Raw genomic sequence first — 57671 nt, 5'->3', positions numbered from 1 at the left:
ACGAGGTGGACAGTATGATTAAAGTGTTGTTAGCAGAGGATCAAGTAATGGTACGTCAAGGTCTAAAAGCAATGATTGAAACAGATGAGGAGATTATTGTAATGGGTGAAGCAGACAATGGTATGGAAGCTGTCGCTTTATGTGAAAAACAGCTTTTTGATATAGCTATATTAGATATTCGTATGCCAGAAATGGATGGGATTGAAACCGCAAAGGTATTACGGACACGATTCCCGCATATAAAAGTTTTAATGCTTACAACGTTTGACGACCAGCATTACGTGGTAGATTCGCTGAAGCTGGGAGTTAGTGGATATATGCTAAAAAACGGCGATACGGAGTCTCTTATACGATCGATTAAAAGTACGATGAGTGGTGGACTCTCACTGGAGGATCAGGTTGCAGCAAAAGTAATGCCTTATCTCCTTCAAAACCAAGAAGAAGGTGAATCGGTGGACCCAACATTAACACCAAGAGAAAGAGCCATTTTAAAATGTATTGGAGAAGGGCTCAATAATAAGGAAGTAGCAGAACGGTTAGGGTTATCTGTAGGAACGGTAAAAAATCAAACAAGCCAAATTTTAGATAAATTAGAGTTAAGAGATCGAACTCAATTAGCAATATATGCAATTCGCCATCGATTAGTTTAGAAAAAATGACGAAAGTAACTAGTACCTATATCGTAAGTGACCAAAGTCAGTAGTGGCTTTGGTTTTTTTCGATTATGATGCAAGTATCAAACAGAAAAAAGGAGGAAAACCATGCTTGAAACTATCCGTTTAAGTAAGTCATTCAAAAGGAAAAAGGCAGTGCAAGATGTTAATTTATATTTGGATAACGGAGAATCGGTTGGTCTAATAGGGCCAAACGGGGCTGGAAAATCAACAACAATTTCGATGATTTCATCATTAATAAAGCCAACAGCTGGAGAAATAAAGCTCAATGGTGAAAACATCATCAATAAACCGGAACAATTGAGGCGTATTTTAGGTGTAGTGCCACAGGAATTAGCGCTTTATCAGGAACTATCAGCATATGAGAACTTAAAATTTTTTGGATCGATTTATAAGCTAAAGGGGGATGACCTCGAAAAAAGTATTCAGCGCTCATTGGAGATAGTAGGTTTGGAAGGTCGCCAAAAAGATTTAGTAAAAACTTTTTCAGGCGGGATGAAGCGACGGGTAAATATTGCTGTAGCACTACTACATCAACCGAAAATATTAATCTTAGATGAACCTACTGTTGGAATTGACCCACAATCTAGAAATCATATTTTAGAAACGGTACGCATGTTAAATCAAAAAAATGGTACAACGATTCTATATACGAGCCATTACATGGAGGAAGTGGAGCAGCTTTGTGACAGATTGTACATTATGGATAATGGGGAAATTATTGCAACGGGGACAAAAGGTGAGCTACTAAGCATATTATCCGCAGAGGACACAATCAAAGTACAATTAAGCAAGATGAATGAAGTGTTTGTAGAGCAGGTGAAAGCGATAGAAGGGGTCCGGAAAGTAGAAGCTTCTGATGTGAACTTAAAAGTTATTGCAAATAAAGGGATCAATTTAGTCAGTGAATTAGTCTCCCTTGCTAATAACCATCATATCCAAATGATTAATTTTCATACGGAGACTCCGAGTTTGGAGGATGTATTTCTTCATTTGACTGGTCGAACTTTACGCGATTAAGGAGGTGTAGGGATGGGTAGCTTTATCAAAAAGGATTTATTAATTATATGGCGAGATCGAAAAGAACTTATTACAGTTCTCTTGCTGCCGATTATTTTAGTAATCGTACTAAATTTTGCCTTTTCTGGATTGCTAGGTAATAATGAAGAGTCTGAGCTTGATTTACATTTAGCGATCGTAAATCAAGATAATCATGCAGACTTACAAGCCCAATTGAAGGATAAATTATTGGATAACGAATCTGTTGGGAAAGAAGAAGTAGCTGTATTGGTAGAACAAGCAAGTCAGTTGAATCCAGCTTCGATGCTATTACATTACCTAGATAGTGATGATTTAAAGAGTTTAGTAACAATACAAGAGCTTGAAGAAGCAGATGCAATATCAAAAGCAGAAGATGGTGAAGTAGACGGCATTCTAATTATACCGGAAGGGTTTAGTGCCGATAGTCTATATGCGGCCTTTGTCGGACAGAGTCCAACCACTTCATTGGAATTAAAAATAGAAAAAGAAACTACAAATAATCGTATTTTATTTGATATCATTCAGGGGTTTACAGATCAATTGAATTATCAATTTGCACTACAGGAATTAGATGCTTCTCAAGTAGAGGTAGTAACTCCAGAAGGTGGAATCGAAAAAGTAGGAGCAGGTGATAGCTTTACATTAACCCAATATTTTACGATAGCAATGGGAGCATTGTTTGCCTTATTTCTAGCTTCGACCGTTGCTACTAAAGCAGGAGTAGAAATTAGAGAAAGAGTATTTTACCGTATTCAATTATCCAATAGTAATCCAATCCTCTATTTAATTGGAAAAATGGTATCTACTTTTATCTTAACTTGGTTGCAAATGATGTTTCTTTTTGTATTTGCTCATTTTGTCCTTGATGCCTTTCCTGACAGGTCATTTAGTTTCTGGCTTGGCCTTATAGGAATTGTTACTTTACTTGCTATTGCTATTGCTAGTTTGGCAGCAATGTTCACAAGTATTTCGCTGCGCGTGACGAGCATTGATACAGCAAATGGGATCTTTATGTTATTTATTTTATTGTTCGGTATTATCGGTGGAAACTTTGTGCCTATTTATATATTACCGGATTGGCTTATAAAAATTGGTGAATGGACACCAAACGGGCTATCTTTAGTAATGCTCACTAATTGGATTCAGTTCGAAGAGTTATCAAACATCTTCACATCCATTCTGATTTTGATTGGGTTCTTCCTTTTATTTTTGATAATTAGTTTGGCCTTGTATCCAAAAAGGGGGAAAGCATAATGAAGTCAGTTTTATGGGCGCAATTTATTAAAGATAAGCGAAACCCGCTTTTCATCCTATTATTTATAGCTGCAAGCATTCTAGGTATCCTTTTATTTGCTGGAGGTGTTCAATCGCCGACAAAGGTTACTATCTTTAGTGAAGAGGAAAATGCCTCTGAAATAGTAGAGAAATGGCAAGAGCTGTTAAATATGGATAGCTCATTTACGTTCGAAATTGGTACTCCTGAACAGGCTCGTGAAGATGTAACAGATGGAAGAATTGACGTAGCATTAAAATTAATGGACATGGATTACCGGTTAGTCATAGCTAGTGAGCTTCCAACTATTTCTTTAGTTCGTCAACACGTGGAAAAAGTGTTTCAACGCGAAGCACAAATTCGCGCAGTGGCTGAAGCGGAAGAGGATGAAAATGTTCGAAGCAAGATCAATAGCTACCTTGAAAACGCACCATTTCACATAGAAACGAGAGGACTAGACGGAGAAGCGCTTCCGAATTTTAACATGAGTACTCAATTATTGTTTGCTTTTACCTTTTTAGTTGCTATGTTTATCCTAGGTTTGAAAGTGAACAATGTGACACATGATAAAGTTTCTGGTGTTTGGAATCGAATGATATTATCACCAATTAGTAAAGTAAGTATGTATAGCGGATATATTTTATATAGCTTTCTAATAACCATGTTTCAAATTGTGGTTGTGTTGCTCCTATTTAAGTATGTCATGAACTATGAGTTAGGGGATCATTTAGGGCTAATTATCGTAATTTCTGCGTTTTTTGTTTTTAGTATGATTAGTATTGCTATGTTAATTACTGGATTTGTAAAAACTCCAGAACAATTTTTAAGCATTTACCCTTCAGTCATACCACTATTACCACTTATTAGTGGAGTTTATATGATGCCAGGTACGATAACCAATCCAGTGTTATTGTTTATTGCTGACTTATTTCCGTTGTCCCATGCAATGGATGCATTAATGTCTGTCATATTTAATGATGGTAGATTGGGAGATATTATGATGTCTCTATTGATTATGTTACTAATTGGAGTCGTGGCGATGGGAATAGGGATTAATATGATTGAACGGAGGAAATAGTATTCATTACGTTTAATGAATAGGTGAAAAAGCTCTCGAGTGTAAAAGACCGAGAGTTTTTTCAATTTAGACAGTAGAAGAGCGTTAAATCTCAGCCTAGAAAACAGTGATCTAAAATGAAGCTAAACATGATAAAAGAAGAATAAAAAAGGCGGATGAGAAGCAACTAGTTAGAAACTTCCACTTTTTGTATATATAATAGGAGAAGTATTAATAAAAACAACGTTGTCTTCATCTAAAAAGAAAAGACGTAGATTTTGAGGTGGAATGTTTGAAGAACACAGGATTAGTATTAGAAGGTGGAGGAAGCAGAGGAATCTATACGGCTGGCGTTATTCATTATTTAATGGAGCAAGATATATACCTTCCATATGTAATTGGTGTATCTGCAGGTGCCTGTAATGGTTCGTCTTATGTCGCACGGCAAATAGAACGAAATAGAGCGGTTCTGATTGATTACTTAGACCATCCCGATTATATATCATTTCGAAACTTCGTAAAGAAAAGAGAAATTTTTGGGATGGATTTTTTATTTGATGTGTTACCAAATGAATTAGAGCCTTTTGATTTTGACGCATTTTATGCTGCAAGGGAGGAGTTTGTCATTGGTGTTACCGACTGTATGACAGGGGAGCCTGTTTTTTATAAAAGGGAAGATTATAAAGATGAAATATTAAAGATAATTCGGGCATCGAGCTCCTTGCCATTATTCGCACCAGTTGTTGAATATGATAATCGAAGTCTGTTAGATGGAGGTATTTCCGATCCAATTCCAATCAAGCAATCGGTAAAAGACGGGAATCAAAAGAATGTCGTCATTTTAACGAGAAATAGAGGTTATGTTAAAAAGCCACAATCATTTGGATGGTACATGCGCAAAAAATATAAACAATACCCCGGTCTATTAAAAGCAATAGAAAGACGTCACCATGTATATAATGAAACATTAAATTATATATTTGAAGAGGAGAAAAAAGGAAATGTGTTTGTCATCAGCCCATCTGAAAAGTTAGAAGTTGGACGTGTGGAAAGAAGTAAAGCTAAACTAACCGACCTATATCATCTAGGGATGAAGGATGTAAAAAAACTGTCGGAGGAATTAAGGGAATTTTTATCCTAGTTGAAGAAATAATCACCATGAGAAGAGTATTATAGAATCATATATAATAAATCGCACCTCTTAACAAGGAGGTGCGATACTATTTTGTATTAGATATTTTAATATATGATAAAATCTGCTCTAAATATAGACTAGTGTTATTGGCATTTCCCACCGAACCTAAATCTCTCAGAATTTGAATGGTTTGTCGTAGTTTAGCCTCTCCAGATTCCTTGTTCCCTAACTTTAACTCTAAGGCTCCCTTTAGTTGCAGGATTTTAAGCCGTTCAAATAATTTATCTTCGGGTAATTGTATGGCATCAAGATAGGAGAAAAATTCCGTAATTTCCTGTTCGTATGTTAATTCTTCGGGAAAGCGATTAACTGGACCTATTAAGTAGGTAATGGTATTGATAAGGATAGCAGTAATCGTATCACGTGCTTTTTTTAATTCTTGATAACGGCTGCTTTTTATGTATGCTGTCTTAGAAAGCTGTATCACTACACCAGGATCAAGAAAGAACATCGTAGCGCTATAGAGAGCTAATTCGTAATATCCCCATACTTCGACCCGAAATAAATAATCTGTTAACAGATCGATTTCCGCTTTATTCACATTTTCGTCCATCATGGTGGAGCTCACCATACTATCGTAAACCTCAAGCATTAATACATTAAAATAATATGTTTCTATTCCATAACGCTCCCACTTTTTCATTTCTTGATTTTTTAGTTGCTTTAATCGATCTGAATTTTGACTAGTGTAGGCTGTATTGACTAGCTGGAAGAATTGTTCGAGCTGGCTTGGTTGGTAGTCGTGATGTACATATATAAATTCATCCATACTGAGCATCAGCTTGTCTAAAATTCTTGTGAAAATTCCAAGTGTTATATCCGAATCACCACGTTCAAATTTTGATAAAAATGAAATGGAACATACTCCATCAGCTAGCTCTTTCATCGTTACCCCTTTTTGCTTACGAATTATTCGAAAGGTTTCTCCATAGCTCCTCAATATTCTAACCACCTAACCTCAAATTCCACTATATGAAAGTTTTATAAATATTGCTAACCATCCAAATTAAAATAAACATACAACAAGTTCTTTTCCATTAGTATAACGGAAGTAATTAGAGGAGGATAATGAAATGAAAGAATTAAGGCATTATATTGCAGCGAATGGAACGATAATTGATGTGGAAAATGAAGTTTCTTTTGAGGGTTCTATTGAAATCTGTGATGGAAAAATAAGAAGGATTTATACACAAAATGAAGCATTACCAGATGATATTAGTGTAGTGGATGTGAGTGGAAAGTATCTTATTCCTGGATTAATTGATATGCATTGCCATATTCAAGAACGATTTGCACCACATTTTTTAGCATCAGGGGTAACAACGGTCCGTAACACCGCGGGAAATGTATTTCTACTTAAGAATATGATTGATGCTCCATTCGATGTACCTACTCCACGTGTATATGCTGCAGACCGCATGATTGATGGAACCCCTGGCCTATGGGGACCAACCAGTTTTGGGAATCTAGTAACTGATGACCCAGAAACAGCTAGAAAAGAAGTTAGAAGACAGGCTGAAGCAGGGGCAAAATTTATTAAAGTGTATGGGCTGATAAAGAAAGAGGTTTTACAGGCAGTGGTGGAAGAGGCGAGAGAATTTAATCTAGAAGTAAGTTGTGATCTCATCCATGCAAAGGAATTGAATGCTTTAGAAGCAGCAGAAATTGGAGTGACATGGTTTGAGCATGCTTCAGGATTTGTACAAGCTCTTTATGATGGCTGGCATCCAACCGCGGATCAAGAAAAGTGGCGTCATATTGATTGGGAGAAACCAGATGAGGCGAGAATCAAAGCATTGTGTGAGGAAATGCTTAAGCATCATGTGAAGCTTTGCCCTACTTTAGTGCTTACGGACCAAGTAACACAGCAACCTAACCCGTGGTATCCCAAAAATAAAGTAACCGAGTCACTTAAGAAAGAAGGGATTTTAATCGATCACTGGGAAAAAAATGCGGTACAGGAAGCACTACTAAAAGAGCAGATCGGTATATTAGATCTGTTTACGAAAACAGTTGCCAAAACCTATGCCGATTTGGGAGGAACCGTTGTCGCAGGAACGGACACTCCTGCACTTATTTGGACCTTCCCAGGCATGGCTTTACATCGTGAATTAGAGTTATTTGTAGAAATTGGATTTTCAGAAATTGAGGCATTACAGGCTGCAACAATCCAGGCTGCAAGGTCTATCCAAATGGAGGAAATTGGTGCAATAAAAGAAGGCTTTATCGCTGATTTAGTCGTATTAGATGCGAATCCATTGATCGATATTCAATATACGAAGAGCATTCATCACATAATTAAAGGAGGGAAAATTTATTCACAAGATGAATTACTTAGTAACGTTCCAAGTAACGAATATATGGAAAAGTTGATAGCTGATTTTCAGATTGAATGGGAAAAAGTTGAATCAGTGCAAAGCTAAATAATGAATTCATAGGCAGGTAAGGCTTGGGGATTTATATGACTAGCATAGGCAAAGGAGTGCTGGTTTAAATCCGAATTATGTACGTACTGGAAAAAGTAGTACTTAAGTAAGATAAAAACAAGGGATAGTCAGTTTAACTATCCCTTGTTTTTAACAGTAAAGATGTTAATTTGTTTCGATTACTAATGGTACAAATTTTTGATTATCAACATCAACTAATCCCATATCGGTTATTTTTGCTTTTGGTATAACAGGAAGGGTAGCGATTATTAATCGATGGATTGGATTTTTTCCGGGCATCATGCTTGCTTCAATTCGGTCTAAGAAAGCATTAATCCGTGGTGAAAATTCTTCAGCACCCTCCGTTGTCATTAACCCTGCAATGGGTAATTTTAGTTCAGCAACGATTTCTCCGTTTTTAACAGCAACCATTCCACCATTTGATTCTCTTAAGTGATTCGCTGCAAGCTTCATATCTGTTTTGTTTACCCCTAATACCGCCAAATTATGACTATCGTGGGCAACAGTTGTTGCTACAGCACCTTCGATTATGCCGAATCCAGCTAAAACACCTTTTGCAACATTGTTATTATGTCCGTGTCGATGAAAAACAGCGATATAGTTTAATGGCGCTTTCTTACCATCATACTCACCTAAATTCACTTCTCCGTTAATAACCGGTAAGGTAACTTCATGGAAATTCGTTGGGATTCCAGGCGCATAATCATATTCGATGGCATTAACTTTTGCTATGGTTGCATGTGGATCTTCTACTGTAATGGATAGATCTTCTTCTTTAATTTCGGGTAGTTTTACCGTATTCATAAAGTGCTTAGGAGGATTAACTACATTTTGTTTTCTTATTAGATTACCCTTTTCCACGATGAGTTTTCCTGAAGTGAACACATCGGATACTACCATCGTCTTGATATCATCTAGTAGAACGATATCGGCAATTCGACCAGGGCTAATTGCACCAATATCAGTTCTTCTTAACCGGTTGGCAGCATTCAAGGTGCCATAACGAATGGCATTGATTGGGTCAATTCCTTCCTCTATTGCACGGCGAACCACATGATTCATATGACCTTGTTGTAATAAATCATTCGCTTTTACATCATCCGAACACAAGCAAACATTAGGTAGGTAGCCTTTATCTTTAATTACTTTCGCAATGGGTGCTACATTGTAAGAAAAGGAGCTTTCCCGAATTTCAACAATCATTCCCGCTTGAAGTTTCTCTAGTGCTTCTTCACCGGTACGACATTCATGGTCGGAGTCAATTCCAGCTACTAGGTACGCAGAAAGATCACGCCCACTTAACGTTGGTGCATGGCCTTGAGCAATTTTTCCAGCATCAAGTGCAGCTTGGACAATACCAGCCATGCGCGGGTCTTGATGGATGACATCGTAATAATTCATCACTTCAGCTAATCCGTCTATACCGTCCCATTGTATGAATTTCTCTACCAGTTCTGGAGTGAAATCAGCACCCGACGTTTCTAAACGAGGTGCAGATGGTACACAGGAAGGGAGATAAGTAAGGATTCGTAAATCCAAGTCCTTACTTGCTTCAATCATATAAGCAAGCCCTTCTTCCCCTAGTACATTCGTAATTTCATGTGGATCTGTTACGACTGTTGTGGTCCCATGAGGCAGAACTACTTCCGCATACGCACTTGGAGTCAGCATACTGCTTTCGATGTGTACATGTGTGTCAATTAATCCTGGGATAGCGTATTTTCCCTGACCATCTATCACTTGTTTTGCTTGTAAAGTTGTGACTCCTGGCTTTGTAACATGAGCAATTTTATCTTGATAAATTCCTATTGCTGCTGGGTAAATTTCACCGGTAAAAACATTAACTAATTTAATATTTTCAATGGCTAAATCTAACGGTATATCACCACGAGCAGCTGAAATCAAATTATGATTCATATTCGTTCACTCCAATACTAATCAATTAAATTAACCATAGGTAATATGCTAGTGGAATACATAAGAAATATAGTCCAATAGGAATTTCGCGAACTTTTCCTGTGATTAATTTAATGACAACATAGGATAATATTCCAAACACAATTCCATTTGCGATACTGAAAGAAAATGCCGTTACTAGTATCGTAATTAATGCTGTGGCTAATTCATCTAATTTATCATAGTTGATATTTTTAAGAGATTCTAAAATAGTAATCCCGATTACTACTAGTGCTGGAGCAGTTGCAACAGATGGAACCATTAGGAATATAGGAGTTAATAATAAACATATCCAGAACATGACCCCTGCTGAAACAGCCGTTAAACCGGTTTTACCACCTTCACTAACACCACTTGCCGATTCTACATAGGTTGTTACAGTGGTAACCCCTAGTAAGGAACCAGTTATCGTTGCAGATGAGTCAACTATAAATGGCTTTTTAATTCCTGGTAGGTTGCCGTCTTTATCTAATAATCCAGCCTTTCCACTAACTCCTAATATTGTTCCAAGAGAAGAAAAGAAATCACCGGTAAAGAAAGTAAAGATTAACGGGAAGAACGATAGCTTTAATGCCGCTATCCAATCAACTTGAAAGAAGATGGATGTTGGATTTGGCGGTAATTGGAAAAATGTATCCGGTAAATTGGTAATTCCTAATGGAAGTCCTAGGACTGTAATTAAAATGATTCCCCATAGTACGGCACCTTTTACTTTCCTTGCCATTAAACCAATCGTAACCAAAATACCAATTACGGCTAATAGAACACTAGGTTCATGTAGGGTAGCTAGTGTCATATTGTTGCTTCCTTCTCGTTGAATGATAATACCACCATTCACAAGACCAGTGCCGACTATAAAAATACCCACTGATCCACTAATAGCAAGCTTAATATTTTTTGGAAGCATGTTGGAGATTGCTTCACGAAGGCCAAGTAAGGTTAAGACCAAGAAGGCTACACCAGAAATAAATATCATTCCTAAAGCCGTCTCCCATGTTGCAAGACCTGCTGCTACAACGGAGTATGCAAAAAAGGCGTTACTTCCCATTGCCGGTGCAAGGGCAAATGGTCGATTTGTAAAAATACCCATAATAATAGAAAATAGTCCAGAAACAATCATAGTGGATACCATCACAGCACCTACAGGCATGCCGGCAGCACCCATTAAATTAGGTTGAACGATGATGATATATGCCATTGTAATAAATGTTGTTATTCCGGCTAATATTTCGGTTCTAATGTTCGTGTTTAGCTCATTCAGTTTAAACATGCGATTAAGAAAATTACTCATGTAGTTGTTCTCTCCTTGTCGAATTATGTCGCTATAACCTGTTATATCACTTTCTAGTAATGATAGTCAACCTATTTTCATACATTTTCATCATTTGTAGTCGTTAATGTTCGGATTTTACTGTTTTGAGTAATTGTTAATCCAGATATAAATATATAATAGAGATAAATGGCTATAAATTTGAAACCTTATAATCAAGGGAAACGTATTTCTGATTAAACGTACTTGTAGGTAAATAACACAAGTATTCCGAGGGGGAGTAAGTTTGGAGAATTCGCCAATATCGAGTAAAGAGAGAATCGTAACAATTGATATTATTCGAGGGTTTGCGTTGTTTGGCATTTTTTTAGTCAATATGCCGTCCTTTCATAGTGCCATATTTATGAAATCAATGTATGGAGTGGAACCGGTATATACGGGATTGGATTATTGGTTAGATGTATTTTTTACGCTGTTTATCGATATGAAGTTTTTTACTATCTTTTCATTTTTGTTCGGATTAGGGTTTTATATTTTCATTAGTCGTGCTGAGGGGAAGGGCTTAGCTGCAACAAGTCTATATACGAGAAGAATGCTGGCATTATTATTGTTTGGTCTTATCCACCTTATTGCACTTTGGTATGGCGACATTTTGCATACCTATGCCCTTGCTGGGTTTTTCTTATTGTTTTTTTACAAAAGAAAGATTAAAACCATGCTCATCTGGGCAGGGAGCTTGTTACTAGTTTATAATGCCTTTAATAGTTTGACATTATTAATACCAAGTACTTTTCTAGAGGAGGTACAAGAATCATCAGCCGTAGTGGAAAGGGCTGTTTCTAATTATACGGAGGTTTATCAGAATGCTGGGTACCTAGAGTTAGTTAACTTTCGACTAGGGACAGAGTTACCAATGATTCTATTCAATCTAATTCTAGCAATGCTACCAGTATTGGCGATGTTTCTTATTGGGTTGGCTGCAGGGAAAGCTGGTGTATTCCAATATGTAACGAAGTACCTAAATCTACTGAAGCAAATACGTCTTGTTACGTTCCTTATCAGTATTCCGCTTACTGCGATATTAGCTTTATTTACCTTAGGAATAGTGGATTGGGGAATTAAACAAGATTATGTCATTTATGTGTTAACTAGTGTTGGTAGTATTCCGTTATGCTTGTTTTATATTTCAGCCTTGACGTTATTACTTCAGCATGAAAAATGGCAACAAAGACTACGTGCACTTCGATTTACTGGTCAAATGGCGTTAACGAATTATCTATTCCAAACCATCTTTTCCGTTGTGATTTTTGTAGGATTTGGGTGGTATGGTAATGTAAGTCTTGGCATTGGGACGCTAATTTGTTTAGGGATTTTTGCAGGGCAAATGATGATAAGCACACTGTGGCTGAAGAAGTTTCGCTTTGGTCCATTTGAATGGTTGTGGAGAACGATTACGTATTGTAGGATACAACCGATTGCGAAGGATGTAAACTCGAAATCAACTTAGGCTACTAAAGAGCAGTAGTACTGGCATGTTTTCATTTTTTATGCTAATTTCATAACTAAGAGATTATGAACGTATCTATAATCGTAAGTAAAGGAGTGGCCCCAATGGAAATTAAACTAAATCAAAAAGTCATCAAAGAGCGTTGTGGGGCCGTCTCCTTTAAAAGAGGGGACGCCTTTTATCGTAATGGAAAGGTATGGATAGAAGCGATAACTTCTGAGTCCTTGGATGCTGTAGTACAAGGCGCAGAGGATTTCCAAGTCCACCTCGAGAAGACGAACCAAGGGTTTACCGCGACTTGTAGTTGCCCTTCACTTACTTCATTTCAAAAGGACTGCCAGCATGTTGCAGCAGTACTAATCGCCTATTCTCATCACCAAAAAGCAAGTACACGCGAGCTTAATCCTGGAGAGGCATTACAAGAGCTACCAGAGGACTTACTCACGATATTTCAATCGCCGCCCACACGAAAATCTGGCGAGCAAACTCATTTTGAAAATAGAATAGTAGTAAGAGCTATGCTACTATGCGTGGTTGTTCCTGATGAAGATCAAAATAATCTACTTGGTATTGGCTTGTCCATTGGGGGACAACCGATAAAAGATATTCGTGACTTTCTCCGTCAAATAGATGAAGGGAAAAGGTATAATATCACAGATAATCATATATATGACCCGAGTAAACATTGCTTTGATAAAGAAACAGACCAAGTAATACAGCAATTAAACCGAATCATGAATGACGAAAAAATGTATCTACGAGCAATGCCTACTAAAGGAAGGCATCAAGCTGACAAAGCGATATTACCTGTCCCAGCGTCCTCGTGGAATAAATTAGAGCCATTGTTAATCCATGCTCCTCACGTGACATTGCAATATGCTGGCAAAACGTATTCACAGTTTCAAGTAGTCGATGAGCCATTGCCACTAACATTTGAATTTAAGAAAAACGAAGGTAATGGCTATCAATTGGTAATAGACGGATTGGACAAAATGGTAATTTTACATGAATACGACACGGTACTTACCAATGGCAAGATTGTCGTGGTAAAACGAGGAGAAGCAGAACGGCTATATGGTCTTAAGCGAATGATGGAGAATTCCAGAACAAGCGCTATCCCTATACCTGCTAATCAACTGAAATATTATATGGAGAAACTAGTCCCGCATTTGCGAAAGCTTGGAGAAGTTCATTTAGCTGGTGAAGTAAATGCAGAAATTCAAAAGACACCATTAAAGGCAAAGCTGTATGTTGACCGTGTGAAAAATCGTTTGCTAGCAGGTCTTGAATTTCATTATGAAAATGTAGTAATCAATCCACTAGATGGGCGTCAGCCGAAAGTAGGTTCTATGATTATTCGTGATATCGAGAAGGAAGAAGAAATTCTCAACATCATGAAGGAGAGTCAATTTATCCAAACGGAAAGTGGTTATTATATTCAAAATGAAGAATTAGAGTATAACTTTTTACATCATCAATTACCGAAGCTGCACCAGTTGGTACAAGTCTACGCAACAACAGCAGTACGTTTAAGGATTCTACCTAAAACAACGGTGCCTAAAATTAAAGTGAGACATTACAGAGAAAGAACACATTGGCTTGAATTTACTTTCTCCATTGATGGTATCCCAGAAGAAGAAATAAAGGATGTATTAGCTGCATTAGAGGAAAAGCGAAAGTATTATCGACTAAGAAATGGTACACTTTTCTCCTTAGAAACAAGAGAAATGGAGGAAATCCATCGATTCATGCATCAAGTACCAAGGCAAATTGATGAATGGGACCAGCAATTGAACGTGCCAATTGTGGAAGGACTTAGGTTACTTAATACGATGGAGTCTAGTGACACAGTTACGATAGAAGCATCTTTTCGGAAATTTCTTCATACCATTATGCATCCTGAACAGTTACCTTATGCTGTACCTCAATCATTAGAAAGTGTGTTGCGCACTTACCAGAAACAGGGATTTAAATGGATGAAGGCTCTAGCGCATTATAGATTCGGTGGGATACTAGCAGATGATATGGGGCTAGGGAAAACGATTCAAAGTATCGCTTTTATTCTATCAGAACTCGATGTTATCCGAGAAAGTGGACGTCCAGCATTAATTGTCTGTCCATCTTCTGTTACGTATAATTGGCAAAGCGAATTGATGAGATTTGCTCCGGAGCTTCAGATGGTAATCATTGACGGGAGCAAGACAGAACGGATGAAGCTACAGGCTGAGCTAGCTGATGTAGATGTGATGATTACTAGTTATCCGTTGCTACGCAGTGATAGTAGATGGTATGAGGGACAAGAATTTCATGTTGTGTTCTTTGATGAAGCCCAAATGTTTAAGAATCCTCTAACCCAGACGGCAAGGGTGGTTAAAAAACTAAACGCTACTCACCGCTTTGCTTTAACTGGGACACCGATGGAAAATGCATTAGAGGAGCTATGGTCCATCTTTCATGTTGTGTTTCCCGAATTATTTTTAGGATTAAGGGAATATAGTGAACTAACTAAGAAGCAGATCGCCAGGAGAATTCGCCCATTTATGCTGCGGAGAGTGAAAGAGGATGTTCTGGAAGAATTACCGGAGAAAAGAGAAGTCATTGATACAACGGAATTACTGCCAGAGCAAAAGAAACTGTATGCTAGTTATTTGGCAAAGTTAAGGCATAAGACATTGCGACATCTGGATAGAGAAACAATAAGAAAAAATCGGATTAGAATATTGGCTGGACTAACCAGACTACGACAAATCTGCTGCCATCCTGCTTTATTTGTTGATGGCTATGAGGGGTCTTCGGCAAAATTTGAACAGCTTATTCGGATCGTAGAGGAAGCAAGGCTTGCTGGACGCAGAATGCTGATATTCTCTCAATTTACAAAGATGTTAAACCTTATAGGACAAGAATTAATGCTTGAAGGAATTTCACATTTTTATTTGGATGGACAAACCCCTTCAGAGGAAAGGGTCGCCTTATGTAATAGGTTCAATGCTGGAGAGAGAGATGTTTTTCTTATATCTTTAAAAGCTGGTGGTACTGGTCTGAACTTAACTGGCGCTGATACTGTCATTTTTTACGATAGCTGGTGGAATCCTGCAGTAGAAGAACAAGCAGCAGACCGTGCCCATCGTATCGGTCAGACACAAACGGTTCAAGTTATAAAGCTAGTAGCCAAAGGTACAGTGGAAGAGAAGATGAATGAATTACAAGCAAGGAAGCGCCATTTAATAGAAGAAGTAATCGATCCGCAAAGTGAACAATTGATGTCACTTACGGAAGAAGATATTCAAGCTTTGTTGCAATAATATCACTGGCCATGGAATATAGTGAGACATCAAGAAATCCAACCTTAGTAAATGCTATAAGGTTGGATTTTTTATTTCAATGATTCGCTAAAAATAGGAATTAAACTTTCTATTATATGTATATATATTAAACAAATTAGAAGGTGAATGAATATGAGATTAAATAAGAGTCAGGATAATTTTTTTTAGAAAGAATGCAGCTAGCTTTGAAAAATGATGAAAGTGAAATTGTGGAGTAATTAATAATGGATAATAAATAAGGGGGAGCAAGATGAATTTTAAATTAGATGAGGCTCTGGAGATTTTGGAAAGAACACCTAAGACGTTAGAAAGTTTGCTTTTTGGTCTATCTGTAGGTTGGCTTCACGTGAATGAAGGGGAAAGTACTTGGAATGCCTCCGAAGTAGTTGAGCATTTAATTGAAGCGGAGAAGGAGGATTGGCTGCCTAGAGTAGCATCTATTCTTGTTCCAGATGAAGATAATCATTTTCCGCCATTTGATCGTTTTGCCCATTTGAACAAAGCAGATAGATCGATTGATGCAGCATTAGCGGAATTTGCAAGGTTGCGAGTAGAGAGTATAGAAAGGCTTCGAGCCCTTATTCAAGATGATTCTGATTTTAAATGCACAGGTATTCATCCGGAATTTGGCGAAGTAACTCTTGAACAATTAATCTCGACATGGGTTGTCCATGATCTAACACATATCACCCAAATCGCTCGGGTAATGGCGAAGCGTTATCAAAAGGATGTCGGTCCATGGGTTGCTTATTTAGGTGTGTTAAATTAGCCGTTTCTTCTTTGTGTCACTTTAAAAGGATTCTTTTTAAATAATATAATAAGATGAAAAATACAGGCGAATGTCACATACGCAATCGTCTATTTTTACATATCCTATTCATATAGAAATTATTAAGGAATATTTGAGGGGGTGTAAAATATGGGATATGGAAGTTCATGCGGATGTGATTTCGGACCATATTATGGATACGGCTATAATCATGGAAATGGATTTGTTCTAATCGTCGTATTGTTTATCTTGTTAATCATTGTAGGTGCTGCTTGTTTAAATTAGTTTAATGACAATCTTAATGAGAAAAGGAATGTTAAAGGAAGAGGGCACTTTTAGTTTAAAAAACTAAAGACTTATTGTGTAGAGTTTTTAGTTTTTTTATTTGCCTAAATGAAAACAAAGTTTCCATTTTCTTAATGAGTACACCTAAGAGTGCTTGTATAAATAATCACGCTCTTAGGTGTACTTTTTTAGAAAGGATTAATATTCACATACTTCTAAGCAATTTCCGTCTATGTCATAAAATGCGAAGTACCGTGCACCATATTCTTTTATCTCTTCTACCTTGACGCCATTCATTATTAAGTGGCTATATGCCTGCTCTGCATTATTGACATAGAAATTAAACAAGCTACGCCTTGCTTGAAAATATACTGGGTCATCGGTAAGAAATAACGTTATTGATGTATCACCAAACTTGATACATTGATACTCTCCCTTATCACTCGTCCAATCGGGTATACCATCAAGCACCTGCATGTACCATTTCCGTGATTTTTCAATATCTCGTGTCGGTACAAAAACAGTGTCTATTCGTTGAAACAATGTTGACATAGTGTCTACCTCCTTTCCTACTTCGTTCTATATAATTAATTCCACACAAACTAAGTAAATCCTTTTATCATTATGATTTAAAGATAGAAGAAGCAGAGATTCTCTAGGATCCCTGCTCTTTCGCGTTCTTATCAACAGCATCATGTTTACTATTAGAAGAACAGTAATGCAAAAAACATGGTAATTACTAATCCGATAATGACTGGTATAAAGCTTTTTCTCACTAAATCAATTACAGATATCTTGGCAAAGCCTGCGATGGCGATGATCGGAGACCAGGCGACTAGTGTACCACCACCGACCCAAATGGCACCGATTTGTCCGATTGAAGCTAAGGTGGTGGGATCCATTCCGGTTGAAGTGCCAAGTGCCTCGGATAGCGATCCAATTAGAGGGAGTCCGGAGAAGCCTGAACCATCTAAACCAGATACCATTCCTAATAGTAATACACCAAAGGCAGTGAAAACCTCATTATTTGGGATGTAATGCTGACCTTCCTCTACTAAATCAAAAAGAAAGGATGGTGTTGTATCTGGATCCGTGCCGAAGATTTGCCCTGCTAACTCTCCACTTCCGATAAAGAAAAATGCGGCCACCGGGATAACAAGCCCCATTACTTTAAATGCAAATACAAACCCATTAACGATATGATCGCTTACTTCCTGGAGGGTTCTTTTATAGTTGCGAAATAGAGACATAATGATGATAAGGATGATGGCTGTACCACCAACTAGTGCAGCCCCTGCTCCATCTTCTATGTCTGGTACAGCATTAGAAAACGTGGCAATAACGACATAGGTGACGATAATTAGAAAAATTGTAGGTACTAGAAAAGCAAATACCGTGCTATATTTCCCTCGTACCACATCTTTAGCATCGGTTTGCAAGTTTAAATCATCATCTTTCCCATTCTCCCATTCTTTCAGATTTTCTTTCGCTGGTTTTCGAATCGTTTTTCGAATCATAAAATAAGCAATTGTTAAGGAGACTACCCCTGTCACTAGTGATAGGATTAATGTTTGTTCCCCTATTGCATTTGCTTCTAGTACACGACTACTAGATGCCGTTAGCTCTGGTGCTACTTTTAAGACAAAATCGGAGGATAATGCCATCCCATGACCAGCTAGGGAAATAGCGATCGCAGACCCAATTGGAGATAGTCCAGCCGAAATTGCTACCGGTATTAATAAAGCTCCGATTAATGGTACGGCAGGTGCCGGCCAGAAAAAAAGCGATAAAAAGTACGTAACTACAATAAGCACGAGAAAGGCTAACGTCCCATTACGCATTACTTTTTGGAATGGTTTAACCATCTGTTCATCGGCACCTATGGACTGGATAGAACCAAGAAGTGCGGTCATAATCGCTATAATTAAAAAGATATGAAACAATTCAGTCGCAGCTATTAAATTGGCATTGAATATCGCTTGAATGCCATCTAATAAAGAACCAGTAAAGGCACTAGCAACGAAGAAACTCATGACTAAAGCTGGAACGACAACATTTTGTCTACATAACATCGTGACAATAATGAATAATGTTCCGATTAAATATAACCAATGTGCTAATGATAGTTCCATTGTATACTCCTTCAATAACAGGTATTGAAAATCTCTGGGTGATTATACTATGTGGCTTGCGTCATTGATGTGAAAGTGAAAGACAAGTTAGGAAAGCATAAGAATGGATGACATATTTTTGACTTTAGTAGTATTTGATTGTTTTTGAAGTTTTTTGGTGGTAAAATACCGTTTTAGGAGGTATGTGATGTTAACAGATGAGAGATATTCTGTCATTTTAAACCTATTACAGGAATCCGGTATCGTAAAGACTCAGGATTTATTAACGATATTAAATTGTTCAGAGTCTACCATTAGAAGAGACTTAGACCATCTAGAACAGGCAGGATATTTAAAGCGTATTCATGGTGGTGCGAAGAGAATATATCAATTAGACGAAGAATTGTCTAATCAGGAGAAATCACTCAAAAACGTTCAGGAAAAATCAAGCATCGGTAAATTTGCAGCATCGCTTATCGAAGATAATGATGTTATCTTCCTAGATGCCGGTACCACAACGCTTGCCATTATAGATTTCATCAAGGTAGGGAACATTACAGTTGTAACCAATGGAATTCAACATGCTTCTCTACTAGCTGATTATGGGATAGATACCATTCTATTGGGGGGGAAAATCAAATTATCAACAAAGGCGATAGTAGGTCCGACTAGTATTAGTGAGTTGAAGAATTATCAATTCGATAAGGCCTTCATCGGTATCAATGGAATTGATTTAGAATTTGGTTGCACAACCCCTGATCCAGAAGAAGCAGCTATTAAAAGATTGGCATTTCGACAATCTGCCAATAGCTACGTTTTGGCAGATCAGACGAAGTGGAATAAAGTGACGTTTGTCAAAGTATGTGAATTAGATGATGTAACGATTATTACGGAACAGACCGAGCTTGACCTATCATCATTTAAAGAAAAAACAACGATTTTGGAGGCTACCTCATGATTTACACGATAACACTTAACCCTTCTATTGATTATATTGTAAGCATTCCACAAGTAGCGCTTGGGGAGTTAAATAAAATGGATCACGACCTAAAATTACCAGGTGGTAAAGGAATTAACGTGTCACGAATCCTACACGAAGTAGGGAAAGATACAGTAGCCCTAGGATTTTTAGGTGGATTTACTGGTGGATTCATTTCCGATTGGCTTACGAAAGAAGGCGTTCGTTCTGATTTTATACAAATTCGAGAGGATACTAGAATCAATATTAAATTAAAATCAGAAGAAGAAACAGAAATAAACGGCCGCGGACCAACCATCTCACCAGAAGAATCAAAGAAACTTATTGAGAAACTTAGTCACTTAACACCAGAGGATACTGTGGTTTTATCTGGAAGTAAGCCACCGAGCCTTCCGGATGACTATTACTTACAACTAGTAGAACTTATAACGAAGCAGGGTGCTTCTTTCATCATCGATACAACTGGGCAGGAGCTATTCGCTGCGTTACCATTAAACCCGTTATTAGTGAAACCGAATAAAGAAGAGTTAGCAGAACTATTTCAGGTCAGTATAACAAGTGAAGCGGATGTCCTTACTTACGGGAATAAGCTGCTAGAGCTAGGTGCGGAACATGTTATCGTATCCATGGCTGGAGAAGGGGCACTACTATTTACGAAAAATGGTACGTATAAAGGAATTAATCCAAAAGGTACCGTGAAAAATTCAGTCGGTGCTGGTGACTCAATGATTGCGGGATTCACTGGGGAATATATGCAATCCAAAGACCCAATTCAAGCATTCAAGATGGGAATTGCGTCTGGAAGTGCTACTGCGTTCTCAGATGATTTAGCAAAGAAACAAGATATTCTCTCTCTACTTGATCAGATTGAGATAAAGCCATTATAAGTTAAATAACATAACATAAAAGGATGAGACAAATGAAGATTACAGATTTACTAAGAAAGGACATCATGATTCTTGATTTACAGGCTACGGAAAAAGAATCTGCAATTGATGAAATGATAGAAAGCCTAAATAATAGTGGTGTTCTTACCGATGTTGCCGAGTTTAAAGATGCGATTTTAAAGCGAGAGGCACAAACTTCTACTGGACTGGGCGATGGAATTGCTATGCCCCATGCCAAAAACAAAGCAGTAAAAGAACCAACCGTACTTTTTGCAAAAAGTAAAAAAGGGGTAGACTATGAATCACTAGATGGACAACCTGCCTATTTATTTTTCATGATCGCTGTTCCAGAAGGCGGAAATAACACCCATTTAGAAACGTTAGCAGCCCTATCTAGGAAATTAATCGATAAAGAATTTGTTGATCAATTAAAAGCGGCTTCTAATGCGGATGAAGTTCTTGCATTATTTGTAGAGGAACAAGAGGAAGAAGAAGCAGATAAGCGTTCTAATGAAGCACCAGCAAATGATACGAAACCATTTGTTGTTGCGATTACGGCTTGTCCAACAGGGATTGCCCATACATTCATGGCTGAAGATGCATTAAAGAAAAAAGCGAAAGAGATGAATGTAGATATTCGAGTAGAGACTCAAGGTTCTGAAGGTGCGAAAAATACCTTAACAGAAGATGAAATACGTCGTGCAGATGCGGTAATTATTGCTGCTAGTAAGAAAGTTGACTTAGATCGTTTTGATGGTAAACATGTTCTACAACGTCCGGTGGCAGATGGTATTAAGAAATCGGAAGAATTAATTACGAAGGCAGTTAATAAGGCTGCTCCTATTTACCATTCCGACGGAAGCGAGCAAAAAGCAGATGATATGGAAGATAAGCCTAATTCTATATGGGGAAGAATTTATAAGGATTTAATGAATGGAATTTCTCATATGCTTCCATTTGTTGTCGGTGGTGGTATTCTACTTGCGCTATCCTTCTTATTCGAAAGTTTCTTAGGTGATGATAGCACAACATTTACTTTCTTAAATGATATCGGTAGTAATGCGTTTAGTTTCTTAATTCCAATCTTTGCTGGATTTATTGCCTTAAGTATAGCAGATCGTCCGGGATTAATGCCAGGTATGGTCGGTGGTTTAATTGCCGTAAATAGTAATGCAGGATTTTTAGGTGGACTTGTTGCTGGTTTCTTAGCAGGTTATGTCATTCTTTTATTAAGAAGATTACTACGCGGGTTACCAAAGACATTAGAAGGGCTAAAGCCTATTCTACTTTACCCAGTACTAGGACTATTTTTAACCGGAATTTTAATGTACTTTGTATTTGGTCCAATATTTGCAACGATTAATACAGCATTGATTGATTTCTTACAAGGCCTTGGGACGGCTAATGCCGCTATACTGGGAATCGTTCTTGGTGGAATGATGGCAGTAGATATGGGTGGACCATTCAATAAAGCAGCATATGCTTTCTCTATTGGTATCTTTACGGATACTGGAGATGGTAGTCTAATGGCTGCTGTTATGGCTGGTGGGATGGTACCACCACTTGCAATCGCCTTAGCAAGCACATTCTTTAAAAATAAATTCTCAGCGGAAGAACGTAAATCAGGTGTAACGAATTATGTAATGGGATTATCCTTTATTACAGAAGGAGCAATTCCGTTTGCAGCTGCTGACCCATTACGTGTTATTGGTTCATCTGTAGTAGGTGCAGCTATTGCAGGTGGTCTGACTCAATTCTTTGGATCAGCAATTCCAGCACCACATGGCGGAATCTTTGTTACGCCACTTGCAGAACATGCATGGTTCTTCCTATTATCACTCGCAATTGGTGCCATTGTTTCGGCAGTCTTATTAGGACTATGGAGAAAACCAGTGAGTGAAGAAAAGTAATTGGATAGTGTAATTGAAAATTAAAATGCCTAGGTGAATCCTAGGCATTTTTGTTTAATTAATTACTAAGTCCAACCTTGTGATAGACAACATATATTTCTGTTTACCCTATTTACTGATATAAAAATAAAGGGTTGGTCAGTTTTCCATCGTTCAACGTAGGATATAATAATGGTAAAAAAATTCAGAAGCTCCTAAGAAAAATGAAATGATAATGCCATAGGGTGAACAAAAAAGGCCGAAAGGTAAATCTAATGCCAGTAATAGGAAAAGTTAAAAGTATTTTCGATAAGTAAAAAACCGGATGAAATAGAAGTCGAAGTTCTATTCCATTCGGTATTTCTTATGTAGTTAGCAAAATAATAACCTTTTTTATTTGCTGAATGTGGATTAGTAAATTTATTCCTACAGAATTAATATGAAACAAATTTAAAATTACTTTGACAGATAGAGTACTCTGTATTACAATTACTCTATCAGATAGAACTCTATGTGACAAAGTAATATATAGAGGAAGGAGTGTCAGTTTGATTAGAAGTGATATTATTCGCGGACATCTGGATTCCATTATTTTGCGGTTAATTATGGAAAAGGATCGCTATGGCTATGAAATATCAAAGGAGATTAGTCAACGCACAGATGAGCGATTTCAGATAAAAGAAGCAACCTTATACGCTGTATTTCAACGATTGGAGAAAAAGGAATTAATTGAATCCTATTATGGTAGTGAATCAAAGGGTGGTAAAAGGAAATATTACCGAATCACCACTCTTGGAAAAGCTTTTTTAAAAGAAACGGTGAATGAATGGCAAGAAACGAAGGCAATTATTGATATATTTATGGAGGGATTAAATTGAAAAAGTTAACTCAGCATGTGAATGATTTATTTAAGGAAGTTCCCGAAAGTAAGGATAAAGAAGTCGTCATGCAAGAAGTACTCCAGAACCTTGAAGAGAAAGTCTGGGATTTAATGCAACAAGGCAAAGAGGAAGAAGATGCCATTAATAAGGCAATTGTTGAGTTTGGTGATATCGAAGACTTAAAAGAAGAGCTGGGAGTTTCTGATGTAGCTGAGCCTAACAAGTCAGTAAATAGCTTAAAAAATAGGAAATTAAATTTAGAATACTCTATTTGGGCAAGCCTGTTGCTTATCGGACTATTTGTATTTATTAACTTTTATTATTCCCCCCAAGTTATTTGGTTTGTATATCCAACATTTGCGATTCTATGGTGGCCATTATCAATGTATTACCGATGGTTAAAAGTAAAAAGGGGGGAATAAGATGAAAAAATATGAATGGCGTTTTGTTAGCGCTGGAAGTGTACTAACGATCATTTTTTTAATCGTAGTAAATCTTATAACGGGGGCTCAATATCCTTGGTTTATTTATCCCGCTCTTCTACTGTTGTTAATACCATTTGGAATTTACTCTATTATCGAAAAAAAGCACATGTTGTTTTCACTGGTCGGAAGTTTCGTGATTTTTGTATATTTAGTCATCGAAAATATCATCCAAACGCCAGATTATCCGTGGGTTCTATATGCTGTGGCACCTATTGTGTTTTGGCCTATTCTTATGATCTTGGAAAAACGTATTAAAAACATGTCTGTGGCAATTACGATGAGTGCAGTATGGATTCTATATTACATTAGTTTAAATTTCTATTTAGCACCAGGCTATCCATGGGCTATTTTCCCAGCCTTTGCGATTCTATGGTGGCCAATTTCATTATACCATGCTAAGAGAAAATCATACTTTTCCTTATCCATCCATGCTGCATTATTCATTAGCTTATTTTTTATCAGTGTAAATGTTTTTTTCTCACCGAGTGAAGTTTGGGCGGTTTATCCTATATTTGCCGTTTTATGGTGGCCTTTGAGTATGTATTATTTTTACTATCGCCGGCAAGTTTGATTAGGTTTCTCTAATTGTATGAATTATAATTTTTAATTCCCAATTAGATTAAGTTTAACATTTATTAATGTCCCAAGTGACCTGTATCCACTTGGGACATTCTGTGATTTAATAATGTTTTTTTTGTAATAAAAAGTAGGCTATTTATTTATATGTTTTCCGTCAAGCTAGGTTTCTAGGAATATGATAAAATGAAAGAACTTAACCATAAAGTCATGCTAACAAACAACTTAGGAGTGTAAAAACTTGAACAAAAAAGACATCGCAAATATTCGTAAACAATTTAAAGTTAACAATGATTTATTAAAAATACATGATATTTACTATGTATACATTATGAAAGAATCGAGCGAAATTTACCATCATCAAAGCTTCCCTTTTGATTTATTAGAAGAAGAACAAAAAGAATTATTTATGGATAACTTTAAGAAAGTACTATCCGGTCAAATGGATGAGAAATTATTCGAATTGAAGTTTCTGCGTGATGTGGAAGATAGTAGTCAGCTAATTTTACATCAAGGGTTACTTGCGAATGAGACTGAAGAATGGAAGAACCAAATGCTTCGACTCGTGGAGAAGATGCTTCATGATAAGCAATACGAGATGGATATTGTGATAACCTTTATCCGTGGTGAATATATGAAACCGATGAAGAAGAGTACCGAATCGGAGGAAAGTGATCGAGATACGGTTTATTCCAATCCATTCATTCTTTGTAGTATGAACAGAACGCTAGACCCTAAAAAAGAATTACTGTTTGACTATGTCGAAAAGGAATTTAAATACAATATTGTAGTAGACCCGATTATTAATTTGAAGGCGCCACTATCTGGATTTCTTTTCCCTTGTTTTACCGAGAATGCTGCAGATGTTAATCACATTTTATATGCAGCAGGGAAGAAGTTTGAATTAGACTACCACTTCATTGAAGAAGTGCTGAATGCGGAAGAGATCATGACTGCTGCCGATGACAAAGTAGTTTTTGAAGAAATCGTAAAGAAAGTAACTGGCGATCAAATCAGTACATCAACCCTCTCCAATGTATATGATGAAATCCATCGTGTAGTCGAAGAAAATGAAGAGGAAGAAGTGCCTCGTTTAGATTATAAAGATGTGGAGAAAGTATTAAGAAGCAGTGGTGTACAAGATGTCGATACGGAAAAAGTAGAAACGGCATTTAAAACGGTTATTGATGATGAAAGATACGAGTTTAAGGCGACGAATATCGTTCCGAAATTTACTTCTAAATCCATTAAAATAAAAACAAAAGTAGCAGATATAGCCGTTAGTCCACCCGAACTAAGACATGTTAAACAGGTTAAGTTTGATGGGAAACTATATATGATGATTGAGCTTGAAGAGAATCCGTTAATCGAAGGATTTGAAATGATTCCAGAAGCATTATTTAACAAGGCGAATGACGAGCAAGAGTAAGTTTTTACCTATATGGTAAGTGTGATTCTGCTTTCAATGCTTCCAATGCTTCCAAACGGTATATAGCATTTATTTAGCAAATCAAGTAGTCATGTTAAGGAATACTAAAACTAAATATTACTTTCTAGACAAAGCATTTAAATAAGGTGCTTTGTCTCTTTTGTTTCGGGCCTGCTCATCTAATACTTTCAACCCCTTTATTTATCAGATCATTAATCAACCTTGCCATTTCCTTTGGGGATTGAACCATCCCCTTCGCCATCCACATTTTAATTACTTGGATACCGCCGCTGATGATAAATGTGCTAATGTATTTGGATGTTTCCTGATCAAAGTCATATATATCCATCCAGTTCTTTATCATGAAACTCTCTGCAACGTTGGTAACTTTTTGTTGGAAAGTCGAATCAGCCCTTTCATTTAGCAGTGTTAAACATTCTTCATGTTTGGAGGAAAAGTAATCCAGTAGGCTAACCGTCATATCGATTGCTTCATCTTCCTCGTGAAGATTCGCAGTATTTAAATAGTGCTTTAGGTCTTCAATGAGTTCATCCTCAATTTGTGTCAGGAGGGCATATTGGTCTGGATAATGTGCGTAAAAGGTAGACCGATTGATATCAGCCATCTCACATATTTCTTTTACGGTGATGGAAGAGAGCGGCTTTTCCTTTAATAATTGCATCAAACTATCCTTTAATACCATTCGAGTGTACTTTTTTCTTCTATCCAATTTTTCAGAAGTCATATAATTCTCCTCCACGTTCACGTTATCCAACATAAATGGAAAATCTGTTGCGAAATGTACGAATTTTACAAAACTGTTTGTTGTGAAACCAACATAGTGTCTTTTATAATATTATAGTGGATTTTTTGTTTAGGCAAGGAAGGGTGAACAATAATCGATATTGCAGCAAGAATTATAAAAAATAAAAAGCCAATTGTGATTGCTTTTATTCTCTTTACCATTATTAGTGTAGTCGCTCAGTTTGCGGTTTCCGTCAACTACAATATGATAGACTACTTGCCAGAGGATGCCCAGTCAACAAAGGCGCTGGAATTAATGGAACAAGAATTTGATGGAGCAGTTCCGAATACACGTGTCATGGTGAATGATGTTTCCATTCAGGAAGCCCTTATCATGAAAGAAGAGCTCGCATCGATTGATGGGGTGTCCGATGTTACTTGGTTGGATGATGCGATTGATATAAAGACTCCCATCGAAATGGCGGATAAGGAAACGGTTGAAACCTATTATAAAGATGATAATGCATTATTCACCTTTAGTGTTGCTTCCGGAAAAGAGGTGGAAGCAACCGATGCTATTTATGAATTAGTGGGTGACGATGGAGCTGTCTCAGGTGAGGCACTAAATACAGCTACTCAACAGAAGATGGCAGTTTCGGAAACAATGTATGCAGCAGCACTACTAGTACCGATTATCATTCTTATTTTAGTCATATCAACTAATTCATGGATTGAGCCTGTGTTCTTTTTAACAGCTATTGGGGTATCCGTCTTAATCAACTTAGGAACTAATATCTTTATCGGCGAAGTTTCCTTTGTTACACAATCTGTTGCACCAATCTTACAGCTCGCAGTTTCACTAGATTATGCGATATTCCTTTTGCATAGTTTCTCGGATTATCGCCAGAAAGTATCCGATCCAACAGAAGCTATGAGACTAGCAATGAAGCGGTCGTTCCCTGCGATTATCGCTAGTGCATCTACTACCTTCTTTGGATTTATCGCTCTTACATTTATGCAATTTGAAATCGGCTCTGATCTAGGGTTAAACCTAGTAAAGGGAATCGTTCTAAGTTTTATCAGTGTCATGGTCTTCTTACCGGCATTGACATTATTATTTTACAAATGGATTGATAAGACACAGCATAAGCCATTACTTCCAGCATTCAAAAACATTGGTAAGCGAGTTGTTAAAGGAAAAGTGCCAAGTCTACTCATTGTATTTATCTTGCTCGTGCCAGCGTTTTTAGCACAAGGTCAAACTAATTTTATTTATGGGATTGGAGACCAACCAGAATCTACTCGTGCTGGTAGTGATATTGCTAAGATTGAAGAAGTCTTTGGCAAAAGCACACAAATGGTATTACTTGTGCCAAAAGGTGACATTGCGAAGGAAGAAGCATTGGTAAGAGAATTAGAGGATATGAATCCTGTGAAAAGTGTTCTTGCCTATGTAAATACGGTCGGTTCCGCAATACCAGCCGAGTACTTGGATCAATCTGTGACGGAGCAGTTTTATTCAGAGCATTATAGCCGAATAATCCTCCAGACGAATACGGAAGCAGAGGGAGATCAGGCATTTAATTTTATAGAAGAAGTACAGGAAATGACAAAAGGTTATTATGGAGATGAAGCATACTCTTTAGGGGAAGCTGTAACCTTGTATGATATGAAAAATGTAGTACAGAAGGATAACACCGTCGTTAACGTCCTGACGGTTGTAACGATTGCTTTCGTACTTTTGATTACCTTTAAATCAATTACCTTCCCAATCGTACTCTTGCTTACGATTCAATCAGCAGTTTGGATTAACTTATCGATTCCATACTTTACGAATTCCTCTTTAGTATTTGTTGGGTATTTGATTGTCAGTACGGTACAGCTAGCAGCAACAGTCGATTATGCGATTTTGCTAACGGAGGCATATAAAGAAAATCGAAAAGAAATGTCGGCAATGAAGGCGATTAAGAAAACATTAGATGAAAAAATATTCTCTATTGCAATTTCTGCATCGATATTATCTAGTGTTGGCTTTATTCTATGGATTACCTCTTCAAATCCAATCGTCGCATCCATAGGGTTGTTACTTGGACGTGGAGCATTATTAGCCTTTATCATGGTAGTATTCTTCCTACCTGCTTGTCTTTTAGTGTTTGATAGAGTAATAGATAAAACTACCTGGAAAGCAAACTATTATAAGGAGAAATGATGATGAGGAGATTGAAAAAGATACTACTAGTCTTTGCCACTGTTATCCTTCTATTGCCGTCATTTCTTGTAACTGCCAATGCAACGAATGACAGCAATAAACAGGAAAGTACTGCACAAGAAAAAGGAGAAATTACTGCTAAAGATGAAGTAATTTACGCGACTTTAGATACAGCTGGTAAAAGTAATGAAATCTATGTTGTTAACACATTGGATATAGCAAAAGCAGGAATGATTACCGATTACGGTACGTATACGAGCTTGAGAAACTTATCAGATATACAGGAGTTAAACAAGCAAGGAGATGCAGTGACTTTTTCTGCTTCTGAAGGGAAATTTTATTATCAAGGGAATATCAATGATGCAGCCCTACCTTGGGATATTACAATATCCTATTTCTTAGACGGGAAGGAGATTTCTCCAGAAGACTTGGCTGGAGAAGATGGCCATGTAACAATTCGGATTGAGACAGCTATCAATGAGTCTATGAATCCAGTATTTATGGAGAATTATTTGTTACAAATCTCTGTTCCACTTAATACGGAAATATTTACTAACATTAAAGCAGATGACGGTATGATTGCAAATGCTGGTAAGGATAAGCAAGTGACATTTACCGTAATGCCTGAAAATGAAGCGGAATTAGAGGTTGAAGCGGATGTCGTAGACTTTGAAATAGATGGTATCAGCTTTACTGGAATTCCTTCTTCGATGTCCATTGATGGAATAGATGTTGATGGCATGACAGGGGATATTCAGTCGTTATCGGACGCTATTGAGGCAATAAATGATGGTGTTAGAGAGTTGCATAATGGAGTTTCCGAACTGAATGCTGGTACTTCACAGCTAGTAGATGGATCGAAACAATATCAAGATGGTGTTAAGGAGCTTGCAAATTCCTCTACAGATCTAGTAAATGGTTCGAAAGAGTTAGAAGAAGCATTGACAACATTGAATAGTTCTCTTAGTAGTACAGAAGAGATGGATATGTCTGGATTGGAGGGGTTAATAGGTGGACTATACCAATTATCTGATGGTCTTGGAGAAATAGGGAACGGTTTAAATGAACTAAAAACGAATTATCGTGATGCTTATGATGCACTGGATAAGGCGATAAATGAAATCCCGGCATATCAAATTACCAATGCAGAAATAAGTGCCTTGAGAGAAAGTGGAGCTGATCAGGAAGTAATCAATCGTTTATTAGCAACATATGAAGCGGCACAGAAGGTAAAAGGAACATATTCCGCAGTGAAACCGGGATTTGACGCAGTTGGTGAAACATTAACAGGTGTGAATAAATCGCTAAGTGAAATGGCTAATCAAGTAGATAAAATGGCCAATGGGCTTTCGGACTCCCTAGAGGAAGATGGAATGGATGGTTTCAGCGAATTACAGGAAGGAATTGCAATGCTGTCAGCCAACTATAAAGCATTCCATTCAGGCTTAGTAGAATATACTGGTGGAGTTAGCCAAATCGCTAGTGCCTATAATGAAGTACACAGTGGAATGGTAGAGCTGTCTGAAGGTACTAATGAGCTAGAAAATGGCGTTGGGGAACTTCATGATGGCACAAATGAGCTAAGCGATTCTACAAGTAATCTACCAGAACAAATGACGGAAGAAATCGATGAGATGATGTCTGACTATGATAAGTCTGATTTTGAACCTGTATCATTTGTGTCTAGCAAGAATGAAAAAGTAAATTCTGTACAGTTTGTATTTAAAACAGAAAGTATTCAACAGGAAGAACCAGAAGAAAATAATGAGCCTGTGGAAGAGAAAAAAGGATTTTGGGAGTTATTTTTAGATTTGTTTAGATAACAAAAGCACCTGACATCATTGCTATTCATGCAATTATGTCAGGTATTTTTTCGTTGAAAATCATTTCTTCCCCACAGAAAAGCCAGCAAATAATCGGCCCCCATATGGCTTTAAGATGGTATCTACTAGTCTAATAATATCCCTTTTGGAACCAGTTTTATAATAATTATCGAACGCCTTAATGAAGTGTTCTGTAAATTGAATATCGTATTCTTTTAAGGAACGGACCATCCATTTAGAAGCACCAATCCATTTACGATTCGTTCTTAATACAAATTCACTCACAAGTTCAGCAAGTGTATTCGCAATAAAAATACCTTCTAATCGATTGTTGCAACCTATAAAATCCTCAAGGGTATCCGTTATAAAATATCGTTTTGTAGTTATCGTTTCAGTTGACCATACTTCATGACCTTTAGCCAATAATTCTTTTGCTTCACTTTTAATTGCATCTATTACGCCTGTATCCTTCAGAATTATTCCCTCTGATACCATTCGAGGTAAGGAAGGTCTAGCACGTTTGAAATCACTCTCAAAATAATCGCGATAGGAATGGAGATTATGTACGAATAGCTCTATTGGCCACTCACTTACAATTCGTGATTCCCTGTAAGAGGAGCGCGTTGCATTATCGAATATAACAATATCCAGATCAGAAGTTTCTGTTGCTTCACCACGAACAACACTCCCTGCTAGTAGTGCACCATCACAATGAGGAAAGTGATTATTAATAAAATTCTTCGCAACTTTTTCTGGAGCTAATCTATTAGAATGTAGCATAAGTACTCCTTCTTAAACTCTTAATTACCGGAGATTCTTGTTATCTCCTCTAGATAAAGTTTTTATTATTCCACTTTAATAACCTCTAACATATTCGTAGTTGAAATCAAATCAATGGTATGTGAACCGTTGGTATACAAAGTAGAGGCTCCTTCACTGATTTCTTCTTTCCAGCCATTTTTTGATAAAACCCATTTATATATAGAAGGTATTCCATTTTCTTCAGATGCATGAACCCACTCATATCGTTCAGTTAGTTCATCTTTATGAAGGAGTGTTGCAATTTTAGGAACAGGAAATTCATAAAAATCCTCTGATGGCTCATAAAGTAAAAATGTAAGTAAATAGAATACCAGTCCAGCTCCTAACAGAGCGATCACGGAAATGGCAGGCCACTTCTTCTTTTTCTTCAATTTTTACACCTTCCTTTTGTGAGGTAAAAAAATATATAATCCACTAGTCGTCCTGATGATAAATCATAAGCAACATCGCCTGTACTTGATGGGATTGTTCGTGCTTAATTTATAGACAAAGTGAAGATAGCAAACGATAAAACCTATATGTTTTTTAAATATGAGAAATTACAAATCCATATAATGAGTGGAATGAGGATAGCGATTACTTTTTAAAAATCCAAGACTTGTATAAAATCTATCTGCTCGCTCGGTGTCTGTAAATAGTATCAATACATTAAAATGGTCTGTAGCCTCGAGTATTATTCTTTTCACTAAAAGACTGCCTAGACCTAATCTTCTATGTGTCTTCTTGACGTAAAACCTTCTTAATCTACCGATAGTAGGTGTAGAAGAGAAAGGGTCGATATTCACGCCACCAATAGCAATAAGTGTATTATCTTGATCGAAAACACCATATAAAGCCTCGCCTCGTTTATGAAATGTATTTGTTCCACTTTTATACTCATGTATTAACCGCTCGATAAAGTGGAAGCCTTTATTTCTACTCTGTAGCCATAAATCCTTACACTCTATAGTAAGTAGATTATTTATTTTCCTAATTACATATTCCACCATATTATCTCCTTTAACTAGGAGTTACATATTTTACTTAATCTTTAAACGATAACCCTTCTTCTTCCAATGAAGCCTTCAATACAGGTATGGATGCTGGACCGATTCCGTGGAATTTTAGTATTTCTTTTTCTGTGTAGCTGGATAGTTCCTCCAAAGTCTGAATGCCTTCGTGAATTAACGCGTTTCTTGCGGGTGAACTGAGTTTGGAGAGGAAGCCGCTTTTGGGTTTATTTTCTTTATCACAAGTAGGGCAGCTTCGGCAGTCGCTACTCTTATAATACTTATGACCTTTTTCGCATATCTTTAATATCTTTCCATCTGACAATGTAACCCCTCCTACTAATGTCTACCTAATTTTAAAGCATAGAGTCTCTTAGATACTATATTCTGATTATATTCTAGCATAGGATTCTGATTTTTCTAATCTATTTTATTAAAAAGTATTTATACTAGTAATATTTTTCTAGTTCAAGATTAGTACGCTAACGCCACTAAAAATGGTAGGATAGAAAGATAGATTTTTTTTTTGGAGGAAACACAAATGCAACAGGAATTATACTTCTATCGATTTTTAGAACCAGTTTCGAAGGACTTAGCACATATTGCTAAACAATTAGAAAATAGTATCTTTACTAGTCCGCGTGTGGTTTTGACACACTCTAGAATATTTATTGAACATATCCTACAAAAGGTAATCGAAATCGAGAATCTTTCCCAAATTCGCAAGGGAATGCTTATGGAGCAAGTTAATCTACTGGATGAGAATGGCTATCTTACAGATGAAATCCGTGATGCACTTCATTATGTAAGGATGCAGGGGAATCAGGCTGCACACGATCCGAGGAAGTTCCGTTATTCGGAGGCACTTCTATGTTGGGAGGCTATTTATACAATAGTGAAATGGTTTGTTGAAGTATATGGTTCTTATGATATCGAGGTTCCAGAGTATCATGACCCGTCTCCACGAAAGCAGCAAACCTTCGATATACAAGAATTGGTGTTTAAGCTTGATGCATTAGAGGAGAAACTGGCAGCAGCGATTACAAACCCACAAGAAGAAGTAGAGGTTGTTGCTACGTTGGAAAAAGAAATGACGGAAGAATTACCAGGAGATACTACCATTCGTACGATATCTTATAAAGGTCAATATCTAGATATACCGTATTTTCTTCGTGATGCATTTCTCCTTCCTCAGCGTTTTCCAAAGTCAGAGACCTTTTTAATTAGGTTAGGTGCTGAGCAGCATGGAAGAATCATGAGTGAATTACCTAATAATATAGAAGGGCTTGCAAGACATGTGAAGCGATTTTCTGAAAAAAATGAGGAACAATTTTTCGAGGAGTTAAAACTGTTTATTGAGGAAGAAAGGATACGGAGAAAGATAGTCTTAGATAGACCTGGAGAGTTATTCTTCTTTTTCAAAACAGATTACATTGTTGTCACAGAAGAGCTATCGGCTATCCCTTTGACAGACGAATATTTCACCAGTATACCGAATCTATTAAGACAAATGCACGAGGACCAGATAGAGAAGGTCGGCCAGATACCAATGGAATTGCTGATATTGGCAAAATATGACCGTGTAGGTGTTGGTACGGTGGAGAAGCTATTTCAACAATTAAAAGAAATGCAAACGAGAAAGTAATGAATTGGAGAAACGAATTGAGCCCCTCCAGACATGATAGTTAGGATGATGGAATATATATCGTGTTAAGGAGGGGATTGCTATAGCTAAAAAAATATTATTCTTTGGAGATCCTGGTATTGATGATTCATTAGCATTGATGTATAGCCTTATTGATCCTACCTTTGAAATTGTAGGGGTGGTAACAAGCTATGGGAATGTGACGAAAGATCAAGCAACTGCGAACGCTGCTTATCTGCTACAATTGGCTGGAAAAACCAATGTGCCTGTAATTCCTGGTGCTGCTCAACCAGTTCAGCAGGATGAGGTGATGTTTTACCCTGAAATCCACGGGGAAGGAATTGGTCCAATCCGTCCTCCAACGAATATGCAATATCAGATTTACCCATTTGATACTATCCGATTAATTATTGAACAATATGGAAATGAACTAATTATTGTTGATACGGGTCGTTCCACAACACTAGCGACTGCGTTTATTTTGTATCCTGACCATATGAGAATGGTTAATGCTTATTACATAATGGGTGGAGCATTCTTTTTTCCAGGAAATGTGACTGCCCTAGCGGAGGCGAACTTTTTTGGTGACCCGACCTCATCTAATTTTATTCTGAAATACGCCCACAATCTAACCATTACACCATTAAATGTCACGCAATATGCCATTCTTACTCCTGATTTAGTGGATGCTATTTCGCATAACAAGAAGAATATTTATGCGTTCATGCTAACACCAGTTTTTGAATACTATTATGAATTTTATAAAGAACAATATCCTGGTATCCCAGGTGCGCCAATACATGATCTATTAACGGTCATGCTCATTAAGACCCCAGATATAGTGGACTATATATACTATGATGCGAAAGTTATTGAAGACGTGGAAGCTAAAGGGATGTCCTATATTGATATTCGTCCAACAAGTCAAACAGGAAAGACTAAAATTGCGATACATCTGCATTATGATAAATTTATTGAGGAATTTAGTAAAGTGATGTTACCTGAGTGAAGAATATACGTTTTAAAGATACTAGCCTGAGGAAGCTGGTATCTTTTTTATTTTACATTACTTTTATTCCGTTTTTGGAGGAGAAAGAGGTAGAGAAGAAGAATAGTTAGAAGTAGAAATAATTTTCAAAAAAATAGGAGGGATAAGATGGGGAGATTAATTCATTTTGAAATTCATGTCGATGAAATGGAGCGTGCTAAGCGTTTTTATGGTGAGGTGTTTGGCTGGAAGTTTGAGGATTGGTCGGATTATGCTGGCATGCCTTATTTCGGGGCTGTTACGGGGGATGATAACGAGCTGGGGATTAATGGTGCCTTAATTAAACGAAATGGTCCATCTCCAGAACCCGGTCAAGCAATGAATGGCTATGCTTGTACAATAGGGGTAGAGGATTACGACCAGACAGAAGAAAAAATAGTACAGCATGGTGGAAAAGTAGCATTGCCAAAGCATGCCCTACCTGGAATGGCTTGGCAAGGTTATTATATAGATACAGAAGGAAACACATTCGGGATTCATCAACCAGATAAGAATGCGAAATAACTTGTTAATTAGGTAAAGAGATAGCATCTAAGTAGTAAGATTGTTTTATTAAAAAAATCAAGGAGCTTTTATTCTGTACGAGCTCCTTGATTATGTTCTTACTAGGACAGTTGTTCCTACGTCATAGAAGCTATTTCCCGGTTGATGCGTTCTTTTTTTCCATGCATGAAATAATAGAGAATCGTTGTGATTAAAACAATTACTCCCATCATGACATAGAGATGCCGGTATCCTGTTAATGGAATGATGAATCCGATGATATATGGTCCAAATCCAAGACCAGCATCGAGAAAGATGTAGTAGGTTGACGTTGCTAGTGCTACCCGATTAGATGGAACGACTTTTACAGCAATGGCCTGGGTGATGGATTGCATATTCCCAAATCCTAACCCCATCAGAATACTCGCAAGTAATAAAGTTACACTTCCATTCGTTACACTTAATAGTAGTAATCCTCCGCCAAAAAGAAGAAATGTCGGATACATTACCGCATTTGCCCCTTTTGTATCCATTAGTCGTCCTGTGAAGGGACGTGATGACAATATACTTGCTCCGTATACGACAAAGAAAATACTAGCGACTTCCACTAAATCAATTTCAATTGCGTAAAAATTAATGAATGACAACACGCTAGCATAACAGAACGAAGTGACAAGTATTATAAGCGCGATAGGGACGGCCTTCGGTTCTATAAAGCTAGAAAGCTTTAATCCATTAGAATTAGATTTAGTTGGAGAAGCTTTTACTTCTGGTATATGGATGAAGAAAGCGATGGCCATGCTAATAATACCTAATACGAAACAAAAGCTAAATATAAGTTGAAAGCTAACATGTTGACTCATAAATATGCCGATGAAAGGACCGATAGCTGTAGCTAGTGTAATACTTAAGCTATAGTAACCAATTCCTTCCCCTTTTCGTTCTTTCGGTATAATCTCAGCTACAATAGTACCTGTAGCAGTACTTGCCATTCCGAGGGCAATTCCATGTAATAATCGCGTAATCATTAAAAAAGTAATTTCGAAATGGATGAAATATAGACAGGAAGTTAGGATGAACGCTAGCAAGCCAATAAATAGCATCCGCTTATTCCCAATAGTCGTAATTAAGCGACCGATGAATAGTCTTCCTATTAAGGTTCCAATGATAAAAATACCTGTAGCAAGTCCAGCCTGACTTTCCGAAGCATGGAACTGTTCGACTACATACACAGCCATCGTTACTAATAGTAAATAAAATACTAAGTACAGAAAAAAGTTAGCTAATGAAATAATGATAAAATCTTTGGTCCATAATTTTGCTTTTATATGATTCAAAATAAATCCCCTTACTTCATGATGTTTTGACGTATTTCTTGTAAAATACGAATGGTTTCTAGTTGTTCCTCTTCTGATATACCGGTCAAAACTTCCTCTTCATATTGATCAATCGTAACACGGACTTCTTGATATACCTTTTGGCCCAGCTTAGTAAGCTGCATGCGCTTTTCTCGCTTATCTTTGCTTGGCTGATGCTCAACATACCCCAAATTTTCTAAGCTGGTCATCGTCCTTGTTACCGTTGGCTTTTCCACACCTTGATATTGGGAAATCTCGACATTCGTTGCAGAACCATGATGAAATAAATAGTATAAAATCGTCCACTGTGCACGGTGAAGCTGGTGTTTGTTAAGCTCTGTATTTAATCGATTTTCAAACGGTCGGTATAACATAATGAGCTGGTGAAAAAATTTTTGTGAAGTTTTAATCGTAATCCCTCCTTGAAAATAGTTATCATGGATAACGGTTATCTAGGGTAACTATTATACCACAGTAGATAGAGAGAGAAAATAAAAGGATTGCAGCTTTTCTATAAAAAACAATCATTCGGGCATACTAAATCATATTGAATAGCAGGAGGGTAATAAATGAATAGAAATGGTATCGTATCGGTCTTTGCCCTTGGCGGCTTGCATGAAGTGGGGAAAAATATGTACGCGATAGAATGTGGCGAGGATATTGTTGTTATCGATTGCGGAAATAAATTTCCAGATGAAAGCTTACTCGGTATCGATTTAATTATCCCAGATATTTCCTATCTTATAGAAAATAAAGATAGAGTACGTGCATTAATTGTTACACACGGTCATGAAGATCATATTGGTGGTATTCCTTACTTTTTAAAGAAAATAAATGTTCCTGTATATGCAACTCGCTTTACCCTTGGTCTTATTGAGATTAAATTAAAAGAACATCGCTTTCTTCGTGAGAGTGAATTACATGAAATCCATTCTGAATCCGAAATACAAATTGGCGACATGAGTATTAGCTTTTTTAAAGTAAATCATAGTATCCCAGATTGCCTTGGTATTGTATTTAGTACACCAGAAGGAAATATTGTACATACTGGTGACTTTAAGTTTGATTTGACTCCTGCCAATAATGAGCGTTCGGATCTTCACCGAATGGCTGAAATCGGCAACAGAGGGGTCCTATTACTATTATCGGAAAGCACCAATGCAGAGCGCAAAGGGTTTACCCCTTCTGAGCAAATGGTTGGAGATAATTTAGAGAGTATTTTTATGAAATGTAAGCAAAAGGTAATTGTATCTACTTTTGCGTCGAATGTTAGTAGAATTCAACAGGTTATCCATGCTTCAAAGAAAACAAGGCGTAAACTTGCGCTTCTCGGTAGGTCTATGGTTAATGTTGTCGGTGTAGCAATGGAGCGAGGTTATTTAGATGTTCCAAAAGGTATGCTAATCGATGCTCGTGATATTCATGATTTACCACCAGAGATGGTGACAATTCTATGTACCGGAAGCCAGGGGGAAGCAATGGCAGCCCTTAGCCGACTATCTACAGGGAATTTTCGTGGTGTCGATATTTACCCGGAGGATACGGTTATTCTGGCTGCAGGACCTATCCCTGGTAATGAAAAGAATGTCTCTACGATTGTGGATAACCTATATAAGCTAGGGGCACATGTCATTTACGGGTCTGGAAGTAGTTCTGGGATGCATGTGTCAGGTCATGGGTATCAGGAGGATCTTAAGCTCATGATTACGCTAATGAAGCCGAAGTATTTTGTCCCGATTCATGGGGAGTATCGGATGCTTTATCACCATCAGCTTCTAGCCGAGTCAGTAGGGGTTGAGCCGGGAAATACATTTATTTTAAAAAATGGAGATGTTGTGGATATCCAGAATTCGGTAGCTCGTAGTACACGAACCGTCCCAGCTGGTAGCACGTATGTAGATGGAATTGATGTAGGGAATATGGAGTTTGTCCTACGTGATCGGAAGCAAATAGCAGAGGACGGGATGTTGATGATTATTCTTCCGATGAGTAGGGAGAATGCTAAAATGCTTGCCGAGCCTGAAATTATCTCGCGAGGCTTTGTCGATAATAATTTCTCCGAACTAAGAAAACGAATGATCCGTATCATTCAAGAGACAGTAGATGAATTACATGCAGCAGACCGATACTCTTGGAATGTGAAAAAGAAACAGGTTAAGCGCCTCATCTCACAGTATATTAAAGAACGAACGAAGAAGGAGCCAATGATAGTTCCCATTCTAATTGAGATTTAGTATTTACTATGGACTTGTTGTATCTAAGTGATATGATAGGTCCTTTTTTCTAGCATCATAACGTAAGAATGGATAGTGAATCTTCGAAATTATACTAATGATAAAATAAATTGGTAATATAGTGTGTGATGAACTATCCCACAGACAGAAGGGAGCAATTAAATTGGCAGAACGTGTTGGGATTATTGATATAGGATCAAATACGATTAGACTGGTCATTTATGAACGATTAAATTCATGGCAGTATTTTGATGAGATAGAAAATATAAAGGTTACAGCTCGTCTACGTTATTATTTTGATGAGAATCATTCCTTAAATAGAGATGGAATTGCACTATTGATCGCTACGTTAGAGGATTTTAATCAGCTATTAGCACATTATGAGGTGAACGAGTTTACTTGTGTAGCAACGGCATCGATTAGGCAAGCAGTAAATAAGAATGAAATACTAGATATTGTAGAGAAGAAGACACACATAGCAATCAAGCTATTAAGTGAATATGAAGAAGCTTTCTACGGATATAAAGCAGTAATTCATTCTATCCCCACACAGAATGGAATTACCATTGATATTGGCGGTGGTAGTACAGAGGTGACCTATTTTGAAAACCAGAAACTGATCCATTTCCATAGTTTTCCTTTTGGGGCATTGTCCTTAAAGCTACAATTTGTTCAGGGTGATATCCCGACAGAACAGGAAATAGAAGCAATAAGACAATATGTTAAGGAACAATTTCAAGCATTCTCTTGGATTGCGAATAAAAATGTTCCAGTCATCGCGATAGGAGGAAGTGCTAGAAATGCGGGCCAGATTCATCAACGGTTTACAGATTATCCGTTAGAAGAAATGCATCAATATGAGATGGAAATAGAAGACTTGATAACGACGAAAGAAAGATTACTACCATTGACCTATATGGAGTTGCAAAAGACCGATGGATTATCCAAGGACAGGGCAGACACCATTTTACCAGCCTTTGAAGTGTTTGATACGATTTGTCATCTTTCTAACGCTACGAAATTTATCGTAAGCCGTCGTGGACTTCGAGATGGAATTCTGTATGAAAGGTGGCTTGATCATGACCATCATAACTTGCCATTGTTAGATGCCAGCATAGAGAAGTTTCGTAAACATTTTTATATCGGGTCACAGGATGAACGGCAATTAATTACTTTAGCCACCCGTTTCTATGAAGCAGTAAAGAACTTAGGAGGATTGGACCTTCATTTCTCAGAAGAGGATTATCATTTACTTACACTAGGTGGACGCATCTATAACCTAGGAAATCGAACAACGTTGGAAACGAGTAGTAATACGTTTAACTTATTAGTGCATCGAACGCTACTCGGACTGTCTCATCGGGACCGTATTAAACTAGCATTAGTAGCATCCTTTAAAAGCAAAGGTACTTTTCAAAAGTATATCCAACCTTTTAAAGCTTGGTTCACTAAGGAAGAACAAACAAAGCTAAGTATTCTCGGCGCTATATTGAAAGTAGCCCAATGTTTAAATATATCCAATAACAATACAGTAGAGGATGTAGAAATCATCCAGGAACAATCTGGTAAATGGCTGTTGCAAATTAGTTGTAACGGATACTATCGACCGGAAGAATATCATGTAGAAAAACAGAAGAAGCATTTAGAAAAGCTATTAAAAGTGTCCATTACTACAGAATTTCAACTTTAGTAAAGCATCTCCTTATTGACTAATAATTAACAGAAATTTTACAATTGATTAACAAATGGATAGTAGTCAATTGATATAATTTGGATATACGTGTCATAAAAGGAGATGTGCGAAATGGAAGTTGCAGAAAAAACGATCAACCTAGATAATCCTTCCTATTATAATAATCGAGAGTTGAGTTGGTTGAATTTTAATTATCGAGTATTAGAAGAAGCGTTAGATGATCGGAATGCACTTCTCGAAAGACTTAAATTTATGGCTATTTTTAGTTCTAACTTGGACGAGTTCTTTATGGTTCGTGTAGCAGGACTTCTAGATCAAGTGAAGGCTGGTTATAATCGTCCTGAAAATAAAGCGGGATTAACTCCCATGGAACAGCTAGAAGCAATCTCAAAGGTTTGTCATGGGTTAATTTCTGAGCAGGATGAGACCTATTTAACGTTATTAACACCATTATTGGCTAAAGAACAGATTTCTTTTGTTTCCATTGAAGAATTGTCGAAAATGGAAATAGAATTTTTAGAACAACAGTTTAATGAGCATATTTTTCCTGTGCTAACGCCAATGGCGGTTGACGCTTATCGACCATTTCCGATGTTGTTAAATAAGTCTCTTAACCTAGCTATCACCATTGTAGATAAGCAGAAGGATAAGATGGAAACAGAACGCTTAGCGATTGTGCAAGTACCTTCTGTCATCGACCGTTACATTGAACTGCCCAATCAAAATGGAGTAAGATCTTTTGTCCTATTGGAACAAGTAATTTCGCATTTTATACATAAATTATTTGTTGGGTATCAGGTAGTGTCGGTTACAGCATTTCGAATTACAAGAAATGCTGATTTGACGATACATGAAGATGGTGCTGAGGATTTATTACAGGAAATAGAAGAAGAGTTAAAGAAACGGAAACGTGGAGCAGCAGTCCGGCTAGAGGTTCAGGATCATTTCTATGACCAACAAGTTATTGATTATCTTATAGAAGAATTGGAGATTGATAAAAAAGATGTCTATTTCGTCAAGGCACCACTTGATTTAACATTTCTTTTTGCATTCTATAAGACGATTAAATCCACTCATGAGCATTTAACGGATCCATCGTATATTCCGCAGCCTCCCCAAGATTTACGCGGGGATAAGGAATTGTTCGAGGCTATTTTAGAAGAGGACCTTTTACTGCATCATCCTTATGAGTCTTTTGAGCCGGTTGTAGATTTTGTTTCGCAAGCAGCGGACGACCCTGATGTATTAGCTATTAAGCAGACACTGTACCGTGTTAGTGGAAATTCTCCAATCATTAAAAGCTTAGAACGGGCTGCGGAGAATGGTAAGCAGGTTACGGTTTTAGTAGAATTAAAGGCTAGATTTGATGAAAAGAATAATGTGCAATGGGCAAAAGAATTAGAAAAGGCTGGTTGTCACGTGATTTATGGGATAACCCATCTGAAGACACATAGTAAGATTACATTAATTGTTCGTCGGAAGAAAAACCAAATAGAACGATTTGTTCATCTTGGAACAGGGAACTATAACGATGCAACAGCAAGAACGTATACCGATCTTGGACTTCTTACGGCAAATGAGGAAATTGGTATTGATGCTACCAACTTTTTTAATTACTTAAGTGGATATATGGACAAGCCTGATTACCATCATTTAGTTATGTCGCCATTTGATATTCGAGAGAAATTTGTTCAATTAATTGATGAAGAGATTGCCTATCATAAGCAATTTGGTAATGGGCATATTATGGCAAAGATGAATTCCTTATCGGATAAAGATTTAATTAGAAAATTATATGAAGCATCCAATGCTGGGATTAAGGTAGATTTAATTGTAAGAGGCATTTGTTGTCTCCGTCCGGGAATTGCCAATGTAAGTGAAAATATAAAAGTTCGTAGTATTGTTGGTCCATTTTTGGAACATACGCGAATTTATTATTTTCACCATAATGGGGAACAGAAGGTCTATTCTTCGTCAGCAGATATGATGACACGAAATATGGAAAAACGAATTGAGATATTATTCCCTATATTAAAGAAACATTTAAAACAACGGGTTTTAGAGTGGATGTATCTCATGTTAGCAGATAATGTAAAAGCAAGAGAACAGGATTCTACTGGGAAATATTATTATGTCGCACGACTTGAAGATGAAGCAGAAATTAATAGTCAATTGGAGCTATGTGAACATGCACGTAACTTCGAACATATAAAGGACTCTAAACAAGCAAACAAAGGTAAGTTCGATGTTTTAAACTATTTTCCGTTTAAGCAAATTAGTAAAATGTATCATAAATCAAAGTAGCTGGGATAATGAGACCAGTTGCTAGTCCTGACAGGATGCTAAAGTCAGTTTCTTGGTGAATACCGAGAGCTGACTTTTCTTTTTAAGTAACTAGCTCGGTAACACACTTGTACTTAGTGTGGTCTAAAAGGTATAGTTTAGTAAAAGCTTAACATCGACAGGGGGAAATCGAATGTGGAATGTATCTAAAGAGGCAAGGGAAAGATTTGAAAAGTGTAATTTGCTTCCTATTCATGAATCGGATGATGAGTGGGAGATTGTAATACGTGAAGCGAAAGAGGAAGGGGAGGATTTCGCTGCTAGTTTAAGAGAGGAGTTGGAAGAAGTAAAGGAAGAATTGCTGGATATTCTTCCTAGTCGTTTCATTCCTTATGTATTAGATGGAAGCTTAAACCAACCAACATTGCCGAAAGCGGTAAGAATGGATTATTTACAATGGATGCAAGAAGCGGATAAGGAATTTGAGGATATATTAGATGCAGCTTCCGAAAATACCGAGCAGGCTATTACATCTTTTTCCAATTCTGTCCAGGCGGTTCTGGAAGAAAGTCTGCATGATACGGTAATCGAACGAATAGTACGAGAAGGTGAAACAATTCATCTTTATTTGAATACAGACGGTGGTTTTTCGACGAAATCACTGATTCATCTGGTATTTGAAGGAGTTAAAAGTGAAGTGTCTGACACATCTATAAAGGTGGAGCAATGGCTTATTTATTATGAGCTTCAAAAGAGAGGTGAAGGGTTTGCATTCCGTGCATTATTTGATTCCCCACAAGCAGAGTGGACAATTACGATGGAGAATATGGAAGCGGAATACTATTATCGTCCAAAGGAATATAGGCACTTGGGTGAGGAAGAAAAGCTAGAAGAGATTACGCTATTAGAATATATTGCTATGCTGGATCAAGACCATTCGTATTGGTTCATCACACCTCACATAGAATGTAACATTACCTCTCTATCTGAGGGGATTGAGATAGAGGGGGGAGCGATAGAAATAGATAATGAACAGGTAGTGGTAACGGTTGGAGGTAAGCAGTATACCTATGATAATGAAGCTACAAAAGGGTATATTTATACCGATAACGATGAAGAAATTCAGCATCGTTATGAGGAACCATTGCCATTTGATGAAATAGAGTCAGCTGTATTGGGTAGCGATATAGAACGGCAAGTACAAGCCTGGAATACGATGTATGCTAATCCAGAAGCATTACGGGATCTGATCAATCATGTGTTAGCTAAAGTGAAGATGACAGATGAAAACGAAATGATGATCGAAGTCTATGTAAATCATTTTTATAATGAAGGTATTTTAACTGAGGCTGTTACGGCGTTATATCAAGATTTATTAGATAACTAGAAGCAGAGTAAAGGCAGGAGAATTCCAGTTTACAGGGGTAAAATGGTCAGGAATTAAATCAATAGCATAGTAATGAGAACTCACGGCGCTGTTAAATTAACTAGGCTGTGAGTTTTTTATGTTTATTTTTCTCCAATGTCAATCACCAAAATCTACATGTTGTTCCAATAGTACTCTTTTCAAACTTATTGTTTGCCATAATGAATCAAAGAAGGAAAGGAAGGTGTTTACATTGTTAATGGTGAACAATGTAGAGAAGTATTATGGGAAGAAAACTGCATTATCAAATGTTACCTTGGATATACCTAAAGGAATTTGCTACGGGTTAGTCGGGCCAAACGGAGCTGGGAAATCCACATTAATGAAAATTATTGCTTCCGTTATTCAAGATTATAAAGGAACGGTTCAATTTACGAATGAAAAGATTCGTGTAGGGTATGTACCACAAGATATTGCTCTTGAAGAGACACTATCCGCTCGAGATAATTTATATTTCTTTGGAGAGCTCTATGGTTTAAAAGGCAAAACGTTAAAAAAACGTACAAATGAAGTTTTAACGGAGATTGGACTAAAAGAGCGAGGGAAGGATAAGGTGCAGTCTTTCTCTGGAGGAATGAAACGACGTCTAAATATTGGTTGTGGAATCATGCATAAGCCAAATTTAATTATTATGGATGAGCCAACTGTAGGTGTTGACCCTCAATCGCGTAGATACATTTTTCAAATGATAGAACGGATGAAAGAAGCTGGTAGTACCATCATTTATGCTAGCCACTATATGGAAGAAATCGAGAACGTATGTGAGGTAGCAGGATTCATGGATCATGGGCGTATAGTGGAAAATGATCACATTGATACGATATTAAAAAAGCATGTAACCCCTTCTGTATATGTAAAAGGGAATAATTGTTTGCCTGAGGATATTAGTAAATATGGTTCTGTACAAAGCAAGGAAGATGGATACTTAGTCAGTTCGGATAATCCTATACTTGTAATGGAGAAGGTCCTTGCTTTTATTAAAAAGAACAATACAGAGCTAGAACGTTTGGAATTAGTTAAGCCACGGTTGGAGGATGTGTTTTTTTCCTTAACAGGCTCAAAGTTAAGAGATTAATAGGAGAGGAAAGGGGATAGGGATATGAATGCTGTTGTTAAGTTGGAAATGAAGAAAAATCTTCAGGATAGGGGACTATTATTCTGGGCGCTGATATTGCCGATAGTATTTACTGTACTATTTATTTCGGTATTTACTTCGGGAACAGAAGAAGTGGAAAGTAAGCAAGTGATTATTTCTATTGTTCCGGGATATACCGTGATGTTTGTATTTTTTATTATGATTTCCATGACGGAATCATTTATCAAAGATCGAAATATGGGAATGATAGCAAGGATTTCGAGTACACCACTATCACCATACTTGTATTTACTAGGCAAATGGATACCATACATGTATATTGTGAGTATACAGATAGCAATTTTACTATTGTTCGGAAAACTAGTATATGATGTTCCACTGGAGCAACCAGTACAATTAAGCATATTGGCTATTGCTTTAACCTTCATGGTGACAGGACTAGGACTTTTACTTGCTGTAGTGGTGAAGACTAATAATATGGGGATTGCCCTGACACAGGTTATTGCATTAGGTGGAGCATTACTTGGAGGGTTATGGGTACCAGTGGGTATGATGCCAGACTTCTTACAAATACTAAGTCGTTTCTTACCACAATATTGGGCTCATCAAGCATTTCAAGATGCAATGACTGGTACACTACAAACAGGGGAATTTATTCAGGCGTCATTAATCTTAGTTGGAGTTGGGATAGTTGGATTTGTTATAGCGATTTTATGTTTCCCAATAGTATTAAAACGGGCAAAGGGGTAATCCATGCAGGGGGATGTTAAGGTTGAAGGTCAACATTGATATTGATGATAAGCATACTGAGCCGTCCATCACGATACAGACAAATGAATGGTCGGAGGAATTGGAGGAAATTGTGGCTCTCATAAAGGGGAAAAATGGTAGGCGGTTGTTTGGGATAGAAGCGGACCAAACCGTATTACTAGATCCAAAAGCAATTGATTTTGTATATGCCGAAAAAAGAAAGGTCTTTGCTTGTCTTGGAAAGAAGCATGTTGAAATTAGGATGAAGCTTTATGAAATAGAAGAGAATTTAGCTTCCTATAACTTTATGCGTTTTTCTAAATCCGTTATCGGCAACCTAAATCAAATTGAGCGGTTTGAATTATCCTTTAATGGGAATCTCTGTGTGTATTTTGAATCCGGAAATAAGGAGTATATTACGAGAAAGTATGTACTACCAATCAAGAATAGATTAAATATGGGAGGGAAATCAGATGATAATGGAAGGGATTAGGAGAAGTATTTATGGAATCGCCTTTGGTGGTATTATTACGTTTATTGCCATAACCATTGTTAATTTTACAGACACTAATACCTCCGTATCGCAAATATGGCTCTATATGCTTTGTACTTTCGTGCTTGGAATCTATTTCGGATTGTCCTCCCTGATATTTAGTGACAATGGTTGGAGCATGTTAATACAAACCATCGTACATTTTACGGTTTCGATTATTGTATATTTAATCATTGCGTTGTCTGCTGGCTGGGTTCCGTTACGTTTATTTCCAATTCTATTGACCTCTTTCATATTCATAGGTATTTATACGTTGAATTGGACTGGATACTACCTGTATTTCAAAAAAGTTGAAAAATCGATGAATGCAAATTTGAAGAAAAAAATGTAAAAGTATACCATGGATGGTCTGCTTTTTCGCATTATAGTTTTGATGGATATGAAAGTAAAAAAACTCAACTGTAGGAAGTTTCTATACGTTGAGTTTTTTTACTATTTGGTGAAACTGTTTCTTAAGGTAGTTACATAACTACCGCTAACCGATACTATTAATAGCACAGTATCTCGTTTTGATATAAAATAACGGTAATAAATAAGTAGAAATGGTGGTCATGTTGTTTAAAATCTTACTAATTGAAGATGATGTTACATTGTTTAAAGAAATCAAAGAACGTCTAGTACAGTGGTCCTATGATGTATATGGTATCCAGGATTTTAATGACGTCATGCGTGATTACAGCGAGATAAAGCCTGATTTAGTCATTATTGATATTCAATTACCAAAGTTTGATGGGTTCCATTGGTGTCGAATGATCCGTTCTCACTCGAAGGTCCCTATTATTTTTCTATCATCTCGAGATCACCCCACCGATATGATTATGTCCATGCAGCTGGGAGCGGATGACTTTGTACAAAAGCCGTTTCACTTTGATGTATTAATTGCAAAAATCCAGGCAGTATTAAGACGGGTATACAATTATAGCATGGAGCAACAGACCCAACTAAAAGTATGGAACGGTGCAACGGTTGATTACATAAAGGGCTCCATCCAAAATAACCATGGTGAGGTTGAATTGACGAAAAATGAGATATATATTTTAAAAATTTTGTTAGAAAATATGAATCAAATTGTGAGTAGGGATGAACTTATAAGGCAATTATGGGATGATGAACGATTTGTGAGTGATAATACGTTAACAGTTAATGTTAATCGATTACGGAAGAGATTAGAAGAAATAGCGATGGGACAATATATAGAAACAAAGGTAGGGCAAGGATATATGGCTAAAGATAGGAACGAAATGGATGATTAAAAAATACTTACTTGAGAGAAGAAGTTGGATACTATTCTTTTGCTTGTTACAAGGTTTATTCCTTGTCATTGCTTATGTGGACACATCTATTCATGTTAGTTCTATTCTATATATTGTCTTTCTATCCTTTGTTCTCTTTCTATTGTTTCTTGTCATGCAGTATGGAAGGGAAGTATCATTTTACAAACGGCTGAATGAATGGAATCCTAATGTTGATATTAAAATGATAGGGGAAGGAAGTACACCCTTAGAACAGATTGTAGAAAAAGCTATCAAACAGCAGGTAGACACTTCCAAGCAGGATTTGAACCAGCTAACTATAGATGTTGAACAGGAAAAGGATGAATTACTAACTTGGATTCATGAAGTGAAAACCCCCTTAACAACGATGAAATTAATGATAGAAAGAATGGAAGATAGGGCCTTAAGGGAACAGCTGATGTATGAATGGCTTCGAATTCATCTATTATTGGATCAACAATTGCACAAGCGTCGTATCGCATCCATGGAGAACGATCTTTATATAGAGCAATTAGATTTAGAGAAACTAGTCATTCAAGAAATTCAATCATTAAAATCGTGGTGTTTTCAAAAAGGCGTTGGCTTTGAAGTAGAATTAGATGTCACAGAAGTATTATCCGATGCCAAGTGGCTTCCTTTTATATTACGTCAGATTTTAACCAATGCAGTAAAGTATAGTAAGAATTCGGATATTATGGTACGTAGCTATGAACAACATGGAAGAACAGTAGTAGAAATCCAAGACGAAGGTCGTGGAATTGAAGCTAGAGACATTCCTCGTATTTTCGAAAAAGGCTTTACCTCTACACGTGACCATAAGGACCAGAATGCAACTGGAATGGGCCTATACTTAACGAAAAAAGTAGCTATGCCCCTTAAGATACATATTCATGTACAATCCGAATATGGGCAAGGAACATTGTTTCAATTAACCTTTCCAAGAAAGAATGATTTTATTAAAATAACAAGCATGTGACAACAATGTCACATGCTTTGCTATTTTGTTAGATGATTCGAAGGAATATACTAGAATTTTTTATTATGATAATCCTATAAAGAAAGGATTGATATGGATGAGTATTTTAGAAGCGAAAAATATAGTCAAAACATACGGAAATAAGTGGAATCGACAAGAGGTATTGAAAGGAATTGATTTGGATGTGGAGAAGGGGGAATTTGTCGGTATTATGGGGCCTTCCGGTTCTGGTAAAACGACCCTACTAAATGTCCTTTCATCCATTGATCGTGTCACACAGGGCTCGATTCGTGTAGAAGGCAAGGAATTTACGCGAATGAAGGATAAGGCACTAGCAGAATTTCGAAAACGTCATCTAGGCTTTGTCTTTCAAGATTATCATTTATTAGATACGTTAACGGTTAAAGAAAATATTATGTTACCACTAACCGTTAATAAAATTCCGAAAAAGGAAGCACAGCAAATGTTTGAACGGGTCACAAAGGAGTTAGGTATTTATGATATGAAGGATAAATATCCAAACCAAATTTCTGGTGGTCAGAAGCAGAGAACTTCAGCAGCTCGTGCCTTTGTTCATCAGCCTAGTATCATTTTCGCAGATGAACCCACCGGGGCACTCGATTCAAAATCGGCATCAGATTTATTGAATAAATTAAGTGATTTAAATGCGAAGCTAGAGGCTACCATTGTGATGGTTACCCATGATCCCTTAGCAGCTAGCTACTGTAGTCGTGTCATTTTTATAAAGGATGGTCAAGTGTTCACGAAATTAAGTCGTGGGGAAGAAAGTAGGCAGGATTTCTTTCAAGATATTATTAAGACACAAGGTGTGTTAGGTGGGGTACAGAATGAGCTTTAAATCTCTCATCTTTCGTAATTTACTAAAGAACATGAAAAACTATTATTTATATGTATTTGCACTTGTGTTTAGTGTATCGTTATATTTTGCTTTTGTTACCCTTCAATTTGACCCAGCAATGGATGCGGCTGAGGGATCTATTAAAGGAGAAGCAGCAATAAAGACTGCCTCTGTACTATTAATTGTTATTGTTACCGTCTTTCTCGTATACGCTAATAATCTATTTATTAAGCGAAGAGGAAAAGAAATTGGCTTATTCCAATTAGTGGGGATAACAAAGCGAAATGTTTTTTGGATTGTCGGATTAGAAAGTTTCGCCTTGTACTTTGGTTCGCTAGCTCTAGGAATATTTCTTGGCTTTTCTTCTTCTAAACTGATTATGATGATTCTACTCAAAACAATCGGTGTTGATGAAGTAGCACAGCTTCAATTCTCAACGGAAGCCCTGACGCAAACCTTGATTGTATTTGCCGCTATTTATATCGTTATGATGATTTTTAACGGTTGGTATATTAAACGGCAACGGATTTTATCGTTATTCCATACGACATCAACATCTGAAGAGAAAAAGCATAAAGTATCTTTTTTGGAAATTTTAGTAGGAATATTTGGGCTTTCGTTGATTATAGTAGGATATTATTTATCAACAAAGTTATTCGATGGGCAATTTATCATGATAAATCAGATGTTTATCGTTATGTTAGTTATTCTTGGGTCGGTTATTATCGGAACTTATTTCTTTTATAAGGGGTCTGTTCGCTTTCTATTTAATCTCATTCGGAAGAAGGATAATGGCTACCTATCAGTCAACAAGGTTCTATCGTTATCTTCTATCATGTTTCGCATGAAGTCTAATTCGTTGTTATTAACCGTCATAACGACAGTATCAGCACTCGCTATTGGGTTACTATCTTTATCGTATATATCCTATTACTCGGCAGAAAAAACAGCGAAAGAAACGGTTGTGTATGACTTCTCGGTTCCAAATGAGGAGCATGCAGAGGAATTTACCACTTTATTAGAGGAAAGTCAGATTGATTATCATCAAACAACCATTAAGATGGTAGCTGCTAATGCAGATTTAACCAATGTTGTCGATACGAATTTAGCAGAAATGAATACAATGGGCGATGACGGTCAAATACCAGTCATTATTGTATCAGATCATGATGTAGAAGGTTTAGATGTAAAGGAAAGTGAAGCAGCATTTATTGGGGTTCATTCAGCTATCGAAACATTTATGTCCTTCCATACTGGTAATATGACGGTTTCTGGAAAAACAGCTTCGTATGATTTGAATTTAAACAAGGTGATGAAGGATAAATTTGTTATCCCAACACGCGTTGGAGATGGAGGATTTCCTATTACGGTTGTGGATGATAAAGTCTTTCAACAATTAAGTGACGATATAGATCCTGAGATAATGCCAGAATTTACAGTTTCCATAGGTATTGATATTGATAATAAGAGCGATATTGTAAAGGCGAACGAAATCTTTCAGTCTTCTGTTGGTGAGTGGGCAGGTCATGAGTCACTATTAGAGACCTTTAATAATCAGAAGCAGAATTTGGGATTAATTATGTTTGTGGTTGCTTTTCTAGGGTTAACCTTTTTAATTACTTCTGGCTGTATCCTTTATTTCAAACAAATGGATGAGGGCGAACAAGAGAAATCAACCTATACGATTCTTAGAAAATTAGGCTTTACCAAAACAGATTTGCTAAATGGAATTAAGATAAAGCAACTGTTTAATTTTGGTATACCGCTCCTAGTAGGACTAAGCCATAGCTACTTTGCAGTGAAATCAGGCTGGTTCTGGTTTGGTACGGAATTGTGGGTTCCAATGATTATCGTAATGGTGCTTTATACATTACTTTACTCCATCTTTGGCATTCTTTCCGTTGTCTACTATAAGCGATTGATAAAAGAAGCTCTGTAAGCTATTTAAATAGGAGACTACCATGATTTGGTAGTCTCTCTTTTTTGAGAAATACAAAATAGGATCACAGGAGTACTAATTTCGACATGATTGGGAAGAGAGACGGATGGTATACTAACGATAGATGGATTAAATAACGATATAGAGAAAAAAGGATGCTACGTTATCCACGTTCTCTTACCCAAGGGTGGAATTAGATTGAAGCTAAATAAAGTACTACCGATTTTGTTTTTAACGATGTTTCTTGTGATGGTTGGTTTTGGAATTATTATTCCAGTCCTCCCGTTTTATGCAGAGGAACTAGGCGCAACACCTACTCAGCTTGGATTATTGATGGCTGTATATTCACTCATGCAATTTATATTTGCGCCGATGTGGGGGAAATTATCGGATCGTATTGGCCGTAAACCGGTCATCATGATTGGGATATTTGGTCTGTCCCTTTCCTTTTTTATTTTGGCTCTTTCCACTCAAATTTGGATGCTGTTTCTAGCAAGGATAATAGGGGGAATCTTATCTGCAGCAAACATGCCTACTATAATGGCATATGTTGCTGATATTACGTCTGAAGCAGAGCGTAGTAAAGGTATGGGAATTATCGGGGCTGCTACTGGGCTTGGGTTTATCTTTGGCCCGGCAATCGGTGGGATTTTTGCAGAAATTCATTTGCACACCCCGTTTTATATTGCTGGTACGGTGTCATTTATTACGTTACTTTTCGTATATTTTACCCTACAAGAATCTTTACGGATTAGCTCTAACAAGCGGAGTAGGCGATCTAACCTATCATGGGGGAATGTTCTTGGTGGGTCTATGGCAATGTTATACTTCCTTCAATTCGTTATTTCGGTATCTTTATCCGGGCTAGAAGCAACATTTGCCTATTTTGCGGCAGAAAAGGCAGGATTAGATAGTGTATCATTAGGTTATATTTTTATGATAATGGGACTTGCCAGTGCAACTGTTCAGGGATCAATGGGGAAACTGACTAAACAATATGGTGAAGCTACTATTATACAAGCCGGGATTATCGTCTCTGCGGTTGGCTTTGGACTCCTTTTATTTATTGAAAACTTTACTACAGCTGCCATATTTCTTGCAATATTCGGAGTCGGTAATGGGGTTATTAGACCGAGTGTTTCTTCATTACTAACAAAGAAATCGAATATGGGACATGGGATGGCGACGGGTTACTTATCTTCATTCGACTCCTTGGGGAGAATTATTGGTCCGGTTATCGGTGGAGTTTTATATTCCGTAGCAATTGGATTGCCTTACCTTACTGGTATAATATTATCTGTTTTAGCCTTATCTTTGTATCGCGTTTATGCAAGCAGGGACACTGGGATAGGCTCGTCCCGACAAATTTAGGATTATCGAAAAGGGTCTATTTACAATATGAAGAAAAAGTGCGATAATTAAGGAAATTCAGAAGGGGGTAAGTAAGAAAATGATGCCAACAAATTGCTAATTATTAATTAATGTAATTAATAGGGATTTTTAATGTGTAACGTATCAATTAGCCTTTAGTTAGGTTTATTTGTTATGCCATTAGGAATCAGGCAATTTATAAGGCGACTTACTTACTGAAAATGGGAAAAAACTATCTAATACACTTTGGGCATGACTTTTGCTCTCTTTTATTGGATGGAATGATTACTATAGGATACCTATAGCTATAAAACTACCCTTTTAGACTGTAAGAAGCGATATCTTCTTATAGTCTTTTTTCATATTAACGAGTAGTAGTCTTCTTAGTCTGTCTTGCAATGGTGTAACGTACTGGACGAAAGAAGGTAGATAACATGTTAGAGCTTAAAGTAAACGGTTTGAAAAAATTTATGGAAGCAACATTAGTATTAGAGGATGTTACGTTTGAAGCATTTGACTGGGATAGAATAGGTATAGTTGGCGTAAATGGTAGTGGGAAAAGCACCATTCTAAAGATTATAGCTGGGTTAGAGCCAATGAATTATTACCCAGGCTATCCACAAACCTCAAGCTATGGTTACGATGAGGGGGTCATTCAGATAGTCCCAAATAACTCGACTACTGCTTATTTGGAGCAAATGCCCGAGTATCCAAAAGGCTTGAAGGTTATCGATATTTTAAATCTAGCCTTTGAAGAAATTGATGCAATAGAAAAGCAAATGCGAGATCTGGAAGAACAAATGGAAGCATTACAAGGTACCGCATTAGAGAAAGCGTTGAATAAGTACAGTAACGTCGTTCAAGTCTTTGAATTAAAAGGTGGATATGACAGGGGAGAAAAGTTAAGCAAGGTGTGTACGGGGCTAAAAATGGATGAGAGCTTTCTAAATAAAGAATTTGATATCCTAAGCGGTGGGGAGAAAACTACTGTTATTTTAGGGAAACTTCTTATTCATAATCCCGACATTTTATTATTGGATGAACCAACCAATCATTTAGATATGGAATCCATTGAATGGTTAGAAAGTTATCTGAAAAGTTATCAGGGAATTGTGCTCATTGTATCGCATGACCGCTATTTTCTTGACCATGTTGCAACGAAAATAGTGGAAGTAGAAGATAAACGATCATTCAGTTACAAGGGTAACTATTCCTCATTTGTCAGTCAAAAGGAGGAGAATATAAGGATACAGCTAGAGCAATATCGCCAGCAACAGAAAAAAATTAATGCGATGGAGAGTGCGGTAAAGGATTTAAGAGACTGGGCGATTCGTGCTGATAATAATAAGTTTTTCCGAAGGGCTGTAAGTATTCAGAAACGATTAGAGAAAATGGAACGTCTTGATAAACCATCAACTGATAGAAAAAATATGAGATTAGGCTTTAAGGAGGTCGAACGTTCGGGGAAAGAAACAATCAAAGCAACCAAGCTTTCTAAGTGCTATGGAGAGAAGGTAATTTTTAAAGAGGCGGAGCTTATGGTTCATTATGGTGAACGAGTAGGGTTAATTGGACCGAATGGTAGTGGCAAGACTACATTTCTAAAGATGCTACTAGGGGAAGAACAACCAGATACTGGGGAAATTAAATTAGGTGCAAGCGTTAAGGTAGCCTATTTGCCACAAAAGATTACCTTTGAAGAGGAAAACCGTATGTTAATTGAAGTCTTTCGTGAAAATATTTCTATACTAGAAGGAAAAGCACGGGAGTATTTAGCAAAATTTATGTTTTATAAATCGAGTGTATATAAGCGGGTTAGACATTTATCTGGTGGAGAGCGAATTCGGTTGAAGCTAGCGATTTTACTTTATCAAGAAATAAATCTATTAATTTTGGATGAGCCAACCAACCATTTAGATATTGACTCCATTGAGGCCCTTGAAGAGGCATTGGAGGATTTTCAAGGTACTATCTTTTTTATCTCGCATGATCGTTATTTTATTAATAAACTGAGTGATAGAATCATTGTGGTGGAGGACTATGCGCTAAAAAGCTATCTAGGCAACTATGATTATTATAAACAGGAAAAGGAAAAAATAAGCAACCAAGGTGTATCGGCACCTCCATCGAAGCAAGTAGTAAAAAGGGATCGGAAACCTGTAAAAGAGAAGAAGGCTTTCGATAAAGAAAAGCTGCTAGTCAAAATAGAATTACTCGAAAGGGAGATTAAAGACATTGACACAGCTATGGCTGCAGATCAAATTGACTATCAGCATCTTCAAGATTTGTATAATAGAAAAGTAGAACTCAGCGAGGAATTGAATGTAGCAACGGATTTATGGTTAGGTTCAAGTGATTAATTTCTACTACTTAGACAGTGTCAGTCTCTGTTATTGTTGCTAGGGAGACTGACACTACTATCATTTATGAACAAGACAACCTTTAAGGAGTAGACTAAGTGAAAATGGAAACGTATTATCTAGCAGTAACCTATGATGTATGTGTACACAACGACTTATACGAAGATATGAATCAATACCCGCTCGATTCAACTAAGGAAATGGAAAAACAAGTAGCGGAAATTGCCAAACAGGACATCGCCCCAGTCGTTAAAGTTTTTATAGCCAATTCAGCAGATTTTAAGGGTGATGTTACATTATATAAAGAATTTTACTTTAAGGAATTTGAATGTAATTGCACGGAGTAAGTTGAATTGGTAATTCATTCTCAACCATTTTTTAGTTTTTTTTGATGATAGTTGGACAAGTTAAAAAAGAAATTAAAAGTAGGTTGAGGTGAATGTTTATGATTACGAAGCGGCACTTATGGTTTAATCTTGGGATGATTATTTTCTCTTGGATGACGCTACTGTTTATTGGCAAGAGAAGTTTTAAGCGGTTTGCAATAGGAGGTTTTTTCATTGTTGGGTTTGAGATCCTAAATCATCTGTATGGAAATCGCCGAAATTGGTGGAAGTTTTTTGATAAAAAGGATGCATTCTATAAGGATGAACTTCCATTTAGTATTGGACCATATATGCCACTATCGATGTGGATTATGAAATATACATATGGTAACTTTAAAAAGTTTATCCTAGTAAACGCAATTGCAGATGCACTTTTTGCTTTTCTTGGGATTGATATTCTGAAAAAGTATAAGATCGTTGGGCTTAAACGGTTAAGCCATATAAAGTTCTTTTTTTACTTGCATTATAAAGCATACTTATTATACGGCTTGCAATATTTAGTTGATAAGGTTATAAGAAAAGAGAAAACAGCCTAAGGTAAGGAGGAGGGGATAACCATGAATCCAGCGTTAATGTTTATACATAGTGCTGGTCCCCAAGGGGAAAATCAAGGGAGTAGTAACCTAATAAAGTATGTAAGGAATGGTCTTGGCAATGACGCTGAAGTCAATTCTCCGAAAATGCCAACACCAGAAGATCCAAAATACAGTGATTGGAAGAATGAACTGGACAAGGCGTTGGCTAAACACTCTGGAGGGATAGTATTAGTAGGGCACTCTTTAGGAGGATCTGTTCTATTAAAATATCTCTCTGAGGAAGTTTATCATGTGAAAGTATTGGGCTTGTTTATTGTAGCAGCACCATTCTGGGGAATAGATGATGATTGGCAACGGAAGGACTTTTTTCTCCAAGAAGCATTTGAACAGCACCTCAAGAAAATACCTCATATATTCCTTTATCACAGCAGAAATGAAGAAATTGTACCTTTTTCACACCATATTGTATTAGCAGAGAAATTAACTCGAAGTACTTGTAGGATACTCGATGGATCCGATCATTTATTTGAGAATGGATTACCTGAGTTAGTTAGGGATGTCCGAAGCTTGTTGCGATAAATAAAAGTGTAATAATGAGAAGGGCGGGGACTTAAGTAGTCGTCAACCCGAATGAAGCACGATATTAAAATCGTGGTATTCATTCGGGTTTATTTTTTACATACTTTTGTACCTTACAATAATTGCATTGTTGTAATACATGTATTATCACCATCAAAAGTAGATATTGTTGATTCAGCGGCTTTGCCATCATACTCAATC

The 57671-nt window shown here is 37.0% G+C and carries 53 protein-coding genes (2 of these 53 only partly in view); 40 read left to right on the top strand and 13 right to left on the bottom strand.

Annotation, left to right across the window (positions count from 1 at the left end):
* From KGF86_RS11770 to KGF86_RS11745, 6 genes are all read left to right on the top strand, one after another.
* On the top strand, positions 1 to 22 hold the final stretch of the coding sequence (locus KGF86_RS11770; protein ID WP_211741974.1) for a sensor histidine kinase. 1118 nt of this gene lie to the left of the window's left edge; the window shows 22 of its 1140 coding nt (coding positions 1119–1140); its start codon lies off the left edge, out of view; it ends in the stop codon at positions 20 to 22.
* Entirely contained in the window at positions 15 to 650 is a 636-nt protein-coding gene (locus tag KGF86_RS11765; protein ID WP_211741973.1) for a response regulator, read from the top strand. Before KGF86_RS11770 ends, KGF86_RS11765 begins: the two co-directional genes overlap by 8 nt.
* Before the next feature lie 111 nt (positions 651 to 761).
* Positions 762 to 1694, top strand: a complete 933-nt coding sequence (locus tag KGF86_RS11760; protein ID WP_186871038.1) for an ABC transporter ATP-binding protein — start codon at positions 762 to 764, stop codon at positions 1692 to 1694.
* Positions 1695 to 1706: 12 nt separating this feature from the next.
* Complete coding sequence (locus tag KGF86_RS11755; RefSeq protein WP_211741972.1) at positions 1707 to 2969, top strand: ABC transporter permease; 1263 nt, start codon at positions 1707 to 1709, stop codon at positions 2967 to 2969.
* Positions 2969 to 4066, top strand: coding sequence for an ABC transporter permease (locus tag KGF86_RS11750; protein WP_186871040.1), 1098 nt, complete (start codon positions 2969 to 2971; stop codon positions 4064 to 4066). The genes KGF86_RS11755 and KGF86_RS11750 overlap by 1 nt, the downstream gene beginning before the upstream one ends.
* Before the next feature lie 271 nt (positions 4067 to 4337).
* Positions 4338 to 5186 carry a patatin-like phospholipase family protein gene (locus KGF86_RS11745; protein ID WP_211741971.1) on the top strand — a complete coding sequence of 283 codons (849 nt, stop codon included), beginning with the start codon at positions 4338 to 4340 and terminating at the stop codon, positions 5184 to 5186.
* Positions 5187 to 5265: 79 nt separating this feature from the next.
* On the opposite strand, the gene KGF86_RS11740 is transcribed toward KGF86_RS11745, so the two are convergent.
* A complete protein-coding gene (locus tag KGF86_RS11740) occupies positions 5266 to 6180 on the bottom strand; it encodes a helix-turn-helix domain-containing protein (RefSeq protein ID WP_186871042.1) in 915 nt (304 codons plus the stop codon).
* 133 nt (positions 6181 to 6313) lie between these two features.
* On the opposite strand from KGF86_RS11740, the gene KGF86_RS11735 reads away from it, so the two are divergent.
* Positions 6314 to 7663, top strand: coding sequence for an amidohydrolase family protein (locus KGF86_RS11735; RefSeq protein WP_186871043.1), 1350 nt, complete (start codon positions 6314 to 6316; stop codon positions 7661 to 7663).
* A 168-nt stretch (positions 7664 to 7831) separates the two neighbouring features.
* Here the strand turns inward: KGF86_RS11735 and ade are convergent, their stop codons facing one another.
* Together ade and KGF86_RS11725 are read right to left on the bottom strand one after the other, a co-directional pair.
* On the bottom strand, positions 7832 to 9604 hold the full coding sequence (ade, locus tag KGF86_RS11730) for an adenine deaminase (RefSeq protein WP_211741970.1): 1773 nt from the start codon (positions 9602 to 9604) through the stop codon (positions 7832 to 7834).
* Positions 9605 to 9629: 25 nt separating this feature from the next.
* On the bottom strand, positions 9630 to 10934 hold the full coding sequence (locus KGF86_RS11725) for an NCS2 family permease (RefSeq protein WP_211741969.1): 1305 nt from the start codon (positions 10932 to 10934) through the stop codon (positions 9630 to 9632).
* A 265-nt stretch (positions 10935 to 11199) separates the two neighbouring features.
* Between KGF86_RS11725 and KGF86_RS11720 the strand changes: the two genes are divergently transcribed.
* The 4 genes from KGF86_RS11720 to KGF86_RS11705 all read left to right on the top strand — a co-directional run bounded on the left by KGF86_RS11720 (position 11200) and on the right by KGF86_RS11705 (position 16797).
* Positions 11200 to 12420: a DUF418 domain-containing protein gene (locus KGF86_RS11720; RefSeq protein ID WP_211741968.1), complete on the top strand. Its 1221-nt coding sequence runs from the start codon at positions 11200 to 11202 to the stop codon at positions 12418 to 12420.
* A gap of 104 nt (positions 12421 to 12524) precedes the next feature.
* Complete coding sequence (locus KGF86_RS11715) at positions 12525 to 15722, top strand: DEAD/DEAH box helicase (RefSeq protein WP_211741967.1); 3198 nt, start codon at positions 12525 to 12527, stop codon at positions 15720 to 15722.
* A gap of 271 nt (positions 15723 to 15993) precedes the next feature.
* Positions 15994 to 16512 (top strand): DinB family protein, encoded by a 519-nt coding sequence (locus KGF86_RS11710; RefSeq protein ID WP_211741966.1) that lies wholly within the window; start codon positions 15994 to 15996, stop codon positions 16510 to 16512.
* A 150-nt stretch (positions 16513 to 16662) separates the two neighbouring features.
* On the top strand, positions 16663 to 16797 hold the full coding sequence (locus KGF86_RS11705; protein ID WP_211741965.1) for a YjcZ family sporulation protein: 135 nt from the start codon (positions 16663 to 16665) through the stop codon (positions 16795 to 16797).
* A 198-nt stretch (positions 16798 to 16995) separates the two neighbouring features.
* On the opposite strand, the gene KGF86_RS11700 is transcribed toward KGF86_RS11705, so the two are convergent.
* On the bottom strand, positions 16996 to 17349 hold the full coding sequence (locus KGF86_RS11700; protein WP_186871050.1) for a VOC family protein: 354 nt from the start codon (positions 17347 to 17349) through the stop codon (positions 16996 to 16998).
* 152 nt (positions 17350 to 17501) lie between these two features.
* Entirely contained in the window at positions 17502 to 18929 is a 1428-nt protein-coding gene (locus KGF86_RS11695; RefSeq protein WP_211741964.1) for a hypothetical protein, read from the bottom strand.
* Positions 18930 to 19116: 187 nt separating this feature from the next.
* On the opposite strand from KGF86_RS11695, the gene KGF86_RS11690 reads away from it, so the two are divergent.
* The 7 genes from KGF86_RS11690 (at position 19117) to KGF86_RS11660 (ending at position 26034) form a co-directional block, all read left to right on the top strand.
* The gene (locus tag KGF86_RS11690; protein ID WP_211741963.1) at positions 19117 to 19866 is read left to right on the top strand and encodes a DeoR/GlpR family DNA-binding transcription regulator; all 750 of its coding nucleotides are present in this window, start codon (positions 19117 to 19119) and stop codon (positions 19864 to 19866) included.
* Complete coding sequence (gene pfkB / locus KGF86_RS11685) at positions 19863 to 20774, top strand: 1-phosphofructokinase (RefSeq protein ID WP_211741962.1); 912 nt, start codon at positions 19863 to 19865, stop codon at positions 20772 to 20774. The genes KGF86_RS11690 and pfkB overlap by 4 nt, the downstream gene beginning before the upstream one ends.
* Positions 20775 to 20806: 32 nt before the next feature.
* On the top strand, positions 20807 to 22684 hold the full coding sequence (locus tag KGF86_RS11680) for a PTS fructose transporter subunit IIABC (RefSeq protein WP_211741961.1): 1878 nt from the start codon (positions 20807 to 20809) through the stop codon (positions 22682 to 22684).
* Positions 22685 to 23211: 527 nt separating this feature from the next.
* Positions 23212 to 23541: a PadR family transcriptional regulator gene (locus tag KGF86_RS11675; protein ID WP_186870767.1), complete on the top strand. Its 330-nt coding sequence runs from the start codon at positions 23212 to 23214 to the stop codon at positions 23539 to 23541.
* Positions 23538 to 23966, top strand: coding sequence for a permease prefix domain 1-containing protein (locus tag KGF86_RS11670; RefSeq protein ID WP_186870768.1), 429 nt, complete (start codon positions 23538 to 23540; stop codon positions 23964 to 23966). Before KGF86_RS11675 ends, KGF86_RS11670 begins: the two co-directional genes overlap by 4 nt.
* A 1-nt stretch (position 23967) precedes the next feature.
* On the top strand, positions 23968 to 24600 hold the full coding sequence (locus tag KGF86_RS11665; protein ID WP_186870769.1) for a hypothetical protein: 633 nt from the start codon (positions 23968 to 23970) through the stop codon (positions 24598 to 24600).
* Positions 24601 to 24846: 246 nt separating this feature from the next.
* On the top strand, positions 24847 to 26034 hold the full coding sequence (locus tag KGF86_RS11660; protein WP_211741960.1) for a DUF4317 domain-containing protein: 1188 nt from the start codon (positions 24847 to 24849) through the stop codon (positions 26032 to 26034).
* A 175-nt stretch (positions 26035 to 26209) separates the two neighbouring features.
* Here the strand turns inward: KGF86_RS11660 and KGF86_RS11655 are convergent, their stop codons facing one another.
* Positions 26210 to 26779, bottom strand: a complete 570-nt coding sequence (locus KGF86_RS11655) for a TetR/AcrR family transcriptional regulator (RefSeq protein ID WP_211741959.1) — start codon at positions 26777 to 26779, stop codon at positions 26210 to 26212.
* Positions 26780 to 27043: 264 nt separating this feature from the next.
* Between KGF86_RS11655 and KGF86_RS11650 the strand changes: the two genes are divergently transcribed.
* Together KGF86_RS11650 and KGF86_RS11645 are read left to right on the top strand one after the other, a co-directional pair.
* Complete coding sequence (locus KGF86_RS11650; protein WP_246521522.1) at positions 27044 to 28987, top strand: efflux RND transporter permease subunit; 1944 nt, start codon at positions 27044 to 27046, stop codon at positions 28985 to 28987.
* Between the two features lie 2 nt (positions 28988 to 28989).
* Positions 28990 to 30810, top strand: a complete 1821-nt coding sequence (locus KGF86_RS11645) for a YhgE/Pip domain-containing protein (protein ID WP_343221452.1) — start codon at positions 28990 to 28992, stop codon at positions 30808 to 30810.
* Between the two features lie 60 nt (positions 30811 to 30870).
* Here the strand turns inward: KGF86_RS11645 and KGF86_RS11640 are convergent, their stop codons facing one another.
* From KGF86_RS11640 to KGF86_RS11625, 4 genes are all read right to left on the bottom strand, one after another.
* Positions 30871 to 31590, bottom strand: coding sequence for a nucleotidyltransferase domain-containing protein (locus KGF86_RS11640; protein ID WP_211741957.1), 720 nt, complete (start codon positions 31588 to 31590; stop codon positions 30871 to 30873).
* A gap of 65 nt (positions 31591 to 31655) precedes the next feature.
* Positions 31656 to 32003: a hypothetical protein gene (locus KGF86_RS11635; RefSeq protein ID WP_186870774.1), complete on the bottom strand. Its 348-nt coding sequence runs from the start codon at positions 32001 to 32003 to the stop codon at positions 31656 to 31658.
* A gap of 168 nt (positions 32004 to 32171) precedes the next feature.
* Positions 32172 to 32621 carry a GNAT family N-acetyltransferase gene (locus tag KGF86_RS11630; RefSeq protein WP_211741956.1) on the bottom strand — a complete coding sequence of 150 codons (450 nt, stop codon included), beginning with the start codon at positions 32619 to 32621 and terminating at the stop codon, positions 32172 to 32174.
* A gap of 34 nt (positions 32622 to 32655) precedes the next feature.
* Positions 32656 to 32946, bottom strand: coding sequence for an RNA polymerase alpha subunit C-terminal domain-containing protein (locus tag KGF86_RS11625; protein ID WP_186870776.1), 291 nt, complete (start codon positions 32944 to 32946; stop codon positions 32656 to 32658).
* A 216-nt stretch (positions 32947 to 33162) separates the two neighbouring features.
* Here KGF86_RS11625 and KGF86_RS11620 point away from each other — a divergent pair, with 216 nt between their 5' ends.
* From KGF86_RS11620 to KGF86_RS11610, 3 genes are all read left to right on the top strand, one after another.
* Complete coding sequence (locus KGF86_RS11620; protein WP_186870777.1) at positions 33163 to 34266, top strand: DUF4145 domain-containing protein; 1104 nt, start codon at positions 33163 to 33165, stop codon at positions 34264 to 34266.
* A gap of 76 nt (positions 34267 to 34342) precedes the next feature.
* Positions 34343 to 35275, top strand: a complete 933-nt coding sequence (locus KGF86_RS11615) for a nucleoside hydrolase (RefSeq protein ID WP_186870870.1) — start codon at positions 34343 to 34345, stop codon at positions 35273 to 35275.
* Positions 35276 to 35422: 147 nt separating this feature from the next.
* The gene (locus tag KGF86_RS11610; protein ID WP_186870778.1) at positions 35423 to 35818 is read left to right on the top strand and encodes a VOC family protein; all 396 of its coding nucleotides are present in this window, start codon (positions 35423 to 35425) and stop codon (positions 35816 to 35818) included.
* Positions 35819 to 35934: 116 nt separating this feature from the next.
* Here the strand turns inward: KGF86_RS11610 and KGF86_RS11605 are convergent, their stop codons facing one another.
* Entirely contained in the window at positions 35935 to 37134 is a 1200-nt protein-coding gene (locus tag KGF86_RS11605; protein WP_186870779.1) for an MFS transporter, read from the bottom strand.
* An 11-nt stretch (positions 37135 to 37145) separates the two neighbouring features.
* A complete protein-coding gene (locus KGF86_RS11600; RefSeq protein ID WP_211741955.1) occupies positions 37146 to 37529 on the bottom strand; it encodes a MarR family winged helix-turn-helix transcriptional regulator in 384 nt (127 codons plus the stop codon).
* 195 nt (positions 37530 to 37724) lie between these two features.
* On the opposite strand from KGF86_RS11600, the gene KGF86_RS11595 reads away from it, so the two are divergent.
* The 17 genes from KGF86_RS11595 (at position 37725) to KGF86_RS11515 (ending at position 57470) form a co-directional block, all read left to right on the top strand.
* Positions 37725 to 39389, top strand: a complete 1665-nt coding sequence (locus tag KGF86_RS11595; protein WP_211741954.1) for a ribonuclease J — start codon at positions 37725 to 37727, stop codon at positions 39387 to 39389.
* A gap of 163 nt (positions 39390 to 39552) precedes the next feature.
* Positions 39553 to 41079: a Ppx/GppA family phosphatase gene (locus KGF86_RS11590; protein ID WP_186870782.1), complete on the top strand. Its 1527-nt coding sequence runs from the start codon at positions 39553 to 39555 to the stop codon at positions 41077 to 41079.
* A gap of 114 nt (positions 41080 to 41193) precedes the next feature.
* Positions 41194 to 43386, top strand: a complete 2193-nt coding sequence (locus tag KGF86_RS11585; protein ID WP_211741953.1) for an RNA degradosome polyphosphate kinase — start codon at positions 41194 to 41196, stop codon at positions 43384 to 43386.
* A 172-nt stretch (positions 43387 to 43558) separates the two neighbouring features.
* Positions 43559 to 44752: a DUF4085 family protein gene (locus KGF86_RS11580; RefSeq protein ID WP_211741952.1), complete on the top strand. Its 1194-nt coding sequence runs from the start codon at positions 43559 to 43561 to the stop codon at positions 44750 to 44752.
* A 232-nt stretch (positions 44753 to 44984) separates the two neighbouring features.
* The gene (locus tag KGF86_RS11575; RefSeq protein WP_211742036.1) at positions 44985 to 45866 is read left to right on the top strand and encodes an ABC transporter ATP-binding protein; all 882 of its coding nucleotides are present in this window, start codon (positions 44985 to 44987) and stop codon (positions 45864 to 45866) included.
* A 24-nt stretch (positions 45867 to 45890) separates the two neighbouring features.
* Positions 45891 to 46637 carry an ABC transporter permease gene (locus KGF86_RS11570; RefSeq protein ID WP_186870785.1) on the top strand — a complete coding sequence of 249 codons (747 nt, stop codon included), beginning with the start codon at positions 45891 to 45893 and terminating at the stop codon, positions 46635 to 46637.
* Positions 46638 to 46659: 22 nt separating this feature from the next.
* A complete protein-coding gene (locus tag KGF86_RS11565; protein ID WP_186870786.1) occupies positions 46660 to 47130 on the top strand; it encodes a LytTR family DNA-binding domain-containing protein in 471 nt (156 codons plus the stop codon).
* Positions 47111 to 47521, top strand: a complete 411-nt coding sequence (locus KGF86_RS11560) for a DUF3021 domain-containing protein (protein WP_186870787.1) — start codon at positions 47111 to 47113, stop codon at positions 47519 to 47521. The genes KGF86_RS11565 and KGF86_RS11560 overlap by 20 nt, the downstream gene beginning before the upstream one ends.
* Positions 47522 to 47744: 223 nt before the next feature.
* Complete coding sequence (locus KGF86_RS11555) at positions 47745 to 48443, top strand: response regulator transcription factor (RefSeq protein WP_186870872.1); 699 nt, start codon at positions 47745 to 47747, stop codon at positions 48441 to 48443.
* A complete protein-coding gene (locus KGF86_RS11550; protein ID WP_211741951.1) occupies positions 48436 to 49440 on the top strand; it encodes a sensor histidine kinase in 1005 nt (334 codons plus the stop codon). The genes KGF86_RS11555 and KGF86_RS11550 overlap by 8 nt, the downstream gene beginning before the upstream one ends.
* A 97-nt stretch (positions 49441 to 49537) precedes the next feature.
* On the top strand, positions 49538 to 50299 hold the full coding sequence (locus KGF86_RS11545; protein ID WP_211741950.1) for an ABC transporter ATP-binding protein: 762 nt from the start codon (positions 49538 to 49540) through the stop codon (positions 50297 to 50299).
* On the top strand, positions 50289 to 52238 hold the full coding sequence (locus KGF86_RS11540) for an FtsX-like permease family protein (RefSeq protein ID WP_211741949.1): 1950 nt from the start codon (positions 50289 to 50291) through the stop codon (positions 52236 to 52238). The genes KGF86_RS11545 and KGF86_RS11540 overlap by 11 nt, the downstream gene beginning before the upstream one ends.
* A gap of 198 nt (positions 52239 to 52436) precedes the next feature.
* On the top strand, positions 52437 to 53609 hold the full coding sequence (locus tag KGF86_RS11535; protein ID WP_186870791.1) for an MFS transporter: 1173 nt from the start codon (positions 52437 to 52439) through the stop codon (positions 53607 to 53609).
* Positions 53610 to 54043: 434 nt separating this feature from the next.
* Positions 54044 to 55969, top strand: coding sequence for a ribosomal protection-like ABC-F family protein (gene abc-f / locus KGF86_RS11530; RefSeq protein WP_211741948.1), 1926 nt, complete (start codon positions 54044 to 54046; stop codon positions 55967 to 55969).
* A gap of 104 nt (positions 55970 to 56073) precedes the next feature.
* Positions 56074 to 56316, top strand: a complete 243-nt coding sequence (locus tag KGF86_RS11525) for a hypothetical protein (protein ID WP_211742035.1) — start codon at positions 56074 to 56076, stop codon at positions 56314 to 56316.
* Positions 56317 to 56414: 98 nt separating this feature from the next.
* Positions 56415 to 56891, top strand: a complete 477-nt coding sequence (locus tag KGF86_RS11520) for a hypothetical protein (RefSeq protein WP_186870793.1) — start codon at positions 56415 to 56417, stop codon at positions 56889 to 56891.
* Between the two features lie 21 nt (positions 56892 to 56912).
* A complete protein-coding gene (locus tag KGF86_RS11515) occupies positions 56913 to 57470 on the top strand; it encodes an alpha/beta fold hydrolase (protein WP_211741947.1) in 558 nt (185 codons plus the stop codon).
* Positions 57471 to 57583: 113 nt separating this feature from the next.
* Here KGF86_RS11515 and KGF86_RS11510 read toward each other — a convergent pair whose 3' ends face one another.
* On the bottom strand, positions 57584 to 57671 hold the 3' end of the coding sequence (locus KGF86_RS11510) for a CueP family metal-binding protein (protein WP_211741946.1). It continues 428 nt past the right edge of the window; 88 of the gene's 516 nt are visible here — the last part of the coding sequence; its start codon lies beyond the right edge, outside the window; its stop codon occupies positions 57584 to 57586.

The sequence above is a fragment of the Ornithinibacillus massiliensis genome, from assembly GCF_018310345.1.
GTDB classification, from domain to species: Bacteria; Bacillota; Bacilli; order Bacillales; family Amphibacillaceae; genus Ornithinibacillus; species Ornithinibacillus massiliensis.
The sequence above is the reverse complement of the archived record's forward strand: the minus strand, read 5'-3'. Positions and strand labels throughout refer to the sequence as shown.

What these genes read in the sequence shown, in the direction of transcription:
- KGF86_RS11705 (WP_211741965.1), top strand. Translation starts at nt 16,663, where the DNA reads ATGGGATATGGAAGTTCATGCGGATGTGATTTCGGACCATATTATGGA.
- KGF86_RS11710 (WP_211741966.1), top strand. Translation starts at nt 15,994, where the DNA reads ATGAATTTTAAATTAGATGAGGCTCTGGAGATTTTGGAAAGAACACCT.
- KGF86_RS11645 (WP_343221452.1), top strand. Translation starts at nt 28,990, where the DNA reads ATGAGGAGATTGAAAAAGATACTACTAGTCTTTGCCACTGTTATCCTT.
- KGF86_RS11755 (WP_211741972.1), top strand. Translation starts at nt 1,707, where the DNA reads ATGGGTAGCTTTATCAAAAAGGATTTATTAATTATATGGCGAGATCGA.
- KGF86_RS11655 (WP_211741959.1), bottom strand. Translation starts at nt 26,779, where the DNA reads ATGACTTCTGAAAAATTGGATAGAAGAAAAAAGTACACTCGAATGGTA.
- KGF86_RS11725 (WP_211741969.1), bottom strand. Translation starts at nt 10,934, where the DNA reads ATGAGTAATTTTCTTAATCGCATGTTTAAACTGAATGAGCTAAACACG.
- KGF86_RS11630 (WP_211741956.1), bottom strand. Translation starts at nt 32,621, where the DNA reads ATGGTGGAATATGTAATTAGGAAAATAAATAATCTACTTACTATAGAG.
- KGF86_RS11595 (WP_211741954.1), top strand. Translation starts at nt 37,725, where the DNA reads ATGAATAGAAATGGTATCGTATCGGTCTTTGCCCTTGGCGGCTTGCAT.
- KGF86_RS11570 (WP_186870785.1), top strand. Translation starts at nt 45,891, where the DNA reads ATGAATGCTGTTGTTAAGTTGGAAATGAAGAAAAATCTTCAGGATAGG.
- KGF86_RS11545 (WP_211741950.1), top strand. Translation starts at nt 49,538, where the DNA reads ATGAGTATTTTAGAAGCGAAAAATATAGTCAAAACATACGGAAATAAG.
- KGF86_RS11690 (WP_211741963.1), top strand. Translation starts at nt 19,117, where the DNA reads ATGTTAACAGATGAGAGATATTCTGTCATTTTAAACCTATTACAGGAA.
- KGF86_RS11540 (WP_211741949.1), top strand. Translation starts at nt 50,289, where the DNA reads ATGAGCTTTAAATCTCTCATCTTTCGTAATTTACTAAAGAACATGAAA.
- KGF86_RS11550 (WP_211741951.1), top strand. Translation starts at nt 48,436, where the DNA reads ATGATTAAAAAATACTTACTTGAGAGAAGAAGTTGGATACTATTCTTT.
- KGF86_RS11680 (WP_211741961.1), top strand. Translation starts at nt 20,807, where the DNA reads ATGAAGATTACAGATTTACTAAGAAAGGACATCATGATTCTTGATTTA.
- KGF86_RS11610 (WP_186870778.1), top strand. Translation starts at nt 35,423, where the DNA reads ATGGGGAGATTAATTCATTTTGAAATTCATGTCGATGAAATGGAGCGT.
- ade (WP_211741970.1), bottom strand. Translation starts at nt 9,604, where the DNA reads ATGAATCATAATTTGATTTCAGCTGCTCGTGGTGATATACCGTTAGAT.
- KGF86_RS11640 (WP_211741957.1), bottom strand. Translation starts at nt 31,590, where the DNA reads ATGCTACATTCTAATAGATTAGCTCCAGAAAAAGTTGCGAAGAATTTT.
- pfkB (WP_211741962.1), top strand. Translation starts at nt 19,863, where the DNA reads ATGATTTACACGATAACACTTAACCCTTCTATTGATTATATTGTAAGC.
- KGF86_RS11580 (WP_211741952.1), top strand. Translation starts at nt 43,559, where the DNA reads ATGTGGAATGTATCTAAAGAGGCAAGGGAAAGATTTGAAAAGTGTAAT.
- KGF86_RS11600 (WP_211741955.1), bottom strand. Translation starts at nt 37,529, where the DNA reads ATGTTATACCGACCGTTTGAAAATCGATTAAATACAGAGCTTAACAAA.
- KGF86_RS11585 (WP_211741953.1), top strand. Translation starts at nt 41,194, where the DNA reads ATGGAAGTTGCAGAAAAAACGATCAACCTAGATAATCCTTCCTATTAT.
- KGF86_RS11650 (WP_246521522.1), top strand. Translation starts at nt 27,044, where the DNA reads ATGATAGACTACTTGCCAGAGGATGCCCAGTCAACAAAGGCGCTGGAA.
- KGF86_RS11620 (WP_186870777.1), top strand. Translation starts at nt 33,163, where the DNA reads ATGCAACAGGAATTATACTTCTATCGATTTTTAGAACCAGTTTCGAAG.
- KGF86_RS11700 (WP_186871050.1), bottom strand. Translation starts at nt 17,349, where the DNA reads ATGTCAACATTGTTTCAACGAATAGACACTGTTTTTGTACCGACACGA.
- KGF86_RS11520 (WP_186870793.1), top strand. Translation starts at nt 56,415, where the DNA reads ATGATTACGAAGCGGCACTTATGGTTTAATCTTGGGATGATTATTTTC.
- KGF86_RS11715 (WP_211741967.1), top strand. Translation starts at nt 12,525, where the DNA reads ATGGAAATTAAACTAAATCAAAAAGTCATCAAAGAGCGTTGTGGGGCC.
- KGF86_RS11735 (WP_186871043.1), top strand. Translation starts at nt 6,314, where the DNA reads ATGAAAGAATTAAGGCATTATATTGCAGCGAATGGAACGATAATTGAT.
- KGF86_RS11515 (WP_211741947.1), top strand. Translation starts at nt 56,913, where the DNA reads ATGAATCCAGCGTTAATGTTTATACATAGTGCTGGTCCCCAAGGGGAA.
- KGF86_RS11560 (WP_186870787.1), top strand. Translation starts at nt 47,111, where the DNA reads ATGATAATGGAAGGGATTAGGAGAAGTATTTATGGAATCGCCTTTGGT.
- KGF86_RS11665 (WP_186870769.1), top strand. Translation starts at nt 23,968, where the DNA reads ATGAAAAAATATGAATGGCGTTTTGTTAGCGCTGGAAGTGTACTAACG.
- abc-f (WP_211741948.1), top strand. Translation starts at nt 54,044, where the DNA reads ATGTTAGAGCTTAAAGTAAACGGTTTGAAAAAATTTATGGAAGCAACA.
- KGF86_RS11525 (WP_211742035.1), top strand. Translation starts at nt 56,074, where the DNA reads ATGGAAACGTATTATCTAGCAGTAACCTATGATGTATGTGTACACAAC.
- KGF86_RS11695 (WP_211741964.1), bottom strand. Translation starts at nt 18,929, where the DNA reads ATGGAACTATCATTAGCACATTGGTTATATTTAATCGGAACATTATTC.
- KGF86_RS11765 (WP_211741973.1), top strand. Translation starts at nt 15, where the DNA reads ATGATTAAAGTGTTGTTAGCAGAGGATCAAGTAATGGTACGTCAAGGT.
- KGF86_RS11750 (WP_186871040.1), top strand. Translation starts at nt 2,969, where the DNA reads ATGAAGTCAGTTTTATGGGCGCAATTTATTAAAGATAAGCGAAACCCG.
- KGF86_RS11760 (WP_186871038.1), top strand. Translation starts at nt 762, where the DNA reads ATGCTTGAAACTATCCGTTTAAGTAAGTCATTCAAAAGGAAAAAGGCA.